The organism is Streptomyces solicavernae (assembly GCF_029968095.1).
GTDB classification, from domain to species: domain Bacteria; phylum Actinomycetota; class Actinomycetes; order Streptomycetales; family Streptomycetaceae; genus Streptomyces; species Streptomyces solicavernae.
Genome location: NZ_JASCIR010000032.1, coordinates 1 through 56,975, shown reverse-complemented (window position 1 = coordinate 56,975; position 56,975 = coordinate 1). Strand labels below are relative to the sequence as shown.

Here is a 56,975-nt window from a genome sequence, read left to right as displayed (position 1 = left end):
GAACTCCGGGAAGTTGTTGGTGGCGTGCAGACGCTCCTGCGCCGCCGACCAGTCCTCGCGGTACGCGTAGTCGTTCCACTCGGGGATCAGGTTCCCGAGCGGGCAGCCGTTGTGGCAGAACGGGATGCCGCAGTCCATGCAGCGCGAGGCCTGCTTGGAGATGATCGGGAGCAGCGAGCCGGGAACGTAGACCTCGTTCCAGTCGCGCACCCGCTCCTCGGTGGGGCGGGTCTCGGCGACCTCGCGGCCGTGGTTGAGGAAGCCCTTCGGGTCAGCCATTGATCGCCGCCTCCATCATCTTCTCGTGGGTCTCGGACTCGGGGAGCCCGGCCAGCTCGGCGGCGTCCTTGGCGGCGAGCACTGCCTTGTACGTACTGGGGATGATCTTGCTGAAGCGTTCCACCGAGGTGGACCACTCGGCGAGCAGCTTCTCGGCGACCGTGGAGCCGGTCTCCTCCTGGTGGCGGCGCACGACCTCGTGCAGCCACTGCTTGTCGGTGTCGTCCAGGGCCTCGACGGCCGCGGCGTTACCGGAGTTGACGTTGTCGGTGTCCAGGTCGATGACGTACGCGACACCGCCGGACATGCCCGCCGCGAAGTTGCGGCCGGTCTCGCCGAGGACGACCGCCTGGCCTCCGGTCATGTACTCGCAGCCGTGGTCGCCCACGCCCTCGGAGACGACCGTGGCGCCGGAGTTGCGGACGCAGAAGCGCTCGCCGACCCGGCCGCGGAGGTAGATCTCGCCGCCGGTCGCGCCGTAGCCGATGGTGTTGCCGGCGATGGTCGAGTACTCGGCGAGGTGGTCGGCGCCGCGGTCCGGGCGGACCACGAGGCGGCCGCCGGAGAGTCCCTTGCCGACGTAGTCGTTGGCGTCGCCCTCCAGGCGCAGCGTCACACCGCGCGGCACGAACGCGCCGAAGGACTGGCCCGCGGAGCCGGTGAAGGTGATGTCGACGGTGTCGTCGGGCAGGCCCGCGCCGCCGAACTTCTTCGTCACCTCGTGGCCGAGCATGGTGCCGACCGTGCGGTTGATGTTGCGGATCGCGACCTGGGCGCGGACGGCCTGGGCCTCCTGCGCGCTGTTCGCGGCGAGGGCGTCGGCGGAGAGCTTGATCAGCTCGTTGTCGAGCGCCTTCTCCAGGCCGTGGTCCTGCTCGACCAGCTGGTGCCGTACGGCGCCCGAGGGCAGCTCGGGCACGTGGAACAGCGGGTCCAGGTCGAGGCCCTGGGCCTTCCAGTGGTTCACGGCCCGCTCGGTGTCGAGGAGTTCGGCGTGGCCGACGGCCTCCTCGATGGAGCGGAAGCCAAGCTCGGCGAGGAGTTCGCGGACCTCCTCGGCGATGAACTCGAAGAAGTTCACGACGTACTCGGCCTTGCCGGAGAACCGGTCCCGCAGGGTCGGGTTCTGGGTGGCGATGCCGACCGGGCAGGTGTCCAGGTGGCAGACGCGCATCATGACGCAGCCGGAGACGACGAGCGGCGCGGTCGCGAAACCGAACTCCTCGGCGCCGAGCAGCGCGGCGATGATCACGTCACGGCCGGTCTTCAGCTGGCCGTCGGTCTGCACGACGATGCGGTCGCGCAGTCCGTTGAGCAGCAGCGTCTGCTGGGTCTCGGCGAGGCCCAGCTCCCAGGGACCGCCCGCGTGCTTCAGCGAGGTCAGCGGCGAGGCGCCCGTACCGCCGTCGTGGCCGGAGATCAGGACCACGTCCGCGTGCGCCTTGGAGACACCCGCGGCGACCGTGCCGACGCCGACCTCGGAGACCAGCTTCACGTGGATGCGGGCCGAGGGGTTGGCGTTCTTGAGGTCGTGGATCAGCTGAGCCAGGTCCTCGATGGAGTAGATGTCGTGGTGCGGCGGCGGGGAGATGAGCCCCACGCCGGGCGTCGAGTGCCGCGTCTTGGCGACCCACGGGTAGACCTTGTGGCCGGGCAGCTGGCCGCCCTCGCCGGGCTTGGCGCCCTGGGCCATCTTGATCTGGATGTCGTCGGCGTTGACCAGGTACTCCGAGGTCACACCGAAGCGGCCGGAGGCGACCTGCTTGATGGACGACCGCCGCGCCGGGTCGTACAGGCGCTCCGGGTCCTCGCCGCCCTCACCGGTGTTGGACTTGCCGCCCAGCTGGTTCATGGCGATGGCGAGGGTCTCGTGCGCCTCGCGGGAGATCGAGCCGTACGACATGGCGCCGGTGGAGAAGCGCTTGACGATCTCGGAGGCGGGCTCGACCTCGTCGATGGAGATCGCTTCCCGGTCCGACTTGAAGCCGAACAGGCCGCGCAGCGTCATCAGGCGCTCGGACTGCTCGTTGACGCGGTCCGTGTACTGCTTGAACACGTCGTACTTGCGCTGCCGCGTGGAGTGCTGGAGGCGGAACACCGTCTCCGGGTCGAACAGGTGCGGCTCGCCCTCGCGGCGCCACTGGTACTCGCCGCCTATCTCCAGGGCGCGGTGCGCGGAGGGGACGCCGGAGGCGGGGTAGGCCTTGGCGTGGCGGGCGGCGACCTCGCCGGCGACCACGTCGATGCCGACGCCGCCGATCTTGGTGGTGGTGCCGTTGAAGTACTTGTCGACGAAGGCCTGGTCGAGACCGACACCCTCGAAGACCTGCGCGCCGCGGTACGAGGCGACGGTGGAGATGCCCATCTTCGACATGACCTTGAGGACGCCCTTGCCGAGGGCGTAGATCAGGTTCCGGATGGCCTGCTCGGCCTCGATGCCGGGGAGGAACGTACCGGCACGGACCAGGTCCTCGACGGACTCCATCGCCAGGTACGGGTTCACGGCGGCGGCGCCGTAGCCGATGAGCAGGGCGACGTGGTGGACCTCGCGGACGTCACCGGCCTCGACGAGCAGGCCGACCTGGGTGCGCTGCTTCGTACGGATGAGGTGGTGGTGGACGGCGGCGGTGAGCAGCAGCGACGGGATCGGGGCGTGCTCGGCGTCCGAGTGGCGGTCGGAGAGCACGATCAGGCGGGCGCCGCCCTCGATGGCCGCGTCGGCCTCGCCGCAGATCTCCTCGATGCGGGCGGCGAGGGAGTCGCCGCCGCCGGAGACCCGGTACAGGCCGGAGAGCGTCACGGCCTTCATGCCGGGCATGTCGCCGTCGGCGTTGATGTGGATGAGCTTGGCCAGCTCGTCGTTGTCGATCACCGGGAAGGGCAGGGTGACGCTCCTGCAGGAAGCCGCAGTGGGCTCAAGGAGGTTGCCCTGCGGGCCGAGCGAGGAGTGCAGCGAGGTGACCAGCTCTTCGCGGATGGCGTCGAGCGGCGGGTTGGTGACCTGCGCGAACAGCTGCGTGAAGTAGTCGAAGATCAGCCGGGGGCGCTCGGACAGGGCCGCGATCGGGGTGTCCGTACCCATCGAGCCGATCGGCTCCGCGCCGGCCTTGGCCATCGGCGTGAGCAGGACGCGCAGCTCCTCCTCGGTGTAGCCGAAGGTCTGCTGGCGGCGGGTGACCGAGGCGTGGGTGTGCACGATGTGCTCGCGCTCGGGCAGGTCGGAGAGCTCGATCTCGCCGGCCTCCAGCCACTCCTGGTACGGCTGCTCGGCGGCGAGGGCGGCCTTGATCTCGTCGTCCTCGACGATGCGGTGCTCGGCGGTGTCGACGAGGAACATCTTGCCGGGCTGCAGGCGGCCCTTGCGGACGACCTTCGACGGGTCGATGTCGAGGACGCCGACCTCGGAGCCGAGGACGACGAGGCCGTCGTCGGTGACCCAGTAGCGGCCGGGGCGCAGACCGTTGCGGTCGAGGACCGCGCCGACCTGGGTGCCGTCGGTGAAGGTGACACAGGCCGGGCCGTCCCAGGGCTCCATCATCGTGGAGTGGAACTGGTAGAAGGCGCGCCGGGCCGGGGCCATCGAGGCGTGGTTCTCCCAGGCCTCGGGGATCATCATCAGGACGGAGTGCGGCAGCGAACGGCCGCCCAGGTGCAGGAGCTCCAGGACCTCGTCGAAGGACGCGGAGTCGGAGGCGTCCGGGGTGCAGACGGGGAAGATCCGGTCCAGCTTCTCGTTACCGAAGAGGTCGGACACGAGCTGCGACTCGCGGGCCCGCATCCAGTTGCGGTTGCCCTTGACGGTGTTGATCTCACCGTTGTGCGCGACGAAGCGGTACGGGTGCGCGAGCGGCCACGACGGGAAGGTGTTCGTGGAGAAACGGGAGTGCACGAGCGCGACGGCCGAGCCGAGGCGGCGGTCGGACAGGTCCGGGAAGAAGGGCTCCAGCTGGCCGGTGGTCAGCATGCCCTTGTAGACGATCGTGCGGGCGGACAGCGACGGGAAGTACGTCGCGGCCTCGCGCTCGGCACGCTTGCGCAGGACGAAGGCCTTGCGGTCGAGCGCGATGTCCGTGCTGCTGCCGTCACCCACGAAGATCTGCCGGAAGACCGGCATCGTGGAGCGGGCGGAGGCGCCGAGCAGCTCGGGCGCGACCGGCACGTCACGCCAGCCGAGGACGTTCAGGCCCTCTTCGGCGGCGATGGCCTCGATGCGCGCGGCGGTCTCGTCCGTGCCCTCGGTCGGCAGGAAGGCGATACCGACGGCGTACGCGCCCGCCTCCGGCAGCTCGAAGCCGGCGGCCTCGCGCAGGAAGGCGTCCGGTACCTGCAGCAGGATGCCGGCGCCGTCACCCGAGTCGGGCTCGGAGCCGGTGGCGCCGCGGTGCTCCAGGTTGCGCAGAACGGTGAGCGCCTGCTCTACCAGCTCATGGCTGGCAACACCAGTGAGGGTGGCCACGAACCCGACACCACAGGCGTCGTGTTCGTTACGGGGGTCGTACATCCCCTGGGGGGCGGGGCGACCGTCCATGGGCGACCAGGCGTCGGAACGCATCGGCACTCCCGTCGTCGTCGAGGCAAATGTGCAGTGTGTGCATGTGCCGAGGGACGACGTTGGCCCTCGCGGTGCGCAAAATTTCGTGCAGATTACATGATGGCGGCCTTCTCGAAAACCGGATACTTCGTTCCATCATGCGGACACCACCGAGCTGGCTCATGCGGTGAATTGGGGGTCGATCCGGACAGATCAACGACCGTGGACCCGAGACCGAAGGGAATGCGGATCCGATGACGCAGAGGCTTCGTTGCCCGAGCGCTTACGGCTCATGCCCAGCGATCACGTAACCGAAACCGCCGAGTAATGATTGGTTATGCAGCCCTCTGCATAGACCTTCGTATGCTCATCCTAGAGCGGTTCCGAAGAGTGTGCCCAGGACGTACGTCACACCGGCCGCCGCACCACCGAGCGCGAGCTGCCGCAGACCGCTGAACCACCAGGACCGCGCGGTCACCCGGGCCACCACCGCACCGCAGGCGAAGAGCCCGAGCAGCGCGAGCACCACGGCCGGCCACAGCGCGTTGGCACCGAGCAGATACGGCAGTACGGGAAGCAGCGCGCCGAGCGCGAACGCACCGAACGACGAGGCCGCGGCCACCACCGGCGAGGGCAGGTCGCCGGGGTCGATGCCCAGCTCCTCGCGGGCGTGGATCTCCAGGGCCTGCTCGGGGTCGTGGGACAGCTGCCGCGCGACCTCGCGGGCGAGCCCCGGCTCGACGCCGCGCGACACGTACAGCTCGGCGAGCTCCTGCTCCTCGTCCTTCGGGTGTTTGCGCAGCTCCCGCCGCTCGATGTCCAACTCGGCCTGGACCAGCTCGCGTTGGGAGGCGACGGAGGTGTACTCGCCGGCGGCCATGGAGAACGCGCCGGCCGCGAGCCCGGCGAGTCCGGTGATGACAAGGGTCTGCTGCGACACCGAACCGCCCGCGACACCCGTCATCAGCGCCAGGTTGGACACGAGCCCGTCCATCGCGCCGAACACCGCGGGCCGCAGCCAGCCGCCGTTGACGTCGCGGTGGGTGTGGTTGTCCCGGTGGGCCTCGTGCAGCGTGGCTTCGTTGTCGATGATCGCCATCGGCGGCCGTTCTCCCTTCTCCGGAGCCGGGTTCCCAGACCCCTCGCTCCCCCTCCGGAGCCCGCCCCCGCGGACCCCCTCACGCAGTCGAAAGTACGCCCGAAAAATCGCTCTCGCCAGCAAGGAAGGCCGTACTTACCAGGGCTTTCGACCCTCCGCGGAAGGGTCGTCCGACCCGGTTGGGGACCCCTCCGGGGAGCCGTCGAAGGGGTGACGTACGCGGCCCTGCGGGCCCTGGGCGCGCTCGCGTGGAACGCATCTGCCATGGCGTCGATTGCATGCGATTTCCCGGTACCCGCACCCGGCGACGCGGCGGAGCTCCGGCCCCGCGCCCGCGGCGCGCTGCTCGGCCTCGCGGTCGGTGACGCGCTCGGTGCCCCCGTGGAGAACATGAAGCCCTCGGAGATCCGCCGCCGTTGGGGCCGGGTCGAGGGCTTCGTCACGGACGACCCGGCGGGCACGGACGACACGGAGTACGCGATCTTCTCCGGTCTGCTGCTCGCCCGGCACGGCTCGGCGCTGACCGTGGCGCACGCGGAGAAGGCCTGGCACCGGTGGATCGCGGACGTCGACGAGGGCCCGTTCCGCGGCGCCGGTTTCAGCGAACGCGGCACCCTGGAGAACCTCCGCCGGGGCCTCGCCGCACCCGTCACCGCCCAGCACCGGCACGCCTGGAGCGACGGCCTCGCGATGCGCGCGGCCCCCTTCGGCGTCTTCGCCGCGGGCGACCCGGCCGAGGCCGCGCGCCTGGTCGCCATCGACGGCACGGTCAGCCACGACGGCGAGGGCATCTACGGCGGGCAGGCGATCGCGGCGGGTGTCGCGGCCGCGATGGCCGGCGAGGGCCCGGCGGCCGTCATCGGTGCGGCGCTCTCGGTGATCCCCCTGGACTCCTGGACGTCCCGCTCGCTGCGCCGCGCGGTGGTGGCCGCGCCGGGCGGCGAACGCGCGGTCCGCAAGGCGGTGGTGATCGGCGGCTACCCGTGGACGGACCTCGCCCCGGAGGCGGTCGGCCTCGCCTTCGGCGCGTTCGCCGCGGCCCACGGCGACTTCCGCGAGGCGGTCCTGAGCGCGGTCAACATGGGCCGCGACGCGGATACGACGGCGGCCCTCGCGGGCGCGCTCGCGGGCGCGGCCCGCACGATCACCGCGATCCCCCCGGACTGGGCCACCGCCATCGGCCCGGTCCGCGGCACCTGCCTCCCGTCGATGGCGGGCTACCACGTCCTGGACATCGCGGACTTGCTGACACCGGAGGAATCATGACGGTTGAGGCCGGGGCGGACCGCCCCCGGGCGACCCCACCCACCCGCACCCGGCTCCAGGGCCTCCTCCTCGGCCTCGCCGCGGGCGACGCGGCCGGCTGGCCCGCGGCCCGGCACAGAGCGGCACGCATGCCGGAGTGGACCCGGCGGCTGACCCGGGAACTCGACACGTTCGCCGAGCAGAACGCCACCACCACCCTCCCCGTCCCCATCGCCCTCAACCAGCCTCCCGAACCCCTCCGCCTCGGCCCCTCCGACGACGCCGAGTGGGCGGCGTACACCGCAACCGCCGTACTGGCGGCCGCAGCTGACGGGACAGCAGACGTACGCGCCGCCATCGACCACCACTGGCAGATCCTCGCCGCCCAGATCGCCGCGGCAGCGGACCGCGCCCCCGAGGTCGAGTCGGCGCGGATCCCGCTGCGCGCCCGGATCTCCGTACGCGCCGGGCTCGGCAACCTCGCCACCGGTCTGCGCCCGCCCGCGACCGGGCACGACAACCCGCACTTCTTCGACGACGCGGCCTGCGTACGCGCCGCCGTGCTCGCCGCCGTCCACCCCGGCAACCCGCAAGCCGCCGCGGCCCTCGCCGAGTTCGACGCCCGCTACACGCAGGACGGCGACGGCGTGCACGGCGCCCGCGCGCTCGCCGCCGCGGTGGCCGTGGCGCTCGTACGGCCCGACGTGGACGCCGCCGTCGACGCCGCCCTCGACCAGCTCCCGCACGAGACCGAGATCGGCCGCAACGCCCGCCTCGCCGTGCATCTCGCGCGGCACAACGAGGAGAACGGCACCTTCGCGCTCGTACCGCTCCTGGAACACCAGATCGTGGACCACGTCTACAGCTACGGGATCGCCGCCGCCGAGACCGTGCCGGTGGCGCTCGCCCTGGCCACCGCCGCGCGCGGCAGCCTCGCCGAGGCCGTGCCCGCGGCCGCCTGCCTGTCGCGGGTCGCGGACTCGGCGCCGGCGCTCGCGGGCGCCCTGACCGGTGCGCTCGGCGGCGCGGAGTGCGTGCCGAAGAGCTGGCGGGACGCCTGCCGGACGCTGTCGGGCTGTGCGCTGCCCCGGCTCGCCGGGACCGATCTGGTGGAGCTGGGCACCGAACTGGCCGACCTGCTGTCGCGCCCCCGCCACAACTGACCGCTCCGGGTGGACACTCCGCCCATGACGGACACCACGGACACCACACCCCAGGCCCGCAGGCCCACCCTCGACGAACGCATCACCGCGAGCCTCGTCGGCGCGGCCGTCGGCGACGCGCTCGGCGGACCCGTCGAGGGCTGGACGCCCGAGCAGATCACCGAGCGGCACGGCGGCCGGGTACGCGGCATCGTCGGCCCCTGGCACGGCGACGACTGGCGCACCGCCCGGCCGATCGCCCCGTACCACAAGGGCGACGGGCACATCACGGACGACACCTTGATGACGCACGCCCTGGTCCGCGTGTACGCCACGGTCCGCGACCACCTCGACGCGTACGCCCTCGCCGACCACCTGGTCCCCGACCTGATGGGCACGCCCCGCTGGATCCCCGACCTTGAGACCGAGGCGCTGCCGTTGCAGCGGATCTTCCTCGCCGAGAAGTGGCTGGTGGCGCGGCTGCACTACGGCCATGTCGACCCGCGCGAGGCCGGCGCCGGCAACATCGTCAACTGCGGTGCGGCGATGTACATGGCGCCGGTCGGCCTGGTCAACGCGGCCGACCCGCGCGCCGCCTACGCCGAGGCCGTGGACCTCGCGGGCGCGCACCAGTCCTCGTACGGCAGGGAGGCGGCCGGAGTCTTCGCGGCGGCGGTCGCGGCGGCCTGCTCGCCGGAGGCCAGCCCCGCCTCCGTCGTGGACGCCTGCCTGCGCCTCGCCAAGGACGGCACGCGCGCGGCGATCGAGGCGGTCTGCGAAGTCGCCGTACGCCACCAGGACTTCGAGACCGCGCTCCGCCCGCTGCGCGAGGCCGTAGCCCCCTTCGACACGGTCGGCCCCGACTACCGCTCCCCCTCACTCGGCGCCCGCCGCCCCTCCCGCCTGCACGCCATCGAGGAGCTGCCCGTCGCGCTCGGCATGCTCCTTGTCGGCGCGGGCGACTACCGGCGTACGGTGCTCGGCTCCGTCAACTACGGCCGGGACTGCGACTCGATCGCCACGATGGGCGGCGCGATCGCGGGCGCCCTCGGCTCCGGGCCGCCGGAGGACTGGGCGAAGCAGGTCTCCGAGGCCAGCCGGCTCGACCTGCACGCGCCCGCGGAACTCCTGGCGGCCGTCGCCCGCGAGGTGTTCGCCCGCGACCTGGAGCGCCGGGCGGCACACGCGGACGCCTTCCAGCTGCTCGCGGGCGACCCGGCATGAGCGCGGACACGGCGCTCATGGGTACGGCCACGGCGCTGCGGCTGACCTGGGTGCAGCCCGAGGACCTGCTCGGGCACGAGCTGCGCCAGGCCGCCGAGGACGGCCGGGACGCCGGAGCCGTCGCGGGCGTCGAGGACCGCTGGCGCACGGCGGGCGGCGCCCCGGCCCCCGTACGCGCGGGCGCGGCCACCACCCCCGCCGCCCCGGGACTGCGCCGCCTGGCCGTCCGGCTCCTCGACGAACTGGCCGGTCTTGAGCCCGCCCGGGCCGCGGAAGAACCCACCGGGCTGCCCGGCATCAAGGCGCTCTGCGGTACGCGCTGGCCCGCCCCCGGCCCCGCCCCCGGCTGCGATCTCGACCGGCTGCACGCCGCCTGGCTGGGCCGCGCCGTGGGCTGTCTGCTCGGCAAGCCGGTGGAGAAACTGCCGCTCACCGGCATCCGCGCCCTCGCCCGCGCCACCGGCAACTGGCCCCTCACCGGCTACTTCACCGCCCGCGGCCTGCCCCCGGCGCTCGCCGCCGCGTACCCGTGGAACCGGCGCAGCGCCGCCACCTCGCTCGCCGAGAACATCGACGGCATGCCGGAGGACGACGACCTCAACTACCCGCTCCTCAACCTGGAGTTGCTGCGCCGGTACGGCCCCGGCTTCAGCACCCGGGACGTGGCCGCGCTCTGGCTGGACGAGCTGCCGGCCGGCCGTACGTTCACCGCCGAGCGGGTCGCGTACCGCAATCTCCTCGACGGGATCGAGCCCCCGGACACCGCACGCCACCGCAACCCGTTCCGCGAGTGGATCGGCGCCCTCATCCGTGCCGACGTGCACGGCCTCACCCACCCCGGCGACCCCGGCGCCGCCGCCGAACAGGCCCACCGGGACGCGGTCCTCACGCACACCGCGAACGGGGTGTACGGCGCGATGTTCGCGGCCGCCGCGATCGCCGCGGCCGCGGGCGGCAGCGCCGAGGTGCAGGGTGTGCTGCGCGCCGGGCTCGCCGTCGTACCGCCCGGCTCCCGGCTCGCGCGGGCCGTGCGGCACGGCATCCGGCTCGCCCGTACGCACACCGCGTTCGACACGGTCGTGGACACCCTGCACGCCGCGTACGGCGCGCACCACTGGGTGCACGTCGTGCCCAACGCCGCGCTGCTCGCCGCCGCGCTCACCCACGCCGACGGGGACTTCGACGGCTCGGTGACGCGGGCGGTGTCGGGCGGCTGGGACACGGACTCGGTCGGCGCCACGGCGGGCGCGGTCGCGGGCCTGCTCGCGGGCTCCGCGGACGCGATCGACCCGCGCTGGACGACCCCGCTGAAGAACCGCCTCGCCACCTCTCTCACCGACTTCGACGGCATCGGCTTCGACGAGCTGGCCCGCCTGACGTACGAGCTCGCTCCGCACCTGGAGGACCCCGCATGCACACCCCGCCCCTGAAACCCCTCCGCGTCCTCGACCTCGCCACCCTCTTCGCCGGCCCCCTAGCCGCCACCATGCTCGGCGACTTCGGCGCCGAAGTGATCAAGGTGGAACATCCGCGGCGCCCCGACCCGTCCCGCGGTCACGGCCCCGCCAAGGACGGCGTCGGCCTCTGGTGGAAACTCCTCGGCCGCAACAAGCGCACCGTCACCCTCGACCTCTCCACCGAAGGCGGCCGCACCACACTGCTTCGCCTCGCCGCCTCCGCGGACGTCGTGATCGAGAACTTCCGCCCCGGCACCCTGGAGCGCTGGGGCCTCGGCTGGGACGAGCTCAGCGCCGCCAACGAGCGGTTGGTGCTGGCCCGGGTCACCGGCTTCGGCCAGTTCGGCCCGTACTCGCACCGCCCCGGCTTCGGCACCCTCGCCGAGGCCATGAGCGGCTTCGCGGCGATCACGGGTGAGCCGGACTCCCCGCCGACCCTCCCCCCGTTCGGCCTCGCCGACTCCATCGCCGGTCTGGCCACCGCGTACGCGATCATGACCGCGCTGGCCGCGCGCACCGCCACCGGCCGGGGCCAGGTCGTCGACATGGCGATCATCGAGCCGATCCTCACGGTCCTCGGCCCGCAGCCGCTCTGGTACGACCAGCTCGGCTTCGTCCAGCCGCGCACCGGCAACCGCTCCACCAACAACGCGCCCCGCAACACCTACCGCACCGCCGACAGCCGCTGGGTGGCCGTCTCCACCTCCGCGCAGTCCATCGCGGAGCGCGTCCTGCACCTGGTCGGCCGGGCCGACCTGATCGACGAGCCCTGGTTCGCCACCGGCACGGACCGCGCCGCGCACGCCGACGTCCTGGACGAGGCCGTCGGCGACTGGATCGCCCGGCACACCCGCGACGAGGTGATCGCCGCCTTCGAGAAGGCCGAGGCGGCCCTCGCCCCGATCCACGACGTACGGGACGTGCTCGCCGATCCGCAGTACGCGGCGCTCGACTCGGTCACGACCGTCGACGACCCGGAACTCGGAGCGATCCGGATGCAGAACGTCCTCTTCCGCCTCTCCTCCACGCCGGGCGCGATCCGCTGGGCGGGCCGCCCGCACGGAGCCGACACGGAGGCGGTCCTGGCCGAACTCGGCCTGGGCGACGAGGAGATCGCCGAGCTGCGGAAGACGGGTGCCGTATGACTGCCGCACCGATCCTGACCTGGCTGTACGTCCCGGGGGACCGCCCCGCCACGGTCGCCAAGGCGCTCGCGTCGGGTGCGGACGCGGTCGTGGTGGACCTGGAGGACGCGGTGGCGTCCGACCGCAAGGAGTACGCCCGTGCCGCCACCGCCGAGCTGCTCAGCGGCCGCCATCCGGTGCCGGTGCACGTCCGCGTCAACGCCCTTGGCGGGCCGTACGCCGGGGCCGATCTGCTCGACCTCACCGGGCTGCCGGGCCTCTCGGGCCTGCGGCTGCCGAAGGTCACGGACCCCGGCCAGCTGGTCCGGGTCGCCGAACTCACGGACTCCCTGCCGCTGTTCGCCCTGCTCGAATCGGCCCTCGCCATCGAGCGCGCGTACACCCTCGCCACCGCGCATCCCGCCCTGCGCGGCCTCGCCCTGGGTGAGGCGGACCTCCGGGCCGACCTGGGGACGAGCGACTCCGGCCTGGACTGGGTCCGCTCCCGCGTGGTCTGCGCGAGCCGCGCGGCGGGCCTCGCTCCCCCGGCCCAGTCGGTCCACCCCGACATCCTGGACCTGGACGGCCTCGCCGCGTCCTGCGCCCACGGGCGAGCCCTCGGCTTCCTCGGGCGGGCGGCGATCCACCCGCGCCAGCTGCCGGTGATCGAGCGGGCCTACCTGCCGGATCCGGCGGAGCTTGCGGCGGCGGAGGAGATCGTCAAGGCGGTGGAGGCGGCGGGGACCGGTGCGTTGGCCCTCCCCGACGGCCGGTTCGTGGACGCAGCGGTGGTGGCCGCGGCCCACCGTGTCCTGGCGCTGCGGGACCGCGCCGCCCGCACGTAGGTGTCCGGGACGGGGCGGGACGGGGCGTGACTGGACGGGGCGTGACTGGACGGGGCGGGACTGGACGGGGCGGGACTGGGGAAGGGCCGTCAGAGTTTCTTTGCGGGCTTGGTCTCGTCAGAGCCGTCGGACTCGTCAGAGCCGTCGGACTCGTCAGAGCCGTCGGACTCCTCGGAACCCTTGCCCGAGGAGGAACCCGCGTCCGAGGACGACGGCTCGTCCTCAGGATCCCCCGGCTCCACGACCTCCTCCCGCCCCGGCCGCAGCCGAGCCGACACCACGATGTACGCCACCGCCAGCAGGAAGACGAAGATCGACGTCCAGACGTTCAACCGCAGCCCGAACACGTCGTCCATCTGCACGTTGTCCACACGCATGTACTCGATCCAGCCGCGCCCCGTGCAGTACGCGGCGACGTACAGGGCGAACGCCCGCCCGTGGCCCAGCCTGAAGCGCCGGTCGGCCCAGATGACCAGGACCGCGACGCCGATGCACCACAGCGACTCGTACAGGAACGTCGGGTGGTACGTGCCCGGCACCCGGCCGCCGTCTACACGGGTGATCTCCAGAGCCCACGGCAGGTCCGTCGCACGGCCGTACAGCTCCTGGTTGAACCAGTTGCCCCAGCGGCCGATGGCCTGGGCGAAGGCGATGCCGGGCGCGACGGCGTCCGCGTACGCGGGGAGCGGGATGCCGCGGCGGCGGCAGCCGATCCACGCGCCCAGCGCACCGAGCACGATGGCGCCCCAGATGCCGAGGCCGCCCTCCCAGATCTTGAGGGCGTCGACGGGGTTGCGGCCCTCGCCGAAGTACAGCTTGTAGTCGGTGATGACGTGGTAGAGCCGCCCGCCGACGAGGCCGAAGGGCACCGCCCACACGGCGATGTCCGCCACCGTCCCGGCACGGCCGCCGCGGGCGATCCACCGGCGGCCGCCGAGCCAGACGGCCACGAAGACGCCGATGATGATGCAGAACGCGTAGCCGCGCAGGGGGATGCCGAAGGGGTCGATCTCACCCTTGGCCGGGCTGGGAATGAAGGCAAGGAATTCCATGGCGGGGTCGACGCTACCGTGCCGGGCGGCATGCACGGCAATCCGCCCGGCCTAGGGCCTGTCCGGCGGATCTTCGCGGAACAGGCCGCGGCGTCTGGTGCGTGCTCTGGGGGTCCCCCCGGCCGAAGGCTGGGGGAGTGCGCCCGGATCGCCCTCGTACTGGACGTACTTGGGTGATTCGGGCGTGCGGCGAGAGTGCGTGCCAGGCGTCGTGGGCCCGCGAAGATCCGCCGGACAGGCCCTAACGGCTCCGTAACGGGCCCCGGCCCGCGCGCCGCTACTTGTTGGCGGCCTCGACCAGTTGCTTGAGCTTGGCGGGCGTCAGCGGGTTCTTCTGGTCGCCGAAGATGTCCTTGCCGTCGAGCAGCACGGTCGGTGTGCCCCGGAAGCCGCCCTTCTGGAACGCCTCGTTGGAGCGGGCCACCCAGCTGTCGTGCTTGCCGTCGTTCACACACGCCTCGAACGCCGGGGTTTTCAGGCCCTCGACCTTCCCGGCGAGTTCGAGGAGCTTGCTGTTCTCCGCGAAGGCGTCGTCGGTTTCCTGCGGCTGGTTCTGGAACAGCACGTCGTGGTACGGGGTGAACTTCCCGGCGTCCTGGGCACAGGCCGCGGCGTTGGCGGCGCGCACGGAGCCGGTGCCGCCCATGTTGCCGTCGATGATCGTGGCGAGGTGGTACTCGACCTTGAGCTGGCCCTTGTCGACGAGTTCGTGGATCGTAGCGCGGTACATGTTCTCGAAGTTGGCGCAGGCCGGGCAGCGGAAGTCCTCCCAGATCGTGAGGGTCGACTTGGCGCTCTCCTGGCCGACCGGGATGGCCAGCCCGTCCTTGCCCATCGCCCCCTTCGGCGCCACGACCGGGCCCGCGGTCTCCTCCTCGTCCTTGCCCGCGTTGGCGGCGATCACCCCGACGACGGCGGCCAGGCCGAGCACTCCGACCACGGCGGCGGCCACGATCATCGTGCGGCGGCGGCGCTCCCGCGCCTTCTGCTTCTCGCGCTCGATCGCCAGCCGTTCGCGGGCGGTGCGCTTTCCCTCACGGTTCTTCTCGCTCACACCCCGCAAACGAACCGGGGAGGCATGAGCATGCCTCCCCGGTCCCAGGTCCACCCGTACGAGCGATGAGCCCGCCAGGCTGTTCCGTACCGCCTTGTGCGCCTACCGCGTGCGGCCGTACGCCGTTACGCGCGGCCGCGCACGCCTTCCGCGAGGTCGGCGGCGAGTGCCCGTACCGCGTCGAGTCCTGCGGCCTCGTCGGGGGCGTCGAGCATGGCCTTCACGAAGGCCGAGCCGACGATCACGCCGTCCGCGAAGCCCGCGACCTCGGCGGCCTGCCGGGCGTTGGAGACGCCGAGGCCGACGCAGACCGGCAGGTCGGTGGTGGCGCGGGTGCGCCGCACCAGGTCGGCGGCCTGCGAGCCGACGGACTCACGGGTACCGGTGACGCCCATGAGCGAGGCCGCGTACACGAAGCCCGAACCGGCCGCCGTGATGGTGGCGAGGCGGGCGTCCTTGCTGCTGGGCGCGACGACGAAGACGGTGCCGAGACCGTGCTTCTCCGCGTGCTCCCGCCACAGGCCGGACTCCTCGACGGGCAGGTCGGGCAGGATGCACCCGGCGCCGCCCGCCTCGGCGAGCTCGGCGGTGAACCGCTCGACGCCGTAGCGGTCGATGGGGTTCCAGTACGTCATGACGAGGATCGGCCTGCCGGTCGCGGCGTGCGCCTCGCGGACCGTGCGGATGACGTCCTTGATCTTGACGCCGCCGCGCAGCGCGATGTCGTCGGCGGTCTGGATGACCGGGCCGTCGAGCACCGGGTCGCTGTGCGGAAGTCCGACCTCCACGACGTCGGCGCCGGACTCCAGGACCGCCTTGGCGGCCGCGATGCCGCCGTCGACGGTCGGGAACCCGGCCGGCAGGTACGCGACGAGCGCGGCCCGGCCCTCGGCCTTGGCCCCGGCGAGGGTCTCGCTCAGCAGCCCTACGTTCCCGCTCACTTGGCGTCCCCCTCGATCTCGGCGGTGTCGGCGGCGTCGGCCGCGACCTCGGCGTCGGTGCCCTCGTCGTACAGGCCGAAGTAGCGCGCGGCCGTGTCCATGTCCTTGTCGCCGCGCCCGGACAGATTGACGACGATCAGGCCGTCCTTGCCGAGCTCCTTGCCGACCTCGATCGCGCCGGCCAGGGCATGCGCGCTCTCGATCGCCGGAATGATGCCCTCCGTACGGGAGAGAAGCCGCAGCGCCTGCATCGCGGCGTCGTCGGTCACGGCGCGGTACTCGCCGCGTCCGCTGTCCTTGAGGTACGCGTGCTCCGGGCCGATGCCCGGGTAGTCGAGCCCGGCCGAGATCGAGTACGGCTCGGTGATCTGGCCCTCCTCGTCCTGCAGGACGTACGACCGCGAGCCGTGCAGGATGCCCGGCTCGCCCGCGGTCAGGGTGGCCGCGTGCTCGCCGGTCTCGACGCCGTGCCCGGCGGGCTCGCAGCCGATCAGGCGTACGTCCGCGTCCGGGATGAAGGCGTGGAACAGGCCGATGGCGTTGGAGCCGCCGCCGACGCAGGCGACGGCCGCGTCGGGCAGGCGGCCCGCCTGCTCCAGGATCTGTCGGCGGGCCTCGACACCGATGACGCGGTGGAAGTCGCGGACCATCGCCGGGAAGGGGTGCGGGCCCGCGACCGTGCCGAAGAGGTAGTGCGTGCGGTCGACGTTGGCGACCCAGTCGCGGAACGCCTCGTTGATGGCGTCCTTGAGGGTGCGGCTGCCGGACTTCACGGCGATGACCTCGGCGCCGAGCATCCGCATCCGGGCCACGTTGAGGGCCTGGCGCTGGGTGTCGATCTCGCCCATGTAGATGGTGCAGTCGAGGCCGAAGAGGGCGCAGGCGGTGGCCGTGGCGACGCCGTGCTGGCCTGCGCCGGTCTCGGCGATGACGCGGGTCTTGCCCATGCGCTTGGTGAGCAGGGCCTGGCCGAGCACGTTGTTGATCTTGTGCGAGCCGGTGTGGTTCAGGTCCTCGCGCTTGAGGAACACCCGTGCGCCACCGGCGTGTTCGGCGAACCGCGGCACTTCGGTGAGCGAGCTGGGCCGCCCGGTGTAGTGCACGAGCAGATCGTCGAGCTCACGCGCGAACTCGGGGTCGTTCTTGGCCTTGTCGTACTCGACGGCGACCTCGTCGACGGCGGCGACGAGCGCCTCCGGAATGAACTTCCCGCCGAAGGCGCCGAAGTAGCCCTGGGGCGTGGGGACCTGGCCGTCCGGGTCGGGAATGAAGAACTGGCTGGACATGCTGGACATGCTGGACATGCTCCTAGTGGGTACGCAAGATCAGCCCGTCCTGGGGGCACCTCCCAGCGGTAGCTGGGGGAACTTGAGGACGAGCCGTTCAGGCGATCAAGGGGGTCCGGGAGTCCGGGGCCCCCGGTTACGGGAAGGGGCGGGGCTGGGGAAGAAACCCCGTCGCCCCGCGCCATCGCATCCCGTTGACCTGACCGGGCTCGGAGCCGATCACGTACCGCACCCGGCGCCCGTGCACCCGCCGCGCGGGCGCCTGGCAGCCGCGGGGGCGGCAACCGGGTGCGAGGCGGGCGGCGATGGGCATGGGAGGGGGCTCAGCTCCGTCCGTGCCGCAGCGCGGGGTGCGCGCCCGCGGCCACGAGGTCCACCACGGCGGCCTTGGGGTCCTTGCCCGTTACGAGGGACTCGCCCACGAGGACCGCGTCCGCGCCGTCGTTGGCGTACGCGATCAGGTCGTGCGGGCCGCGCACACCGGACTCGGCGATGCGCACGATGTGCGGCGGGATCTCCGGGGCGACGCGGGTGAAGGTCGAGCGTTCGACCTTCAGGGTCTTCAGGTCGCGCGCGTTCACGCCGATGATCTTCGCGCCCGCGTCCACCGCCCGCTCGACCTCCTCCTCGTCGTGCACCTCGACGAGCGGCGTGAGCCCGATGGACTCGGCGCGCTCGATGAGGGAGACGAGGGCCTCCTGGTCGAGGGCGGCGACGATCAGCAGCACGAGGTCCGCGCCGTACGCCCGGGCCTCCCACAGCTGGTACGCCGAGACGATGAAGTCCTTGCGCAGGATGGGGATGTCGACCTTGGCGCGGACGGCCTCCAGGTCGGCGAGCGAACCTCCGAAGCGCCGCTGCTCGGTGAGGACGGAGATGACGGCGGCGCCGCCCGCCTCGTAGTCGGCGGCGAGGCCGGCCGGGTCGGCGATCGCGGCGAGCGCGCCCTTGGACGGGCTGGAGCGCTTGACCTCGCAGATCACCTTGACGCTGTCGCCGCGCAGGGCGGCCACTCCGTCCTTGGCCTGGGGAGCCTTCGCGGCCCGCTCCTTGAGCTCGTCGAGGCTGACGCGCGCCTGCCGCTCGGCGAGGTCCTCACGCACGCCTTCGATGATCTCGTCGAGCACACTCACGCGAGCGGCCCCCTTCCCTGACGGCTGAGCAAGCTGGCTGCACCGGATCCCGCGGATCCGGTGGGGAACTGTCCCACCGTGGTCGCAGCGCCATGGGCGCATTCCGGTAGGCACTGCGATGGTATCCGGACACCGGCCGAGGCTCCGCATCCGGTGGACGGCGGTCCCACTACCTGGACGTTCACCGGGGAGTGGGCCCCGTCCCGTGCCCCGTCCCGTACCCCGTCCCGTACCCCGTCCTGTACTGCTGCGTTCACGGCGCTCGCAACGGTCACGGCGGTCACGGCGGTCACGGCGGTCACGGCGGTCACGGCGCGAGCCAGGCGCCGAAGGGCAGGTTGCGTACGACGCTGAAAACCGCGAGGACCGCGCCGATCGTCCACAGCTGCGCGTTGCTCGGAATCGGCCGCCAGGCGCGCCCGCGGGCCGACGCGACGGTCCACGCGACCCAGCCGACGGCGAAGACCACGAAGCCCACGACGGCGGCCGCGTTGGCGCCGAGCGCGGTGAGGAAGTCGCCGGTGATGAACGCGTGCGCGCTGCGCAGCCCGCCGCAGCCGGGGCAGAGGATCCCGGTGAGCGCGAGCAGCGGGCAGGCCGGGTAGTGACCGGGCTCGTTGGGATCGACGGACCCGACGTACGCGAAGGCCGCGGCGACCGAGCCGAGCACGGCGACCGGCACGAGCAGCCGCTTGGCGACGGCACCCGGACGCATGTCCGCCGTGGGCGCGGGCGGGGGTACGGACGCGGGTACGGACGCGGGCGCGGAGGGGTGGGCGGGTGCGGGTGCGGGCGTGTGCGCAGGGGCGGGTGCGGGGGTGTGCGGGGTGGCGGTGCGTTCGGCGGTCACCCCCCGCATTCTGCCTTGCCGCCCGGTGCGGCGCCCGGGGACGGCCGCTCCCGGGACGGGACGTGTGGCCTGGCTGTTCGGGGCCTTCGGCCTGGGCTCGGGCGGGCGGGGCGGCGGCAGGGTGGAGGGGCGCCGCATGGCTGTCTGTGGACGGACGGGTCCGCAGACGGAAGGGGGCGGAACCGGTGCTCCCGGTTCCGCCCCCTTCGCGTCGGCACGGTGTGTGCGGCTCAGCTCACGCAGGCACGGGGTGCTTACGGCTCAGCTCTCGGCGTGGCTCAGCCCTCGGCGCGGACGACCACGTGGTGCGCGGCCTTCGGCTGGCCCAGGCCCGCGGCGCGCATCGCCATACCGACCACGCCACCGAGGACGACGACGACCATGCCGCCCCAGAATCCCAGCGGCTGGTTCATGACCATGAAGGCACCGCTGATGCAGAAGCCGATGAACGCGATGATGACGCCGGTCCAGGCGGCCGGGGTGTGTCCGTGGCTGCTGCCCGCCATGAGTTGCTCCTCGTGTGCTGAAAGTCGAAAGCTCAGACCCATTGTATGGACCGCGGCCGGGCTGCCTCCGTCCAGCCCCTGAACCGTGGGCAACCTCACCCGGCGGGTGCGGCCCGACTAGGGCCCGTCTCCCCGATCTGTGCGGGCCCGCGAAGATCGGGGAGACGGGCCCTAGTTCGTGGGGTCCTCGCCCCGGTCCAGGGCCTTCCACAGGTCCTCGGGGCGGTCCGGGTCGGTCCTGGTCGCCTTGCCGTGGCCGGTGCCCCGCTCGTACTTGCCGGACATCGCGGGCCAGCTCGCGCCGAAGCGCAGCGCGAGCACCCCGGCGAGCAGCAGCAGGAGGCCGCCGGCCGCCGCCACGAACGGCCAGGGCGTGAACGTGACGGCGTCGATGGTGGCGCCGGCCTGTCCGCTGGCCGTGGCCGCCTTCTCGTCGAGGGCGGCGGGGTCCTGCGCGCCGAGCAGGGCCGCGGCGATCGTGCCCGCGCCGCTGAGGGCGAGCAGCGCCGACACCAGGACCCGCCCGGTCCGGCGGACCGCGAACACGGCGACGAGCGCGGCGAGCCCCACTATGGCGAGCGCGGCGGGCACGCCCGTCACATCGCTGCCCTTGGCGATCTGGTGCAGGGCACCGCCCGCCGTGGCGGCGTCACCCTCGGCCCAGGTCTGCCGGGAGGCGAGCAGGGCGACCGCGGCTCCGAGCGCACCGAGCAGCAGGGCTGCGGCGAGGCTGCGCCGGGCGGCGGGGGCCTTGGTCCGCCGGGATTCTGCGCGGGGCTGGGTTACGGCTGCGGAAGTCACGCCCTCCACTATCCCTCACGGTCCGGACGGTCATTCAGGCGGTTGGCGCTGGGCGCGGAGGGACTGTCGGAGCGGGCTGCCGAGAGCCGGTTGGCGCTGTGCACCGCGCGGAGCACGGCCGCCGCCTTGTTGCGGCATTCGGTGTCCTCGGCGACCGGGTCGGAATCGGCCACGACGCCTGCTCCGGCCTGGACGTACGCCGTGCCGTCACGGAGCAGGGCGGTGCGGATGGCGATGGCGGTGTCGGAGTCGCCCGCGAAGTCGAGGTACCCCACGCAGCCGCCGTAGAGGCCGCGGCGGGAGGGCTCCACCTCGTCGATGATCTGCATCGCGCGCGGCTTGGGGGCGCCGGAGAGGGTGCCCGCGGGGAAGCAGGCGGTGAGGACGTCGAACGCGGTGCGGCCGTCGGCGACCTGGCCGGTGACCGTCGACACGATGTGCATCACGTGCGAGTACTTCTCGATCGACATGAAGTCGACCACCTCGACGGAGCCGGGGGTGCAGACCCGCCCAAGGTCGTTGCGGCCCAGGTCGACCAGCATCAGGTGCTCGGCGCGCTCCTTGGGGTCGGCGAGGAGTTCGTCGGCGAGCGCCTGGTCCTGCTGCGGGGTGGCGCCGCGCGGCCGGGTGCCGGCGATGGGGTGCAGCATCGCCCGGCCGTCCTCGACCTTGACGAGGGCTTCGGGACTGGAGCCGACCACGTCGAAGCCGTCGAAGCGGAAGAGGTACATGTACGGCGAGGGGTTGGTGGCGCGCAGCACGCGGTACACGTCCAACGCGCTTGCCGTACAGGGGGTTTCGAAGCGCTGCGAGGGCACGACCTGGAAGGCCTCGCCTGCCCTGATGCGCTCCTTGATGTCCTCGACCGTGTCCTGGTACTCGGCGCCGCCCCACAGCGCGGTGAACTCGGGCAGCGCGGCGTCCGGCAGCGCGGAGGGGTGCTGCGCGACCGGCCGGGCGAGGTCTGCCTCCATGGCGTCGAGGCGGGCGACCGCGTCCGCGTAGGCCTCGTCGACGCCGGTGTCCAGGTCGTTGTGGTTGACGGCGTTGGCGATCAGCAGGACCGAGCCGTCCCAGTGGTCCAGTACGGCGAGGTCGCTGGTGAGGAGCATGGTCAGCTCGGGCACGCTCGTCGGGTTGCTGTCGTCCCGCTCGCCGGAGCCGATCTTCTCCAGGCGGCGCACGATGTCGTACCCGAGGTAGCCGACCATGCCGCCGGTGAACGGGGGCATGCCGTCGTCGTGCAGGTCGCGCGGGGTGTGCAGGGCCTCGACGGTGGCGCGCAGGGCCTTCAGCGGGTCGCCCTCGGTGGGTACGCCGACGGGGACGCCGCCCAACCAGTGCGCCTGGCCGTCGCGCTCGGTCAGGGTGGCGGAGCTGCGGACGCCGACGAAGGAGTACCGGGACCAGGATCTGCCGTTCTCCGCGGATTCGAGCAGGAAGGTGCCGGGGCGCTCGGCGGCGAGCTTGCGGTACAGGCCGACCGGAGTGTCGCCGTCGGCCAGGAGTTTGCGGCTGACGGGGATGACGCGGCGGTCGGCGGCGAGCTTGCGGAAGGTGTCGAGATCCATGCGATCCATGTCGGCCGACCCTACTGACCCGCGGTGCCGGGCTGTTCCACCGGCGTGCCCGGCTGTTCCACCGGCGTGCTGACCGGCTCCGCCGGCGTGCTGACGGGGAGCACATCGGCGTCGAAGCAGGTGCGGGCGCCGGTGTGGCAGGCGGCGCCGACCTGGTCGACCCGGACGAGCACCGTGTCGGCGTCGCAGTCCAGGGCGACGGACTTGACGTGCTGGAAGTGCCCTGAGGTGTCGCCCTTCACCCAGTACTCCCCACGGCTGCGGGACCAGTACGTGCAGCGGCCGGTGGTGAGCGTGCGATGCAGCGCCTCGTCGTCCATCCAACCGAGCATCAGCACTTCGCCGGTGTCGTACTGCTGGGCGATGGCGGGCACGAGACCGTCGGCGCTGCGCTTGAGGCGGGCGGCGATGGCGGGGTCGAGGTTGCTGCTCATGGGCCCATTGTGCCGGGTGACGCGGAGGGCGCGGCGCGGTTGTCCACAGGGTGAGCGCTGCGGTCATACGAATGCCGGGTCCTGTGGAAACGGGTGGGCGCGGTCCGGGGCGCGGGCTTAGCCTTGCAGCATGTCGACCCATGCCAAGCGTGAACGGCTGCTCCTGGCGGACCTGTTGGAGGCGGCGGGCCCCGAGGCCCCCACCCTGTGCGAGGGCTGGACCACTCGGGACCTGGCCGCCCATGTGGTGGTGCGCGAGCGGCGCCCGGACGCCGCGGGCGGCACGCTCGTCAAGGCCCTCGCCCCCCGCCTGGAGCGGGTGCAGGCGGAGTTCCTGGAGAAGCCGTACGAGGAACTGATCCAGCTGATCCGTACGGGCCCGCCGCGGTTCTCGCCGTTCGCCCTGAAGCAGCTCGACGAGGCGGCGAACGCGGTGGAGTTCTATGTGCACGCCGAGGACGTGCGCCGGGCGCAGGAGGACTGGAGCCCGCGCGAGCTCGACCCGGTGTTCGCGGACGCGCTGTGGACGCGCCTGGAGCGGATGGCCCGCGTGCTCGGCCGGAAGTCGCCGACGGGCCTGGTGCTGCGGCGCCCTGACGGCCGTACGGCGGTGGCGCACCGGGGCACTCCGGTGGTGACGGTCACCGGGGAGCCGGGTGAGCTGACGATGTTCGCGTTCGGCCGGCTGGATCACGCGCGTGTGGAGCAGGACGGCGACAAGGAGGCGATCGAACTCCTCCACGGCGCGAAGCAGTTGGGGCTCTGAGGCTCCTTTTTGGGGTTCCGGCTCACCAGCGCACGGGCAGGGTGCGTACGCCCCGGATCAGGAGGCCGCCCACCCACGGCAGCCCGGCCTCGTCGGCACCGGGGGCGAGGCCGGGGCAGCGGTCGAGGAGGGACCGGATCGCGATGCGGCCTTCGAGGCGGGCGAGCGGGGCGCCGAGGCAGTAGTGGAGTCCGTGGCCGAATCCGATGTGGCCGCGGGCGTCCCGGCGGATGTCGAAGCGGTCGGGTTCGGTGAAGCGACCGGAGTCGCGGTCGGCGTCGGCGAGCGCGACGAGGACGGAGACGCCGGCCGGGACGACGGTGTCGCCGATGGGCACGGGCTCGGTCGTCCAGCGGGGCAGGGCGGTCTCGACGGGGCCGTCGTAGCGCAGCATCTCCTCGATCGCGCCGTCGAGCAGCCCGTCGGGGTCGGCGCGCAGCAGCTCCAGCTGGTCGGGGTGGGCGAAGAGGGCGCGCACACCGTTGCCGATGAGGTTGACGGTGGTCTCGTGGCCGGCGATGAGCAGCAGCACGGCCATGCCGATCAGCTCGTCGCCGGAGAGCCGGTCGCCGCCTTCGTCGACGGTGTGGACCAGCGCGCTGAGCAGGTCGTCCCCGGGATGTTCGCGTTTGGCGGCGGTGAGCCCGCGCAAGTAGTCGACCACGTTGCGGTAGGCGGCGCCCAGCAGTTCCTGGTCGGTGGGGGCGACGATCTCGTTGGACCAGGCGCGGAAGGCGTCCCGGTCGGCCGCGGGGACGCCGAGGAGTTCGCTGATGACGGTCATGGGCAGCGGGTACGCGAGGGCGGCGACGAGGTCTGCACGGCCCGTGCCGTCGGCGAGCATCGCGTCGAGGAGTTCATCGGTGATCCGCTGGATGTGCGGGGCGAGCGCGGCGATCCGGCGGGGGCTGAACTCGCGGGCGACGAGCCGCCGCAGCCTGGTGTGGTCGGGGGCGTCGCGCAGCAGCATGTGGGTGAGTGCGGGGCTGTCGGCGCCGTCCTTCCCGTGGGGGTGCAGCGTGGGGTCGACCTTGCGCAGGTCGCGGGTGAGCCGCGGGTCGGTGAGCGCCGCGCGGCAGGCCTCGTGCCCGACGACGAGCCACAGCTCCTGCCCGTCCGGGGTCCGCACGTGGTGCACGGGCCCCCGGGCGCGCAGCGCGGCGTAAACGGGGTAGGGGTCGCGGACGAAGTCGGGGCCGAGGTCCTTCAGGTCCAGGGCGGGGGCCGATGCCATGACGCTCCTCACGCTGCGGATGGGCACGCCTCCCCCGGACGCTACCCGCACACCCGGCCGGGCGCCGCCCTCTTTCGGCCGGGTCCGAAGGTTGCCCGGTGGGGGCACCTGGCTGGTTCCGGCGGGAGTTGCGGCGTGCCGTACGGGCCGGGGTGCGGGTCAGTGCGGTAGTCGGGCGGCGCGCAGGGCGGGGGCGCAGAGACTGAGGGCAGCGCCGAGGGCGCTGAGGGCGGCGCCTGCGAGGAAGACGGGGCCGGTGCCCCAGGTTCCGACGGCGGCGCCGACGGCCGGGTAGCAGAGGGGGGCGACGCCCAGGGTGGCGAGGGTGCACACGGAGGTGACGCGGCCGAGGTGGGTGGGGGCGGTGACGGTCTGCTGGAGCGCCGCGGACACGGCTCCGGCCAGGCCGACGGAGAGCCCGGTGCAGCCCGCCGCGGCCACGGCGAGCGGCATCGAGGGTGCGTAGGCGATGGCGGCGAGGGCGGCGGCACCGGTGATCAGGGTGATGCTCTGGACGACTCCGGGGCGGGGTATGCGTCCGCGTACGGCGAGGAGGGCGGAGGCGGCGCCCGCGCCGATGCCGAAGCCTCCGATGATCCAGCCGAGTCCGGTGGCGCCCCAGCCGCGTTCCTGGGCGAGCAGGGCGATGCCGATGTTGGCGGGCCCGGAGAAGCCGAGTTCGGTGATGGCGAGGACGAGGACGAGCGGCCGCAGCACGGGGTGCCGGGCGATGTACCGCAGTCCGTCGGCCAGTTGGGTGTGGAGGGGTTGTTCGGTTTCGGCACGCGCGACCGCGCTCGCACCCGGCCCCGTATCCGTGCCCGTGCCCGTATCCGTGCCCGTGCCCGTGTCCGTGCCCGACCCCGTATCCGCATCCGCATCCGCATCCGCATCCGTGTGCAGTGGTCGTATGCGTACCGCTGCGAGCAGGGCGAGGGAGAGGGCGAAGAGGGCGCCCGCGGTGCCGAATGCCGCGGCCGAGCCGCCGACGGAGACGGCGAGCCCGCCGAGCGGTCCTGCCGTGACGAGGCCGATGCGGGCGGCGACGCCGCGCATGCCCTGTACGCGGGCGAGTTGGCCGGGTGTGGTCAGGCGGGGCGGCAGGGCGCCGACGGCGGGCAGGAAGAGCGCGTCCAGGGCGCCGAAGGCGAGGGCGGCAGGGGCGAGCAGCCAGAGGCCGGGGTCGGTGACGGTCAGCAGCGCGGCGACGGCGAGCATCACGAGGCAGCGCGCGGTGTCGCTGGCGATGACGACGCGGCGCGGCCCGAACCGGTCGGCGATCACTCCTCCGGCGAGCATCAGCACCGCGCGCGGGGCGGCGCCGAGGGCGAGGACGAGTCCGGCCTGTCCGGGGCTGCCGGTGCGGGTCGCGGCCCAGGCGAGGGCTACGAAGTAGACGGCGTCGCCGATCATCGACGCCGTGTAGGCCGTGAGCCAGCGCAGTACGTTGCCGTCGCGGTGGGCGGGGCGTTCCGCCGCCGATACGGGTGCGGGTGCGGGTGCGGGTGCGGGTGCGGGTGTGGGTGCGCCGAGCGGGGGTTGCGGCGTGCTGGTCATGGCCGGAACGGGAAGCCGTAGAAGTGGACCGCCACGTGTTCGCGCCCTGCTGTCCGGCCGGCTTCCTCGGCGGCGAGGGCCTGGTCCTTGTGGCGCTGAACGACGGCGTGCAGTTCGTTGCTGAGCTGCCGAAGCTCTTCGACGGTCATGCGGGTGAAGGCCTCGGAGCTGAACGAGGCCGAGCGCCATTCCTCGTCCCAGGCGGGGCCTGCGGCTATGAAGTCGCGGTACAGCTCGCCGCGTTGTTCCAGGGAGAGGCGGGAGAGGGCGCTGTGCGCCACGACTTTCTCGGGGGCGTCGGTGAAGTCCCGCTCGCGGGTGCGCACACCGTCCGACGCGGTGCGCCACCAGCGCTCGCGCCCGTCGCCGCCCGGAGTGTCGGCGTCCTCGATGAGGCCGTGCTCGGCGAGTTTGCGCAGGTGGTAGCTGACCAGCGACACCGCCTCGTCGACGGTCGCGGCCAGCTGGGACGCGGTGGCGGTCTCGGCCACATACAGCGCGCGGTAGAGCTTCATGCGCAGCGGATGGCCGAGGGCCTTGAGCGTGGCGAGGTCCTCGATGGTGCGTGGCTCGCCCTGGGAGCTGCGGCGGGCCTGCCGGGCGGCGGCACGCCGGAGTTCGACACTCGCCGGAGCCGTCTCGTCCGTGCCGGGGCCCGTGCCGGAGTCCGTGACGGGCCCCGTGCCGGTGGTGCTGCTCTTCTTCGCCATGCGTTCGAAGGTAGATACGCAAGGAAAGTTGCGCAATAAGTTTTGCACAACTCTGCTGACAGCTAAGCCCGTTGCCGAACTGTGCGGTTGGCTGGTGGTGGCGGAAACGTGCCGTCGGCGGCGGGGAATCAGCTCATCCAGCCCACCCAGCTCACCCAGCTCACCCCTACCGAACCGGGTACCCCGCCCCCCGCAGCGTCCCCTTGACCTCGCCGATGCGCAGGTCGCCGAAGTGGAAGACGGAGGCCGCGAGGACCGCGTCGGCGCCGGCGGCGACCGCGGGCGGGAAGTGATCGAGGCGTCCGGCGCCGCCGGAGGCGATGACGGGGACGGAGACGTGGGCCCGTACGGCCTCGATCATCTCGATGTCGTACCCGTCCTTGGTGCCGTCCGCGTCCATGGAGTTGAGGAGGATCTCGCCCGCGCCCAACTCGGCCGCCCGGTGGGCCCATTCGACCGCGTCGATGCCCGCGGAGCGGCGCCCGCCGTGGGTCGTCACCTCGAAGGAGCCGGATTCCGTGCGGCGCGCGTCGACCGAAAGGACCAGGACCTGGCGGCCGAAGCGCTCGGCGATCTCGCGGATGAGGTCCGGGCGGGCGATCGCGGCCGTGTTGACGCCGACCTTGTCCGCGCCCGCGCGAAGGAGCTTGTCCACGTCCTCGGCCGTGCGGACGCCGCCGCCGACGGTGAGCGGGATGAAGACCTGCTCGGCGGTGCGGCGGACCACGTCGTACGTCGTCTCGCGGTTGCCGGAGGACGCGGTGATGTCCAGGAACGTCAACTCGTCGGCGCCCTCGGCGTCGTACACCTTGGCCATCTCGACGGGGTCGCCCGCGTCGCGCAGGTTCTGGAAGTTGACGCCCTTGACGACCCGGCCGTTGTCCACGTCCAGGCAGGGGATGACTCGGACCGCCAGGGTCATGACTGCTCAGGCTCCTCGTACGCGTCCCGGGCGCCGCCCAGGAAGGCTTCCAGTTCCACTTCGACCAGGATGCGCGGGTCGACGAAGCCGCTGACGACCATCATCGTCATGACCGGGCGCACGGAGTCGAAGACCTCCCGGTGCGCCCGCCCCGCCTCGTCCACGTCCCGCGCGTGGGTCAGGAGCACCCGCGTACGCACCACGGACTCGGCGCCGAGGCCGAACTGCCCGATCGCGTCGAGGGCGTTGGCGAGGGCGACGCGCGTCTGCTCGTACGGGTCGCCCTCGCCATGCAGCACCATCCCCTTGAAGGAGGTGGTGCCGCCGACGACGACCCGGTCGCCCGCCGCGACGGCGCGTGCGAAGCCGAAGGACTCCTCCCAGGGACTGCCGCTCTGCACCCGTCGTACGTCGCTCATGAAGACACGGCCTCCAGGGCCTCTTCGAGGGTGAAGGCCTTGGCGTACAGGGCCTTGCCGACGATGGAGCCCTCGACGCCGAGCGGGACGAGCTCCGCGATGGCGCGCAGGTCGTCGAGCGAGGAGACACCGCCGGAGGCCACAACCGGGCGGTCCGTCGCGGCGCAGACGTTGCGCAGCAGCTCCAGGTTGGGGCCCTGCAGCGTGCCGTCCTTGGCGATGTCCGTCACCACGTAGCGGGCGCAGCCCTCGTTGTTGAGGCGCTCCAGCGTCTCGTAGAGGTCGCCGCCGTCGCGGGTCCAGCCGCGGCCGCGCAGGGTGGTGCCGCGCACGTCCAGGCCGACGGCGATCTTGTCGCCGTGCGAGGCGATGACCTTGGCGACCCACTCGGGGGTCTCCAGGGCTGCCGTGCCCAGGTTGACGCGGGTGCAGCCGGTGGCGAGGGCGGCCTCCAGGGACGCGTCGTCGCGGATGCCGCCGGACAGCTCCACCTTGATGTCCATGGCGCCCGCGACCTCGGCGATCAGCGCGCGGTTGTCGCCGGTGCCGAACGCGGCGTCCAGGTCGACCAGGTGCAGCCACTCGGCGCCGGAGTTCTGCCAGGCGAGTGCGGCCTCCAGCGGGGAGCCGTAGGAGGTCTCGGTGCCGGACTCGCCGTGCACGAGGCGGACGGCCTGGCCGTCGCGGACGTCGACGGCGGGGAGGAGTTCAAGCTTGTTCACAGTCGTCACAGTACGGAGATCCAGTTCTTCAGCAGCTGCGCTCCGGCGTCGCCGGACTTCTCGGGGTGGAACTGCGTCGCCCACAGCGCGCCGTTCTCGACGGCGGCCACGAACTGCTCGCCGTGCGTGGACCAGGTGACGAGCGGGGCGCGCATCGCCGGGTTGGCGGTCTGCAGGGTCCAGTCGTGCACGGCGTACGAGTGCACGAAGTAGTAACGCTCGTCCGGGGAGAGGCCGTTGAACAGCTCGGAGCCCTCGGGGGCCTCGACGGTGTTCCAGCCCATGTGCGGGACGACTTCCGCCTTGAGGGGGCCGACCGTGCCGGGCCACTCGTCCAGGCCCTCGGCCTCGACGCCGTGCTCGATGCCCCGCTCGAAGAGGATCTGCATGCCGACGCAGATGCCCATCACGGGCCGCCCGCCGGAGAGCCTCCGGTCGACGACCCAGTCGCCGCGCGCCTCCTTCAGCCCCTGCATGCAGGCGGAGAAGGCGCCGACGCCGGGGACCAGGAGGCCGTCGGCGTTCATGGCCTGGTCGAAGTCACGGGTGATCTCGACGTCGGCCCCGGCGCGGGCGAGGGCCCGCTCGGCGGAGCGGACGTTGCCGAAGCCGTAGTCGAAGACGACAACTTTCTTCTCAGTCATGTCAGTTCCCGTATTCGAACATGTCAGTTCCCGTATTCGAGCATGTCAGTTCCAGTAGTCGAGCCGCAGGACTCCCGCGAGCAGGCACATGCCGGCGCCGATCGAGAGGAGCGTGACGAGGCTCTTGCCCATGCCCTGCTTGACGAACGAGATGACGCCGCCGATCAGGAACAGGCCGACGACGATGAGGATGGTCGAGAGGCCGTTCATGACTAGAGCGCGCCCTTCGTCGACGGGAGGATGCCGGCGGCCCGCGGGTCCCGCTCGGAGGCGTACCGCAGGGCGCGCGCGAGGGCCTTGAACTGGCACTCCACGATGTGGTGGGCGTTGCGGCCGTACGGCACGTGGATGTGCATGGCGATCTGCGCCTGGGCGACGAAGGACTCGAAGATGTGCCGGGTCATCGTCGTGTCGTACTCGCCGATCATCGGCGCCATGTTCTCGGGCTCGGTGTGCACGAGGTACGGGCGGCCGCTCAGGTCCACCGTCACCTGGGCGAGCGACTCGTCCAGCGGGACCGTGCAGTTGCCGAAGCGATAAATCCCCACCTTGTCGCCGAGGGCCTGCTTGAAGGCGGCGCCCAGGGCGAGGGCGGTGTCCTCGATGGTGTGGTGGCTGTCGATGTGCAGGTCGCCCTCGGTCTTGACGGTGAGGTCGAAGAGGCCGTGGCGGCCGAGCTGGTCGAGCATGTGGTCGTAGAAGCCGACCCCGGTCGAAACATCGACCTTTCCGGTGCCGTCGAGGTCGATCTCGACGAGGACGGAGGTCTCCTTGGTGGTGCGCTCCACGCGCCCGACGCGACTCATGCGCTCTGCTCCTGCTCCTTCTTGAGTTCGCGTACCGCATCGAGGAACGCGTCGTTCTCTTCCGGGGTTCCGGCGGTGACCCGCAGCCAGCCGGGCACGCCGTTGTCCCGCACCAGGACGCCCCGGTCCAGGATCTGCTGCCATACGTCGTGGGCTCCGCCCTCACCCTCGAAGCGGCCGAACTGCACGAAGTTCGCGTCGGACGCGGTGACTTCGTACCCCATCTCCCACAGCTCGCGGACGATCCGGTCGCGCTCCTGCTTGAGCTGGTCCACGTACGCGAGGAGCGTGTCCGTGTGTTCCAGGGCGGCGAGCGCGGTGGCCTGGGTGACGGCGGAGAGGTGGTACGGAAGCCGCACCAGCTGCACCGCGTCCACCACCGCCGGATCGGCGGCGAGGTAGCCGAGGCGCAGCCCGGCCGCGCCGAAGGCCTTGGACATGGTCCGCGAGACGACGAGATTCGGCCGACCTTCGAGCAGCGGGAGCAGCGAGGTCCCGTGGCTGAACTCGACGTACGCCTCGTCCACCACGACCAGGGACGGCTTGGCCGCCTGCGCCGCCTCGTAGAGCGCGAGGACGGTCTCGGCCGGGACGGCGGTGCCCGTGGGATTGTTGGGCGAGGTGATGAAGACGACGTCCGGCTGGTTCTCGGCGATGGCCTTCTCGGCCTGCTCCGTGTTGACCGTGAAGTCGTCGTTGCGGGGCCCGGAGATCCAGCCGGTGCCGGTGCCGCGGGAGATCAGCGAGTGCATCGAGTACGAGGGCTCGAAACCGATCGCCGTACGGCCGGGGCCGCCGAAGGTCTGGAGCAGCTGCTGGATCACTTCGTTGGAGCCGTTGGCCGCCCAGACGTTGGCCGCCGTGACCTCGTGCCCGCCGGTGCGGGTGAGGTAGCGGGCCAGTTCGGTGCGCAGCTCGACCGCGTCCCGGTCCGGGTAGCGGTTCAGCTCGCGGGCGGCCTCGCGGACCCGCTCGGCGATCCGCTCGACCAGCGGCTCGGGCAGCGGGTACGGGTTCTCGTTGGTGTTCAGGCGGACGGGGACGTCCAACTGGGGTGCGCCGTACGGGGACTTGCCGCGGAGCTCTTCGCGGATGGGGAGGTCGTCGATCCTGGTCACTTGGTCCCCGTCACCTCCTGGCCCGGAACCTTCCACTCGCTGCGCTGGTTTGGTTCGCCTCCGACAAAACGCGCCTTGATCGCGGCACCGTGCGCCGGCAGGTCCTCGGCCTCGGCGAGCGTCACCACGTGGTGGGCGACATCGGCGAGGGCGTCCCGCGAGTAGTCCACGATGTGGATGCCGCGCAGGAAGGACTGCACGGACAGGCCGGAGGAGTGGCAGGCGCAACCGCCGGTCGGCAGCACGTGGTTGGAGCCCGCGCAGTAGTCGCCGAGCGAGACCGGCGCCCAGGGGCCGATGAAGATCGCTCCGGCGTTCTTGACGCGGTCGGCCACGGCGGTGGCGTCGGCGGTCTGGATCTCCAGGTGCTCGGCGCCGTACGCGTCGACCACGCGCAGGCCCTCCTCCAGGCCGTCGACCAGGACGATCGCGGACTGGCGTCCCGCCAGGGCGGGCTTGATCCGGTCCTCGATGTGCTTGGTGGCCGCGACCTGCGGCTCCAGCTCCTTCTCGACGGCGTCGGCGAGCGCGACCGAGTCGGTGACGAGGACGGCGGCGGCCATCGGGTCGTGCTCGGCCTGGCTGATCAGGTCGGAGGCGACGTGCGCCGGGTCGGCGGTGTCGTCGGCGAGGATCGCGATCTCGGTCGGTCCGGCCTCGGCGTCGATGCCGATCCTGCCGGTGAAGTAGCGCTTGGCGGCGGCCACCCAGATGTTGCCGGGGCCGGTGACCATGTTGGCCGGGGCGCAGCCGTCGGGGCCTTCGGTGCCGTACGCGAACATGGCCACGGCCTGGGCTCCGCCCACCGCGTACACCTCGTCGACGCCGAGGAGGGCGCAGGCGGCGAGGATCGTCGGGTGCGGAAGCCCGCCGAACTCCTTCTGCGGCGGCGACGCGAGGGCGACAGACTCGACGCCCGCCTCCTGCGCCGGGACCGCGTTCATGATCACGGAGGACGGGTAGACGGAGCGGCCGCCCGGTGCGTACAGGCCGACGCGCTCGACCGGCACCCACTTCTCGGTGACCGTGCCGCCGGGCACGACCTGCGTGGTGTGCGGGGCGCGGCGCTGCTCGCGGTGGACGGTGCGGGCGCGCTTGATGGACTCCTCAAGGGCGGCGCGCACCTCGGGGTCCAGCTCGGCGAGCGCCTTGGCCAGCGCCTCGGCCGGGACCCGGATCTGCTGGAGCTCGACTCCGTCGAACTTCCGCGCGTACTCGATCAGCGCCGCGGTGCCCCGATGATGCACGTCCTCGCAGATGGGCCGCACCTTGTCCAGGGCGGCCGCGACGTCGAACTCGGCACGGGGCAGCAGGTCGCGCAGGGCGCTTCCCTCGGGGAGGGAGTCACCGCGCAGATCGGTTCGGGAGATCACGCCACCAATTCTCGCAGACGGCCCGTGGGGGCGATCGCCCGTATCAATGGCTGATACAAGCCCCTGGCCGATGACGAGACGGGAAAGAGCGGGAACAAGGGCTCCCCGGAAGATCGGCTTCACGACTAGCGTTCGCTCCGTCACGCAGCGGGCATGCAGCGGGCATGACCAGCGGTGCGGGTCCGGGGACGGGGATCGGCACCTTCAGGGCACGGGGTACGGGGAGGAACCGCAGCAGTGGTCGACGGGCAGCACACGGACATGCCGGACGGCCTGACCGCGGCCGAGATCGGCATGTGGCAGGCCTTCCAGAACGGCAGCAGATACGACCTGTCCAGCGGCGACCAGGAGGTGGACGACCCGCACGGCGGCCACCCCTGGGGCCCGGAGCGCAGCGTGCGGGCGCGGGTGATCTGCCTGCTGATGCTGGACGGGCCGCCGCCGCTGCCGGGGCGGGTCTCGTCGATCAAGCTGACCGGGGTGCAGATCACCGGAACCCTTGACGTCGCGGGCGGCACGGTCGAGCCGTACGTGGAGATGAAGGGCTGCCGGTTCGAGAAGGAGATCGTGCTGCCGGAGAGCCGGTTCTCCACGCTGCGCCTGGTGGACTGCTCGATCCCGCGGTTCGAGGCGGCCCGCCTGCACACCGAGGGCGACCTGCACCTGCCGCGCTGCCATGTGCACCGCGGCATCCGCCTCACCGACGCCCAGATCGGCACCGACCTGCTCCTCAACCAGGCCGTGGTCCACCGCGACCGGCGCGGCCGCACGCTCACCGGCGACGGGCTCACGGTCGGCCAGGACTTCCAGGCCGAACTGATGGACTCGCACGGCGAGATGACCCTGCGCGGCGCGCAGATCGGGGTCTCCCTGAGCCTGCGCGGCAGCCGGCTGCTCAACCCGTACGGCAGCAAGGCCCTGAACGCCCCGCAGCTGACCGTGGAGCGCACGCTCTACATGACGCCCGCCGCGGCCTCCAACCCGCCGCTGACCGGCGGTTCGACGCCGGCGCGCGGGGTGCGGGTGCAGAAGTTCGAGTGCCAGGGCGGGATCCGGCTCGACGACGGTCGGTTCGGGGACGCGGTCGACTTCGAGCAGGCCCGCTTCCAGATGGAGAGCGAGCAGGAGCTGTCGCTGCGCCGCATCCAGGCGCCCGAGCTGCGCTTCCTGGGCGAGAAGCCGGCGCGCGGCAGTGTGGTCCTGTCCGGCGCGAAGATCGTCAACCTGATCGACAAGTCGACGAGCTGGCCGGGCCCCGGCCAGCTGCGGGTCGGCGGTTTCACGTACGAGAACCTGGTCCCGCGCGGCAGCTTCCCGCTGGCCCGGCGCCTGGAGTGGGTGCTCTCGGCGACACCCGAGTACAGCCCGGAGCCGTACGAGAAGCTCGCGACGGTGCTGCGCAACAGCGGCGAGGACGCGGACGCGCGCGAGGTGCTGCTCGCCAAGCAGCGCCGCCGCCGCGAGACCCTGCCGCTCGCGGGCAAGTTCTGGGGGTACGCGCAGGACTGGACGGTGGCGTACGGCTACCGGCCGGGCCGGGCGGCGGTGTGGATGGCGGTGCTGTGGGCGCTGGGCGCGATCGCGTTCGCGCAGTACCGGCCGCCCGCCATGAAGTCCGGCGAGGGCCCGGTGTGGAACCCCTCGCTGTACGCCCTCGACCTGCTCGTGCCGGTGATCAACCTGGGCCAGGACGGCCACTGGCGGGTGGAGGGGCACTGGCAGTGGGCGGCGGCCGCGCTGGTGCTGCTCGGCTGGATCCTGGCGACGACGGTGGCGGCGGGCGCGTCAAGGCTGCTGCGGCGCGGCTGAGCCGTCCGGGTGCGGGATTCACCCTCAGGTGTGTCGCGGCCGAACCGTTACCGGTCGGCATACAACCCACGGGCCCGCAGGACCGTCCATCCCTCCGCAACCACCAGGTGCGCCTCCGTCTCCACCAGGTGCAAGGGAGGGCTCCCCACCATGCCGCTGTTCCGTGCCGTGATCGGCACGGCCCGGATGCTCCGGCACGCGCCGCGGCTCGCGGCGGGCCTGCCGGCCGACGACGCGGTGCTCCTCGACGCGCCCGACGAGCTCCTGGCCCCGGTCCTGCTCGCCGCGGGCCGCGGGGAGTACGAGCCGGCCGCGAAGCTGCTCGCGCACGTGCGCGAGGCCGCCGAGTGGGAGAACCGGGACCGCTGCCTGCTGCGCCTTGCCGCGTTCGCGCAGGGCCGCGGCGACTGGTTCGAGGCCTGGCTGGCCGCCGCGCCGCACGACCCGGACGTGCTGCTCCTCAAGGCCGAACTGGCGGTCCGGCACGCCTGGGAGTGGCCGTCCCGCGCCGAGCTCCTGCGCGAGGCGGCCCCGCTGATCACCGCCGCGGCTCAGGCCGACCGGCGCGACCCGGTGCCCTGGCGGATCGCCCTGGACCACGCGCGCGGCTGCGGGGTGTCGCGTACCGCGTTCCACGCGCTGTGGTCGGAGGCGGTGCGCCGCTCCCCGCACCACTACGGCTGTCACGCCGCGGCGCTGCAGTACCTCTCGGCGTCCTGGTACGGCTCGCACCGCGAGTGCTTCGACTTCGCCGAGCGGGCGGCGGCCGAGGCACTGCCGGGTTCGCTGGTGCGGGCGCTGCCGGTGCGGGCCGTGTTCGCGTATCTGTCCGGGCCCGGCCGGTCCTCGGTGCCTGCGGGCCGGCTGCACGCGGCGGCGGACTGCGCGATCGAGCTGTCGGCGGCGTACGAGGCGGGCGACCCGTACCCGGCGGAGGTCCGCAACCTGCTCGCGTACGTCCTGGTCCGGCTTGAGCGGTGGGGCGACGCCCTGGAGCAGCTGCGGCTGATCGGGCCGTACGCGACGTCCTTCCCGTGGGACCGGATCTCGCCGGATCCGCTCGGCCAGTTCCTCGAAGTGCGCGACGGCGTACGCCTGGACGTGGCCGCTGCGACGCCGCTGCGGGCGCGGGCCGGAAAAGTCCGCTCTGGGCGGACCCGCTCCGGGCGGGCGTGAGCGGCCATTAGGCTAGTCCGTCGTGACCACCGTCCGGCTTCCGCTCTTTCCGCTGAACACCGTGCTGTTCCCGGGACTCGTGCTGCCTCTGAACATCTTCGAGGAGCGCTACCGCGCGATGATGCGCGACCTCGTCAAGGCCGCGCCCGACGACTCCGACGAGCCGCGCAGGTTCGCCGTCGTCGCCATCCGCGACGGCCATGAGGTGGCGCCCGCCGAGCCGGGCCTGCCCGACGCCACGGCGGTGCCCGAGCGCGGCGCGGCGGCCGGGTTCGGCCCCGACCCGCTGAAGTCGTTCCACGGCGTCGGCTGCATCGCGGACGCCGCGACGGTACGGGAGCGCGCCGACGGCAGCTTCGAGGTCCTGGCCACCGGCACGACCCGCGTCCGGCTGCACTCCGTGGACGCCTCCGGCCCGTATCTGACGGCCGAGGTGGAGGAGCTGGAGGAGGACCCGGGCGACGAGGCGGGGGCGCTCGCCGAGGGCGTCCTGCGGGCGTTCCGGAACTACCAGAAGCGGCTCGCGGGCGCCCGTGAGCGGTCCCTGTCGTCGGGTGCGGAACTGCCGGACGAGCCGTCGGTGGTGTCGTACCTGGTGGCCGCCGCGGCCGTCCTGGACACCCCGACCAAGCAGCGGCTCCTCCAGGCCCCGGACACCGCGTCGCGGCTGCGGGACGAGCTGAAACTGCTGCGCGCGGAGACCGCGGTGATCCGTAACCTGCCGTCGTTGCCCGCCGTCGACCTGACGCGCGGGCCGACGAGCATGAACTGACCGCGTCCCCGCAGGCGAGGGCCGATGGCGAGGAAGTCCCCGATGGCGAAGAAGTCCCCCATGGCGAAGAAGTCCAAGTCCAGGAAGCAGCAGTCCGGCGGCACTCCGGCGACGGTGGCCCTCACCGAGGCGGGAGTCCCGTTCACGGTGCACGCCTACGAGCACGACCCGGCCCACCCGTCGTACGGCGAGGAGGCGGCCGAGGCGATGGGCGTGTCCCCGGACCGCGTCTTCAAGACCCTGGTCGCCGACGTGGACGGCGCGCTGACGGTCGCCGTGGTCCCGGTCGCGGGCTCGCTCGACCTGAAGGCGCTGGCCGGAGCGGTGAGAGGGGCGCGCGAAGCGCATCCGGACAAGGGTGGTGGCGGGCGACGGGAGGGCAAGCGCGCCAGTATGGCCGACCCGGCGGCCGCGGAGCGCACCACGGGCTACGTCCGCGGCGGGATCTCCCCGCTCGGCCAGCGCAAGCGCCTGCCGACGGTCCTGGACTCATCGGCCTCCGCCCATGCCACGATCTGCGTCTCTGCGGGCCGCCGCGGCCTGGAGGTGGAGCTGTCCCCGGAGGACCTGGCGAAGCTCACTGGCGCGGTGCTCGCGCCGATCGGGCGGGCCTGAGGGCTCGCTCCGGCCCTCGGTTCGGCCCGTGGGCGCCCTGGCGAGTCAGTCGTACGCGTGCCCTGCGAGTCAGTCGTACGCGTGCCCTGCGGGTGTCAGTCCGTACGTGAGCCCTGCGTGCCCTGCGTTCCCTGCTCCGGCGGGTACGGGTACGGGTGTGCCTCGCCCGGCTCGGTGGGCCAGGCGTGGTACGGCCCGTCGGCGAACTCGGGGTCGCGCGGGCCGAACAGCGCGGTGAGGCCGAGGTGCACGGCGAGCGCGGCGATCGGCCAGGCGAGCAGCGCGCCGAGGGAGCTCAGCTTCAGCGGCGCGTCGAAGGCGACTCCGGGGCCGGCCTCCTTGGCGCGAGCCACCACGTCGTCGCCGGGTCCGATCAGCAGCCCGAGCCGCCAGGCCACGACGGACGCGAGCAGCGCGCCGAGCGCAAGCCCGACGACCAGCGGGAGGCCGCCGCGCCTGCGCCACAGGAACACCGCGACGGCGCTGACCAGCCCGAAGCCGAGCGCGAACAGGATGAACGTGCCGTCGGCGCCGATCGCCTGCTCGCCCTCGATCTCCTTGAGGAACACGGCCTTGTCGTCGGCGACGAGCGGGACCCGCGGCGCGAGCTGCCCCCACAGCAGGCCGAGCAGCGCACCGAGGACCGTGAGGACCACCGCGACCGACGCCGCCTCGGTCAGCTCCCGCTGCAGTCCGGGCCCGCCCTCGTCTGCGCCCGGAGGCACGGCGGCGTACGGCGGCTGCGGCGCCGCCCAGGAGTGGTGGGCGGAGGCCTTGTGGGGAGGTGTGTGCGGTGCGGTCACCCTGCCATCGTGCCAGGCGCCGCGGAGGACGGCGGCCCCGGCCCGGCGATCATCCGCCGGCCTCAGCGGACCGCGGCCCGCCGGTACGCCCAGGTGGCGAGGGCGAGCGAGGCGACGCCGACGCCCGCGCACACCGCGAGGTCGAGCCCGACGGCCGCCCAGTCCGGGTGTGCGTCGAAGGTCCGGGCGAACGCTTCCACGCCGTACGTCGAGGGCAGCAGGTCGCGCGCGTACTGCAGCAGCACCGGCATCCGCTCGGCCGGCAGCACGCCCAGGAGCAGCGCCGCCGACATGCCCAGCTGGCCGAGGAGCGTGGCCAGTTCGGGCCGCGGCGCGAGCAGCCCGAGGGCCGCACCGAGCCCGGCGAGCGCGGCGCCCGCGAGCGGGATCACGGCCAAGAGCACCCATACGTGCGTGAGCGGAAGCCCGAAGAGGAGGCTCCCCACGACGGCCGTGACGAGCGTGCCGGGCGCGGTGAACGAGGCGTACGCCCCGGCAGCTCCGAGGACGACGGCGGCGGGCGGCACGGGCAGCGTCGCATAGTGGTCGAGGCCGCCCTGGGCGCGCAGCTGGCCGAAGTACTGGGCGAGCAGGTTCAGCGCGACGAACGCCACGACGAGCACCGCCGAACCGGCGACCACGGCCCGCGCCTCCTGGCCCCCGTCGACGACGCCACGCATCAGGACCATGATCCCGACGGACTGGAAGGTCGCGACGAACAGCAGCGGGATGCGGGCGACGCGCGCCCGGGACAGCTGGGCCCGGTAGACGGCGCCGAGCGCGGGCAGCAGGCGTGCGGCCGGGGCGAGCGGGGCCTCGGCCGCGGCGGCGCCCGCACCCGAGGCGGTCTCCGTCTCGTGCAGCGTCGTCACACCTTCACCAAACCCTTCGTACGCCCGCCGAGCGCGAGGTACACGTCCTCCAGGCTCGGCGTGGCCAGCGTGAAGTCATCGAGCGCGGCGAAGGCCGCTCCCCCTGTCACCGCGGCGACGGCGGCGCGGGCCTCGTCGGGCGCGAGCCGCAGGGTCCAGCGGCGGCCGGTCTCCTCGGCGGCGCCGTGCAGGGCGGCGACCTCCGGGACGTCGAGCGGGGCGCTCTCGCGCCAGACGAGGTCGAGCCGGACCTCTCCGGCGACGGCGCCCTTGAGGCCCGAGGGGGTGTCGCAGGCGATGACGCGGCCCTGTTCGAGCACGGCGACCCGGTCGAGCACGGTCTCCGCCTCGATGACGTTGTGGGTGACGAGCAGCACGGTGGTGCCGCGTTCGGCGCGGCGCCGGTCGACGGCGGCCCACACGGCGCGCCGGGCCACCGGGTCCATGCCGGTGGTCGGCTCGTCGAGGACGAGCAGCGGCCGCTCGCCGACGAGGGCGGCGGCGAAGCAGGCGAGGCGCCGCTGTCCGCCGGACAGCTTCTTCAGGGGGCGCCCGGCGAGCGGGGCGAGGCCGAGCTCGTCCAGCACGGCGTCCCGCTCGGCGCGGGCGGCCCCGACGTCGAGGCCGCGCAGCCGACCGGTGGTCTCGGCGGCGAGGGCGACGGTCAGTTCGTCGAGGGCGGTGGACTCCTGGCCGAGGTAGGCGAGCAGCCGCGCGGCCCGTTCGGGGTGGCGCACGACGTCGTGCCCGAGGATCCGCACGCTCCCGGAGTCGGGCCGCATCAGGCCGGTGAGCTGGCGTACGAGGGTGGACTTGCCGGCGCCGTTGGGGCCGAGCAGGCCGAAGATCTCGCCGCGGCGCACGCGGAGCGACACGGCGTCGGTGGCGCGCACGGCGGGCGTCGCGGGCGCGCCCCGGCGCCCGCGCGCGGCCGGATACGTCTTGACCAGCTCACGCGTCTCGCACACGGTCCCGTCGCCGTGTGCACCGTGATTCGGGTGGCCGGTACGCGTACTCACGAGGGAGGAGCCTACGGGACCGCCCACCCCTGGGCCTCCCCGGGGACACCGCCCCCGCTCCTGCAGGGGCCGAGGGGGCCGAGGGGGCCGAGGGCGACGAGGGCGACGAGGGCGACGTACGGGGCTTCTACTCCCCCGAAGGCGCCGGTGCAGCCACCTTCACGTCGACCTCGCGCCAGAAGCCGGCCCTGATCGCGTACCGGTCGTGCTCGTCGATCTGGTCGTCCTTGTGGGCGAGGAGGCCGAACCGGGCGGCGTAGCGCAGGAGTTCGCCGTCGATGCGGTGAGGGATGCGCGGGTACATACCGGACAGCTTCTGCACCTCGGCCGTCTCGGGCAGCCGGGCCATCCAGCGGCGGGCGAAGACCTGGCCGACCTCGAAGGGGTCGCCGCCGACCGTGGTGATGTCCTCCTCGCGGTCCGCCCAGCGCTGTTCGGCGGTGGTGAGCTGGGCGAGGGTGGGCAGCGCGGCGATCTCGGGGGGCTCGCCGGGGCCGCCGGGCCGGTCGATCCAGCCCTTGTCGGAGGACCAGCGCAGGGTGGCGTTGGTGTGGTCCTTGCCGGTGGGGGCGCCGGGGCCGTGCAGCGCGGCGAGGTCCTTGGGCGTGGGGACGCCGGGCTTGGCCGGGGTGCGCTCGGGCCCGGTGGGTTCGGCGTCGCGGGGCGCGGCGGCGGCGCCGTTCTGCTGGGCGGCGGGCTCCTCCGGAGCGTGCTCGGCGGCCGCGGCGAGCGCGGACTCGGGCAGCGGCGCGGAGAGGATCGCGGCGATCTCGGGGCGGGGCGCGGGCTGCGGTGCGCAGACCCCGGTGATCTCCTTCGCCCGTACCGCCTGGGTGATCCACGCGCGGTCGAGCACCCGCCGCTCGTCGGCCTCGGCGACCAGGTCCTCGGACTGGTTGTAGTCCCCGTCGGCGGCCTGCACGGCCCAGAGGTGGACGGCGACTCCGTGTTCCTTGGCGGACATCAGGCCGGGCAGCAGATCGCCGTCGCCGGTGACCAGCACGATGTCGGAGCAGGCGCGGTTGCGGGCGAGTTCGGTGAGCTCGGCGTGCATCGCGGCGTCCACGCCCTTCTGCGCCCAGCGCCCGTCGCTGCGGGTCAGGGCACCGAGCCGGACGGTGACCCGCGGCATCACGCGGAGCCTGCGGTGCTCGGGCTGCGGTACGCGGTCGGGGGCGCCGTCGAACCAGTAGATCCGCAGCAGGGGGCGCTCGGTCTCGGTCTCGGCGCGTTCGCGGAGGGCCTGGATGAGGGCGGGATGGTCGACGGTGATCCGTGACCGTGAGGGTTCCTTGGCGAGAAGACTCGCGGCGGCACCGAGCAGATATCCGGCGTCCACCAGGACGACGCAGCGGTCCACGCTTTCCACCCTCTTTCCCTGAGGCTCCCCGACTACGGGAATCGGGTGCGGGTTCGGTTCGGGTTGTCTTTCGAGTCTGCCCGACCGCACAGGGGTTGACGTCCCGAACTCGATCTTCGGCGTGGCGTTTCGGCAAGTTCGGCGCGCGGTTTCCCCGGATCGGTTAAGGCGTACGGCAATGACGCACGGTAATTCTCTGACATGCGCACTATGTCAGCTTATGTGAATCTGGTCCCGGCCCTGGCCCCTAGATCACCCTCAGGAGGCAGATCACCATGGCCAAGAACAAGAATCGCCAACAGGCCCAGCAGAACCGCGGCCGGCAGCGCCCCTCGGAGCGCGGCACGGATCAGCAGACCGAATCGGCGATGCCGAGCGACTCCCCCAGTCCGTCGAACCTTGCCGAACGCAGCCGTAAGCAGAAGAAGTTCGGCCACAACTGACGCAGGCCGCACACCGCCCGGCACAGTGCCGAAGGGCGCGCCCCGAAACGGGGCGCGCCCTTCGCGCGTCATGCGCGCGTCACCGGAGTTCCGTCCGGCCGGGGTGCTGCGCGGTCAGCCGGCGAGGCACTGCGGGCCGAGCAGCACCTTCAGGTCGCCGAAGAGCGCCGGGTCGGGCTGCACCCGGTGCTTGTCGAGCCGGAGCACCGTGGTCTTGCGGGCGCCGACCAGCTTGATACGGACCTCGGAGTTGCCCTTGTGGTGGCTGAGCACCTCGCCGAGGCGGCTGACCATGGGCGGGGTGACCTTGACCGTCGGGATGGTGATCAGGACCGGGGCGTTGGTGCCGGCGTTGGAGAGGTCGGGGACCTGCATCTCCATGGCGACCAGGCGGGGCACGTCCTCGCGCTTGTCGAGGCGGCCCTTGACGAACACCACGGCGTCCTCGACGAGTTGGGTCGACACCAGCTGGTACGTCGCCGGGAAGAACATGCACTCGATGGAGCCCGCGAGGTCCTCGACGGTGGCGATGGCCCAGGCGTTGCCCTGCTTGGTCATCTTGCGCTGGAGGCCGGAGATGATGCCGCCGATGGTGACGATCGAGCCGTCCGAGTAGTCACCGCCGGTGAGCTGCCCGATGCCCGCGTCCGCCTTGTCGGAGAGGACGTGCTCCAGGCCGAACAGCGGGTGGTCGGACACGTAGAGCCCGAGCATCTCCCGCTCCTGCGCGAGGAGATACGTCTTGTCCCACTCGTCCTCGGAGAACTCCACGTCGAGCCCGAAGCCCGGCTCGTCGCCGCCGCCCGGCTCGTCGCCCATCCCGCCGAAGAGGTCGAACTGCCCCTCCGCCTCCTTGCGCTTGACCGCGACGACGTTGTCGATCATCGGCTCGTACTGCGCGGTGAGGCCCTTGCGGGTGTGGTGCATGGTGTCGAACGCGCCCGCCTTGATGAGCGATTCCGTGGTGCGCTTGTTGCAGGCGGTGGCCTCGACCTTGTCGAGGTAGTCGGGGAAGGAGCTGAACTTCCCCTTGGCCTTGCGGGAGCGGATGATCGACTCGACGACGTTGGTGCCGACGTTGCGGACCGCCTCCAGGCCGAAGAGGATCACGTCGTCCCCCTGGGCCGCGAAGTTGTGCACCGACTCGTTGACGTTCGGCGGGAGCACCTTGATGCCCATGCGGCGGCACTCGTTGAGGTAGACGGCCGACTTGTCCTTGTCGTCCTTCACCGAGGTGAGCAGCGCCGCCATGTACTCGGCGGGGTGGTTCGCCTTGAGGTACGCCGTCCAGTAGGTGACCAGGCCGTACGCGGAGGAGTGGGCCTTGTTGAACGCGTATCCGGCGAACGGGACCAGGACGTCCCACAGGGCCTGGATGGCCGCGTCGGAGAAGCCCTTCTTGCGGGCGCCCGCCTGGAACAGGACGAAGTTCTTCTCCAGCTCCTCGGGCTTCTTCTTGCCCATCACGCGGCGCAGCACGTCGGCCTCGCCGAGCGAGTATCCGGCGATGATCTGGGCGGCCTTCTGCACCTGCTCCTGGTACACGATCAGGCCGTAGGTGAGCCCCAGGGTCTCCTTCAGGGGCTCTTCGAGCTCCGGGTGGATCGGGGTGATCTCCTGGCGGCCGTTCTTCCGCTCCGCGTAGTTGATGTGCGAGTTCATGCCCATCGGTCCCGGGCGGTACAGGGCCGAGACGGCGGAAATGTCCTCGAAGTTGTCGGGCTGCATCTGGCGGAGCAGCGAGCGCATCGGGCCGCCGTCGAACTGGAAGACGCCGAGGGTGTCACCGCGGCAGAGGAGTTCGAAGGTCTTCGGGTCATCGAGCGGGAGGTTGAGCATCTCCAGGTCGATGCCCTTGTTCGCCCGGACCATCTTGACGGCGTCGTCCATGATGGTGAGGTTGCGCAGGCCCAGGAAGTCCATCTTGAGCAGGCCGAGCGACTCGCACTGCGGGTAGTCCCACTGCGTGATCGTCACGCCGTCGGTGTGCCGGGTCCACAGCGGGGCGTGGTCGACGATGGGCTCGCTGGACATGATCACGCCGGCCGCGTGCACACCCATCTGCCGGACCAGGCCCTCCACACCCTTCGCGGTGTCGATGACCTTCTTCACATCCGGCTCGTTCTCGTACATCCCCCGGATCTCGCCCGCCTCGCTGTAGCGCGGGTGCTTGGGGTCGGTGATGCCGGAGAGGTCGATGCCCTTGCCGAGGACGTCGGCGGGCATGGCCTTGGTGAGGCGGTCGCCCATCGCGTACGGATAACCGAGCACGCGCGCGGAGTCCTTGATGGCGTTCTTCGCCTTGATCTTTCCGTACGTGCCGATCATGGCGACCTTGTCGGAGCCGTACTTCTCCGTCACGTACCGGATCACCTCGACGCGCCTGCGCTCGTCGAAGTCGATGTCGACATCGGGCATGGAGATGCGCTCGGGGTTGAGGAACCGCTCGAAGATCAGGCCGTGCGTGATCGGGTCGAGGTCGGTGATGCCCATCGCGTACGCCACGATCGAGCCGGCCGCGGAGCCTCGGCCGGGGCCGACCGCGATGCCCTGGCTCTTGGCCCACATGATGAAGTCGGCCACGACGAGGAAGTACCCGGGGAAGCCCATCGAGATGATCGTGTCCATCTCGTACTCGGCCTGCTTCTGGCGGTCCTCGGGGACGCCGCCCGGATAGCGGCGCTCCATGCCGACCCGGACCTCCTCCTGGAACCAGGTGACCTCGGTGAAGCCCTCCGGGATGTCGAACTTCGGCATCAGGTCGCGCTTCTCGAACATGCCGGTGGTGTCGATCTGCTCGGCCACCAGGAGCGTGTTGCGGCAGCCCTCCTGCCAGGCGTCGGAGGAGTCGATGGCGTACATCTCGTCCGTCGACTTCATGTAGTAACCCGTGCCGTCGAAGCGGAAGCGGTCCGGGTCGGAGAGGTTCTTGCCGGTCTGGATGCAGAGCAGGGCGTCGTGCGCCGTCGACTCGTGCGCGTACGTGTAGTGCGAGTCGTTCGTCACCAGCGGCGGGATGCCGAGCTTCTTGCCGATCTCCAGGAGGCCGTCACGGACCCGGCGCTCGATCTCGATGCCGTGGTCCATCAGCTCCAGGAAGTACCGGTCCTTGCCGAAGATGTCCTGGTACTCGGAGGCGGCCTTCAGGGCTTCGTCGAACTGGCCGAGGCGGAGGCGGGTCTGGAGCTCGCCGGAGGGGCAGCCGGTGGAGGCGATCAGGCCGTCCGACCACTGGGCGATGGTCTCCTTGTCCATGCGGGGCCACTTCTGCAGCCAGCCCTCGGCGTACGCGTCCGAGGAGAGCTTGAAGAGGTTGTGCAGGCCCGTGCTGTTCGACGCCCAGATCGTCTTGTGCGTGTAACCACCCGAACCGGATACGTCGTCCCGCTTCTGGTGCGGCTGGCCCCACTGGATCTTCCGTTTGTACTGCCGGGACTGGGGCGCGACGTACGCCTCGATGCCGATGATCGGGGTGACGCCGGCGTTCTTCGCGGAGTGGAAGAAGTCGTACGCGCCGTGGAGGTTGCCGTGGTCCGTCATCGCGACATGGGTCATGCCCATCTCGTTGCAGGCGTTGAACATGTCCTTCATCCGGGCCGCGCCGTCGAGCAGCGAGTACTGGGTGTGGACGTGCAGGTGCGTGAAGGGCGGCCTGGACGAGGCGGTCACGGTGGAAGACCTCCGGAAGAACTCACGGCGACGTAGTGGGGGGACAGCGCTGAAGTCTACGTCCGGGGACTGACAACCCGCGGGCACTCACGGGTAGCTTCGTGCGTTGGAAGAGGATGGAACACCTGTCCCATTTGTCATGCACCAGGAGGCACCCAGCGATGTCGGTCCCCGAGCTCAGCGCCGAGCAGCGCGGCGAGCAGATCCTCGACGTCTTCGACACCGCCTTCGGCGAGCTCCTCGCCGCCGATCCGGCCGCGTTCCGGGTGAAGTTCCGCAAGATGGCGGCGAGCGCCTTCGCCTTCTACCGCGGCACGGCGTGCCTCTTCTACCACGACCTGGAGCACATACCGGACGGCTCGTACCTGGACGAGCGCACCGGCAAGGTGTGGATCCACGGCGACCTGCACGCCGAGAACTTCGGCACGTACATGGACTCCCAGGGCCGCCTGATCTTCAACGTCAACGACTTCGACGAGGCGTACGTCGGCCCCTTCACCTGGGACCTGAAGCGGTTCGCCGCCTCCGTCGCCCTGATCGGGTACACCAAGGCGCTCTCCGACGAGCAGATCACCGACCTGGTGCGTACGTACGCGGGCGCGTACCGCGAGCGGATCCACGCGCTGGCGACCGGCGCGAAGGCTGGCGACATATCTGAGCTGCCGCCCTTCACCCTGGACACGGCCAAGGGACCGCTCCTGGGCGCGCTGCGCTCGGCCCGCTCGCTGACCCGGTTCGGGCTGCTCGACTCGATGACGGAGATCCGGGACTTCGAGCGCAGGTTCTCGTCCGGCGGCGGCGCGATCGAGCTGGACGCCGCCACCCGGTACAAGGTCCTGGCCGCCTTCGACGGGTACCTGGAGACGCTGCCCGAGTCGTCCCTGTCCCGCCCCGACTCGTACCGCGTGAAGGACGTGGTGGGACGGCGCGGGATCGGGATCGGCTCGGCGGGGCTGCCCTCGTACAACATCCTGCTTGAGGGCAATTCCGACGCCCTGGAGAACGACGTCGTGATCTACCTCAAGCAGGCGCAGACCCCGGCGGTCTCGCGGCACATCACGGACCCGGCGGCCCGCGCGTACTTCCAGCACGAGGGCCACCGCACGGTGATCTCCCAGCGGGCCCTGCAGGCGCACGCCGACCCGTGGCTGGGCTGGACCGAGCTGGACGGCTCGGGCCAGCTGGTCGCCGAGGTGTCGCCGTACGCGGTGGACCTGGACTGGTCGGACATCGACGAGGTGGACGAGATCGCCGCCGTGATCGCCGACCTGGGGCGGGCCACGGCCACGATGCACGCCGCGGCGGACGACGAGAGCGGGCACTCCGAGCTGGTGCCGTTCTCCACGGAGCGGGCGATCGACGCGGCCATCGCGGCCGACGAGGAGGGCTTCGGGGACATCCTCGTGGAGTTCGCGCACGCGTACGGGGCGCGGGCCCGGCAGGACCACCAGATCTTCGTGGACCTGTTCCGCAACGGCCGGATCCCGGGCCTGTAGGGGCTCCCACCAGGGCCGGGGCGTTCACAGGAAAACTTGAAGGGGGGCTTACACCGAGGCATGGCAGACTTTCACGCCATGGACATATCCGGGTCGCAGCTCCGCGCGGCGCGGGCAGCGCTCTTCACGGCGGTCGTCGTGACGCTGTCCGCCGCCTCGCACGTGCTGCTGTCCCGGGTTCCGCTGCCGCTGACCACGGTCGCGGCGGTGAGCGCGGCCGTGTTCGCGCTCGCCTATCTGCTCGCCGGTCGCGAGCGCGGCTTCTGGCGGATCACGGCGCTGCTCGTCCCCCTGGAGCTGGCCGCCGACACGGTCTTCACCGCCGGCCAGCACGTCTGTTACGGCGCGGCGGGCGGTCCGGTGGCCGGTCCGCTGCGCTCCTTCGGGCTTGACGTGCTCTGCGCCGGTGACGGCGTGGGCGCCGCCCTCGCGCGGGCCGCGGGCGGCGGGCAGGGGCAGACCACCGAGCTGCTCGCCTCCGCCGATCCGGCCGCGGCCTGGCTGCTGCTCGCCGCGCACATCGGCGTGGGCCTGATCGCCGCGGCCTGGCTGCGGCGCGGCGAGAGCGCGCTGGCGCAGCTGCTCCGCGCGGCCGGCCAGCTGGCGTTCCGGCCGCTGCTCGTCGCGGTGGCCGCCGTCTCCGTACGCATCGGACCGGTGCGGCGTGCTCCGCTGCCCGGCCGGAAAACCCGCACCCCGCGCGCGTGGCTCGTCGCGCACTCCGTGAACCGGCGTGGACCGCCGTGCCAGGCCTCTGTTTTCGCCTGAGCACGAGCACCAGCACCGGCACCAGCACCAACACCGGCTGGACCACCCCACACCACGTCACGTACGACGTCACATACGGAGAAGAATCATGAGCAAGCGCAACAGCCAGGCGGCGAAGACGGCGGCCCGCGAGCGGCTGCGGGCCGAGCGGGAGCGGCAGGCCAAGAAGGACAAGGTCCGCCGGCAGGTCATCGTCGGCGTGAGCGTCGTCGGCGTCCTGGCCGTCGCGGGCGGCGTCGGCTGGGCCGTGATGCAGGCGAGCAAGCCGTCCGCGTGGGAGGCCGCCAAGACGGCGAAGGTCGTCGTCCCCGCCAACACCTCGGGCAAGAACGGCACGACGGTCGTCATCGGCGAGGACAGCGCGAAGAAGACCCTGGAGATGTACGAGGACCCGCGCTGCCCGATCTGCGCCTCGTTCGAGCAGGGTGTCGGCGAAACGATCGAGAAGGACATCGAGGACGGCAAGTACAAGGTCAAGTTCGTCGGCGCCACCTTCATCGACGACGCTACGAACGGCGAGGGCTCCAAGAACGCCCTGAGCGCCCTCGGCGCCGCCCTGAACGTGAGCCCCGAGGCGTTCCTGGAGTTCAAGTCCGCGCTCTACTCCGCCAAGCACCACCCCGCGGAGAGCGACGACAAGTTCAAGGACGACTCGGCGCTGATCGAGATCGCGAACGACGTCCCGGCGCTCAAGGGCAACGAGAAGTTCCAGAAGGCGGTCGAGGGGGGCACCTATGACCGGTGGGCCCTGGAGATGTCGGACGCGTTCCAGAAGAGCGGTGTGCAGGGCACGCCGACGCTGAAGATGGACGGCAAGAAGCTGGAGGCGGAGTTCCCCGACGGTCAGAAGGGGACGCCGATGACGGCCGAGCAGTTCACGAAGACGATCGACGAGGCGCTGAAGGGCTGACCACCGCGTCGCCCTCGCCGCCCACGGGTACTGCACCCAAAGAGCGGGCGAACTTTCGGAGTTCGCCCGCTCTTTGCTCATACCGGTCAGTAATCTGACCGATTGTGACCAGTAGAATCCCCAGCCAGACCACGGGCCCCCAGACCACGAGCCCTCGGGCCACGAGCCCCCAGGCCACAAGCCCTCGGGCCACGAGCCCCTCGCCGTCAACTCCGGGGCGCCGCACGGTCGTCAAGGCCGCCGCGGCCACCGCGGTCGTCGTCCCGCTCGCGGCCGCCCCGCTCACGGCCACGCCCCTCGCCCACGCCGCCGAGAACCGCCCCGCCTTCCGGCACGGCGTCGCCTCCGGCGATCCCCTGCCCGACGGGGTCCTGCTCTGGACCCGGGTGACGCCGACCGCCGAGGCCGTGCCCGGCTCGGGCAAGGGGCCCGACACGGCGGTGCGTTGGGAGGTGTCCGAGGACCGGGACTTCAACCGGCTCGCGGCGAGCGGATCCGTCACCGCGCGTGCGGCGGCCGACCACACCGTGAAGGCCGATGTAAGGGGCCTGCGCCCTGCGACCGACTATTACTTCCGCTTCACAGCGGGCAGTGCGGCCTCCTCCGAGGGCGCCCCCGAAAACCCCTCCGAGGGCTCCCCCAAGGCCTCCCCCGTCGTCTCCCCCGTAGGCCGCACCCGCACCACCCCCGCCCACGGCGCGACGGCGCCGGGCGTCCGGTTCGGCGTGGTGTCCTGCGCCAACTGGGAGGCCGGCTGGTTCTCCGCGTACCGCCATCTCGCCGACCGCCCCGACCTGGACGCGGTCCTGCACCTCGGCGACTACCTCTACGAGTACGCGTCCGGCGGCTACCCCGTCGACGAGGACGTGATCCGGCAGCACGCACCGCTGCACGAGATCGTCTCGCTCGCCGACTACCGCACCCGGCACGGCCATTACAAGACCGACCCCGACCTCCAGGCCCTGCACGCCCGCCACCCCGTGATAGCGATCTGGGACGACCACGAGATCGCCAACGACACCTGGTCGGGCGGCGCCGAGAACCACACGCCGGGCACCGAGGGCGACTGGTCCGCACGCCAAGCCGCCGCCAAGCAGGCCTACTTCGAGTGGATGCCGGTCCGCCCCGCCACCGAGGGCACCGTCTACCGCCGCATCCGCTACGGCAGCCTGGCCGACCTGCACCTGCTCGACCTGCGCTCGTTCCGCTCCCAGCAGACGACGGTCGGCAACGGCGACGTGGACGACCCGGAGCGCACCCTCACCGGACGCGCCCAGCTCGACTGGCTCAAGAAGGGTCTTGCCGCGTCCCGGGCCCAGTGGAAGCTGGTCGGCACCTCGGTGATGATCTCGCCGGTGGCCTTCGGCTCCGTACCGGCCCATCTGCTCGGCCCGCTGGCGGAGTTGCTGGGGCTGCCCAAGGGGGGTCTTGCGGTCAACGTCGACCAGTGGGACGGCTACACCGACGACCGCAGGGAACTCCTCGCCCACCTCACCGACCTGGGCATCCGCGACACCGTCTTCCTGACCGGCGACATCCACATGGCCTGGGCGAACGACGTGCCGGTGAAGGCCGCCACGTACCCGCTGTCGCAGAGCGCCGCCACCGAGTTCGTCGTCACCTCGGTGACCTCGGACAACCTCGACGACATCCTGCACGTCGCCCCGCAGACCGTGTCCCTCGTCGCGGCGGGCGCGGTCAGGGCCGCCAACCGGCATGTGAATTGGCTCGACATGGACTCGCACGGCTACGGCGTCCTCGACGTCACCGCCGAGCGCTCGCAGATGGACTACTACGCGCTGTCCGACAAGGCCGACCGGGACGCGACCTCGTCCTGGATCCGCTCGTACCGGACGCTTTCGGGCACGCAGCGGGTGGAGCGCGCGGAGCAGCCCGTACGCTGATCCGCATGAACGGGGACGGGGGCGCGGCCCACAACAGAGTCGTCGACGGACGCTTCGAGCTGATCGAGCGGCTCGGCAGCGGCGGCATGGGCACCGTGTGGCGGGCGCGCGACACGGTGCTGCACCGCGAGGTGGCCCTGAAGGAGGTCCGCTCCCCCGACCCGGCCCAGTCCCCGGAGGCGGGCGCCGACGCGGACCGGGTGCTGCGCGAGCGGGTCCTGCGCGAGGCCCGCGCGCTGGCCCGGCTCAGCCATCCGCACGTGGTCACCATCCACCACATCGTGGACGCGGCGGTGGAAGGCCACCCGTGGCTCGTGATGGAGCTGCTGCCCGGCCACACCCTTCAAGACCGGCTCGCCCAGGGGCCGTTGGACCCGCGCGAGGCCGCTCGCCTCGGCCGCCAGGTGCTCTCCGCGCTGCGCGCCGCGCACGCCGCGGGCATCCAGCACCGGGACGTGAAGCCCGCCAACGTGATGCTGCGCGAAGACGGCAGCGCGGTCCTCACCGACTTCGGCATCGCCGCACTCCAGGGCACGTCCTCGCTGACCGCCACCGGCGACCTGATCGGTTCCCCCGAGTACATCGCCCCGGAGCGCATCCGCGGCACCGACGACGACCCGGCCTCCGACCTCTGGTCCCTGGGCCTGGTCCTGTACGTGGCGGTGGAGGGCGTCAGTCCGCTGCGCCGGGCCACCACGCTCGCCACCCTGGCCGCGGTGCTCGACGAGCCGGTGCCGCCGCCCGTCCGCTCGGGCCCGCTCGCGCCGGTCCTGGCCGCCCTGCTCGTCCGGGACCCGGCCGCCCGGCCCGACGCGGCCCGCCTGGACGCACTGCTCGGCCAGGTGGAGTCGGGCACCGCCGCCGCCCTGGCGTCCCAGCCGACCCGGACCTCGTACGCGCCGACGCCGCCCCCGCCGCCCACCGCCGTGGACAGCCCGCGCCCCGTGCCGCTCCCGGGCCGGGCCGAACCGGGCGAGTACGGGCAGACGTCCCCGTACGTGTACCCGTACGGGGAGGCGGCGCCGCCCCCGCAGACGCGGCAGCAGCAGCCGGGCGGGCGGAGCCGTACGCCGGTGCTCGTGGCGGTGATCGGCCTCGCCGTCGCGCTGGTCGCGGGCACGGCCCTGCTGTTCGCCCTGGGCGACCCCGGCGGCGAGGGCGAACGGGCCGGGGGCGGCGGACCGGAGCAGAGCCGCACCGCCGGGCCCGGCCCCACCAAGTCCCCCGCCGGCGGCGCCGGTCCGGACCGCACCAAGAAGCCGGCGAACCCGGCAAAGCCGAAGCAGCCCACGCGCAAGCCCAGTCGTACGCAGAAGCCGCCTCCGGCCTCCGGCAGCTGGGTCGCCCAGCTCTTCTCGGAGCCGGTCTCCACGGGCACGGCGGCCCGCGACCGGCGCGTCGCGAAGATCCGCGAGACGGTGCCGAACGCCCGCTTTGTGCGCAGCGACAACTACGCCTCGCTCAGGCCGGGTTACTGGGTGATCTACGCGCCCGGCCCGTTCTCCAGCGGCCGGGCGGCGCTCCGGCACTGCGCGGCCCTCGGCCGGACGACGCCCAAAACCTGCGTCGGCCGGTACCTGAGCCGCGACCGGGCCGACTTCCCGCTGCAGTGCCGCCCGCCCGCCGCGAACCCGACGGGCCGCTGCACGCGCGACTGACCCGCCTACAGGGACTCGACGAACCCCAGCGCCACCCGCCACGTCTGCTCGGCCGCCTCGGAATCGAAGTCCGGCAGGTCCGGGTCCGTGTAGAGGTGGCCTGCGCCCGCGTACCGGAACACCTCGACGTCCGCCCCTGCCCGGCGCATCCGCAGGTACCACGCGTTCAGCCAGTCGTGCGGCTCGAACGGGTCCGGGTCGGCGACGTGCAGCTGCACCGGCAGGTCGTCCACCGTCGCCCCGTCCGCGATGTCCGAGGTGCCGTGCAGCAGAAGCAGCCCGCGGGCCTTCTCGTCGGCGAGCGCGAGGTTCTGCGCGAGGGAGCCGCCGAGCGAGAACCCGGCGTACAGCAGCCCGCGTTCGGAGTGCGGAGCGGAGGCGGCGACGGCGCGGCGGAGCAGCTCGTCCGAGCCGATCTCCTCCTTGATCTTCATCCCCTCCTCGACGGTGTCGGCGGTCCGCCCGTCGTAGAGGTCGGGCACGTGCACCTCGTGCCCGGCGGCGCGCAGCCGGTCGGCCGCGGCGTGCACGGCCGGGCGCAGGCCCTGCGCCGAGTGGAAAAGCATGATGTCCATGCGTCCATCGTGCCAGGCGCACTTACCCTCGGACGCATGGAGAACGTACTGCGTCCGCTGATCGTCCTCGGTGGCACGGTCGTCCTCACGCTGGCCGTCGGCTGGCTGGTGGACCGCGCGTTGCAGCGGGTCGACGCCCGCCACCCGGAGACCCCGCTCTGGGATCTGCTCCGCCGCTGCCGCCTGCCTCTCCAACTGGTCCTCGGCACGGCCGTGCTGCTCGCCTCGCACGACCGGTCCGGGCTGCTCACGGCCCATCGGGACGGCGTCACGCACATCCTCGCCCTGACCCTCATCGCCTCCGCCGCCTGGCTGGTGGTGCGGGTCGCGGTGGCGGTCGCCGACGCGTCGTACGCGCGGTACGCGGCCACGCAGCACGACCGGGCCCGGGTGCGCCGGGTGCGTACGCAGGTGACGCTGATCCAGCGCGTGGTGACGGCCGTCGTCGGGGTGGTGGCGGCCGCGGCGATGCTTCTCACGTTCCCCGCGATGCGCACGGCGGGCGCCTCGCTCCTTGCCTCGGCCGGGGTGCTCGGCATCGTCGCGGGCATCGCCGCCCAGTCCACGCTCGGCAACCTCTTCGCCGGGCTGCAGATCGCGTTCGGCGACATGGTGCGGCTCGGTGACACGGTGGTCGTGGACGGCGAGTGGGGCACGATCGACGAGATCACCCTGACGTTCCTGACCGTCCGCACCTGGGACGACCGCCGGATCACCATGCCGGTCTCGTACTTCACGTCGAAGCCGTTCGAGAACTGGTCGCGCGGCGGCGCCCAGATGACCGGCACGGTCTTCTTCCACCTGGACCACCGGGCGCCGTTGCCGGAAATGCGGGAGAAGCTGCACGACATCCTGCGCGAGTGCCCGGCCTGGGACGGCCGCGACTGGGGGCTCGCGGTCACGGACACGACCCCGTCCACGATGCAGGTCCGCGCCCTGGGCACGGCGAAGGACGCGGACGACATCTGGACGGTCCGGGTCACGGTCCGCGAACAGCTGATCCGCTGGCTCACGGAGCACCACCCGTACGCGCTGCCGCACATCGCGACCACCTCGGCACCGCTTCCGCCGCCGGTGAAGCACCCCAACGAGCCGGAGCCGGAGCTGCGGACGGGCCGGGGGTGAGGTCAGACCGGGAGTGAGGTCAGGCCGGGAGTGAGGTCAGGCCGGGGGCGGCTGTTCGGCCCGGCGTGACCTCAGCGCAGACTGCGAACGTCCAGGTGCCGCAACACTCGGTCCACGATCTCCGGATCGGAACCGTGCTCGTTCCGCGCCGCCAGCACCTCATGCCGCGCGGCACTCATCATCTCGCCCTGGATCCGCCGTACCCGCTTCGCCCACGCACTGCGCTTCACGTACGCCGCCCTGCGGTCCTCGTCGACCATGTCGGGGCTGATCCGGGCCCCGATGTCGTAGGCGCGGCGGGCCAGTTGCTCGGCGAACTCGTCCGGCAGCTCCTCCACCTCCTGGATCTCCCTGAGCCGCCGCTTCGCGGCCTTCGCCGCCCGGATCGCGAGTTCCTTCTCGAAGGCCTCCTCGGCCTCGGCGTCCGCCTCGACCCCGAGCTTCCGTACGAGCCAGGGCAGCGTGAGCCCCTGCAGGACGAGGGTGGTCATGATGACCCCGAACGCGATGAAGATGATCTCTTCGCGTACGGGGAAGGCCTTCCCGTCGTCCGTCGTGAGCGGGATGGCGAGGGCGAGCGCCACGGACGCCACGCCCCGCATCCCGGACCACCACATGATGACGGTCTCCCGCCAGCTGACCGGGATCTCCTCGTCGTAGTCCCGCCTGTGGTGCAGCCGCTTGGCGATCCAGGTGGCGGGCAGCAGCCACAGCAGCCGTACGAGGACGACCACCGCGGTGACGGCCGCGGCCCAGCCGAGGAGTTCGCCCCAGCGGCCGGACGCGGTCCTGACGGCGTTGTGCAGTTCGAGGCCGATGAGCCCGAAGGCGATCCCGGTGACGAGGGTGTCGACGACCTCCCAGAACGTGCGCCCGGCGAGCCGCCCCATCACGTCGTCCGCGTCGGTCGCGTACTCCGCCAGGAACAGCGCGGTGACCAGGACCGCCAGCACCCCGGAGCCCTTCAGCTCCTCGGCGAGCACGTACGCGACGAACGGCACGAGGAGGGTCAGGCCGACCTGGAGGGTGGCGTCGCCGAGGAAGTCCATCAGCTTGTTGGCGGCCCAGCCGATGGCGAGGCCGACGGCGAGCGCGACGACCGCCGACAGCAGGAAGTCCAGGGCGGCCGCCGGCACCGAGAAGGAGCCGCTGACGGCAGCGGCGATCGCCACGTGGTACAGCACGATCGCGGTGACGTCATTGAACAGGCCCTCGCCCTCCAGGATCGACACGAGCCGCCTGGGCAGCCCGAGTTGACCGGCGACGGCGGTGGCGGCGACCGGGTCGGGCGGCGCGACGAGCGCCCCGAGCGCGACGGCCGCGGCGAGCGGCAGCCCCGGCACGACGGCGTCGGCCACCACCGCCACCGCGGCCGTCGTGACGAAGACCAGGGCCACCGCGAGCAGCAGAATCGGCCGGAGGTTGGCGGTGAACTGCCGCCAGGACGTGCGCTGTACGGAGGCGTAGAGCAGCGGCGGCAGGACGAGCGGAAGGATGAACTCCGGCGGGATCTCGACATTGGGCACGAACTCCAGGAGCGCCAGCACGATCCCGACCAGCGTCATCAGCACCGGCGCGGGCAGCCCGAGCCGTGCCCCGACCGGAACGCTCAGCACGGCCCCGAGGAGCAGGACGAACAGCAGGGCCAACTGGTCCACTTCGAGGGCCTCCCAGGCGCGCACGACGGGCGCCGGCACCGCCGGGACGGCGCACGGGCGCGCCCCCGGAGCTCGGGAACGCGCCCTCAAGCCTGCCACGCATAACCGGAAAACCGGTCATGTCCCCCTGCTCGGGGCGCTACGCCCCCGCAACCGCCCTACAGCTTCCGCCGCATCGCCCGGTGCACGATCCCCGCGTCCAGGAACTCCCCGCCGTACGCCGCGTATCCGAGACGTTCGTAGAAGGCGAGCGCACGCGTCTGCGCGTGCAGGTCGACCTCCGCCAGGCCGAGCGAAGCGGCCGTCTCCTCGATGCCCCGCACCAGCGCGGCCCCCACGCCGAGCCCGCGCGCGGCCGACGTGACGGCGAGCCGGCCGAGCGAGCCGACGGCCGGGTCGCCGCCGGTCTTCTCCGCGGCCGCCGCGCCGTGCAGCAGCCACCCGGTGCCGAGCGCCGCCCCGTCGTCCCCGATGGCCAGCACATGCACGGCGACCTTGTCGTACGTGTCGTACTCCAGGTTCACCGGTACGCCCTGCTCCCGTACGAAGACCTCTTAACCTCTTCCGTCGTCCTGAAGGGCGAGGATTTTCCGTCTGTGGGTGGTCCTCGCCGTGAGGTCCTCCCGCTTCGGGTGAGTTCCTGTTTCCTCCCCACCAGGGTGGGGGTTGTGCGCGCTGCCAGGGCGACCCCTTGGTCTTATGTGCGCTCCGCAGGCGTTTACTCGCCGCCGTTACCGGCGTGAGGCCCCCGGTTCAGGGGTGGGTGGTTCTGTCGCCGCGAGGATGCGGCGGCCTTCGTATCGGACGTTCTTGCCCGCATTCCAGTCCCGGTCGTGCCGGGTGCGGCATGTTGGCTCGGAGCACACCCATTCGCGGACGTTGAGCGGCTTGGGGCCGTCTCGGTGTCCGCAGGCGGAGCAGATCTGTGAGCTGGGGAAGTCGCGGGCGACCTTGACGAACTGCCGCGCTCGCCGTGTCGCCTTGTACTCCAGGAAGGACACGAACTGTGCCCATCCGGCGTCGTGCACGCTCTTTGCCAGTCGGCCCCGCGCCAGTCCTCGCACGTTCAGGGTCTCCGCAAACACCGCTTGGTTTTCGCTGGTGAGCTTGTGGGACCACTGGTGATGGAAGTTCCGGCGCGCATCGGCCACCTGGGCGTGAGCGCGTGCGACCTTGATCCGGGCCTTGTCCCGGTTGTTGCTGCCCTTCTTCTTCCGCGACAGCTCCCGCTGCCGCTTCTTCAGCTTCTTCTCCGCCCTGCGCAGGTAGCGGGGGCTAGCGATGTGCGAGCCGTCCGCCAGGACCGCGAAGCGGGTCAATCCGAGGTCGATGCCCTGGTCACCGTCGATGGGCGGCAACACGTCGTCGGCCGGGTCAGTCTCGACCACGAACGAAGCCCAGTACCGGCCGGAGCGGTCCTTGAGCAGCGTCACCGACGACGGCACAGAGGGGAGATCGCGGGTCCACTTCACCCGCACGTCACCGATCT

Annotated in this window: 51 protein-coding genes and 1 pseudogene (1 of these 52 running past the window's edge); 18 read left to right on the top strand and 34 right to left on the bottom strand. The window is 72.1% G+C overall.

Features of this window, described 5'->3' with window-relative positions:
- The 3 genes from QIS99_RS26830 to QIS99_RS26820 all read right to left on the bottom strand — a co-directional run.
- Positions 1 to 279 carry the 5' portion of a glutamate synthase subunit beta gene (locus QIS99_RS26830; RefSeq protein ID WP_282516241.1) on the bottom strand. The gene continues 1,182 nt to the left of window position 1, outside the view, so 279 of the gene's 1,461 nt are visible here — the first part of the coding sequence; the start codon lies at positions 277 to 279; the stop codon falls past the left edge of the window.
- Positions 272 to 4,831: a glutamate synthase large subunit gene (gene gltB / locus QIS99_RS26825; protein WP_282516240.1), complete on the bottom strand. Its 4,560-nt coding sequence runs from the start codon at positions 4,829 to 4,831 to the stop codon at positions 272 to 274. Before gltB ends, QIS99_RS26830 begins: the two co-directional genes overlap by 8 nt.
- A gap of 346 nt (positions 4,832 to 5,177) precedes the next feature.
- The gene (locus QIS99_RS26820; RefSeq protein WP_282516239.1) at positions 5,178 to 5,909 is read right to left on the bottom strand and encodes a VIT1/CCC1 transporter family protein; all 732 of its coding nucleotides are present in this window, start codon (positions 5,907 to 5,909) and stop codon (positions 5,178 to 5,180) included.
- A gap of 264 nt (positions 5,910 to 6,173) precedes the next feature.
- Between QIS99_RS26820 and QIS99_RS26815 the strand changes: the two genes are divergently transcribed.
- From QIS99_RS26815 to QIS99_RS26790, 6 genes are read left to right on the top strand one after another with little or no spacing between them, the layout of a single operon-like run.
- Positions 6,174 to 7,175 (top strand): ADP-ribosylglycohydrolase family protein, encoded by a 1,002-nt coding sequence (locus tag QIS99_RS26815; protein WP_282516238.1) that lies wholly within the window; start codon positions 6,174 to 6,176, stop codon positions 7,173 to 7,175.
- Entirely contained in the window at positions 7,073 to 8,317 is a 1,245-nt protein-coding gene (locus QIS99_RS26810; RefSeq protein ID WP_408909642.1) for an ADP-ribosylglycohydrolase family protein, read from the top strand. The genes QIS99_RS26815 and QIS99_RS26810 overlap by 103 nt, the downstream gene beginning before the upstream one ends.
- A gap of 24 nt (positions 8,318 to 8,341) precedes the next feature.
- A complete protein-coding gene (locus tag QIS99_RS26805) occupies positions 8,342 to 9,520 on the top strand; it encodes an ADP-ribosylglycohydrolase family protein (protein WP_282516236.1) in 1,179 nt (392 codons plus the stop codon).
- On the top strand, positions 9,517 to 10,950 hold the full coding sequence (locus tag QIS99_RS26800; protein WP_282516235.1) for an ADP-ribosylglycohydrolase family protein: 1,434 nt from the start codon (positions 9,517 to 9,519) through the stop codon (positions 10,948 to 10,950). The genes QIS99_RS26805 and QIS99_RS26800 overlap by 4 nt, the downstream gene beginning before the upstream one ends.
- Entirely contained in the window at positions 10,932 to 12,122 is a 1,191-nt protein-coding gene (locus QIS99_RS26795; RefSeq protein ID WP_282516234.1) for a CaiB/BaiF CoA transferase family protein, read from the top strand. Before QIS99_RS26800 ends, QIS99_RS26795 begins: the two co-directional genes overlap by 19 nt.
- Positions 12,119 to 12,946, top strand: coding sequence for an HpcH/HpaI aldolase/citrate lyase family protein (locus tag QIS99_RS26790; RefSeq protein WP_282516233.1), 828 nt, complete (start codon positions 12,119 to 12,121; stop codon positions 12,944 to 12,946). The genes QIS99_RS26795 and QIS99_RS26790 overlap by 4 nt, the downstream gene beginning before the upstream one ends.
- Before the next feature lie 89 nt (positions 12,947 to 13,035).
- On the opposite strand, the gene lgt is transcribed toward QIS99_RS26790, so the two are convergent.
- The 11 genes from lgt to hisI form a co-directional block, all read right to left on the bottom strand.
- Entirely contained in the window at positions 13,036 to 13,998 is a 963-nt protein-coding gene (gene lgt / locus QIS99_RS26785; RefSeq protein ID WP_282516232.1) for a prolipoprotein diacylglyceryl transferase, read from the bottom strand.
- A gap of 277 nt (positions 13,999 to 14,275) precedes the next feature.
- Positions 14,276 to 15,052: a DsbA family protein gene (locus tag QIS99_RS26780; protein ID WP_282516231.1), complete on the bottom strand. Its 777-nt coding sequence runs from the start codon at positions 15,050 to 15,052 to the stop codon at positions 14,276 to 14,278.
- Positions 15,053 to 15,177: 125 nt separating this feature from the next.
- Positions 15,178 to 15,993: a tryptophan synthase subunit alpha gene (gene trpA / locus QIS99_RS26775; RefSeq protein WP_282516230.1), complete on the bottom strand. Its 816-nt coding sequence runs from the start codon at positions 15,991 to 15,993 to the stop codon at positions 15,178 to 15,180.
- The gene (gene trpB, locus QIS99_RS26770; protein WP_282516261.1) at positions 15,990 to 17,279 is read right to left on the bottom strand and encodes a tryptophan synthase subunit beta; all 1,290 of its coding nucleotides are present in this window, start codon (positions 17,277 to 17,279) and stop codon (positions 15,990 to 15,992) included. Before trpB ends, trpA begins: the two co-directional genes overlap by 4 nt.
- 136 nt (positions 17,280 to 17,415) lie before the next feature.
- Positions 17,416 to 17,592: a tryptophan biosynthesis modulator TrpM gene (gene trpM, locus QIS99_RS32400; RefSeq protein WP_408909640.1), complete on the bottom strand. Its 177-nt coding sequence runs from the start codon at positions 17,590 to 17,592 to the stop codon at positions 17,416 to 17,418.
- Positions 17,593 to 17,602: 10 nt separating this feature from the next.
- A complete protein-coding gene (gene trpC / locus QIS99_RS26765; protein WP_282516229.1) occupies positions 17,603 to 18,412 on the bottom strand; it encodes an indole-3-glycerol phosphate synthase TrpC in 810 nt (269 codons plus the stop codon).
- 307 nt (positions 18,413 to 18,719) lie between these two features.
- Positions 18,720 to 19,127 (bottom strand): DUF2752 domain-containing protein, encoded by a 408-nt coding sequence (locus tag QIS99_RS26760; protein WP_282516260.1) that lies wholly within the window; start codon positions 19,125 to 19,127, stop codon positions 18,720 to 18,722.
- A 413-nt stretch (positions 19,128 to 19,540) separates the two neighbouring features.
- Complete coding sequence (locus tag QIS99_RS26755; RefSeq protein ID WP_282516228.1) at positions 19,541 to 19,768, bottom strand: HGxxPAAW family protein; 228 nt, start codon at positions 19,766 to 19,768, stop codon at positions 19,541 to 19,543.
- A 171-nt stretch (positions 19,769 to 19,939) separates the two neighbouring features.
- On the bottom strand, positions 19,940 to 20,578 hold the full coding sequence (locus QIS99_RS26750; RefSeq protein ID WP_282516227.1) for a TIGR02234 family membrane protein: 639 nt from the start codon (positions 20,576 to 20,578) through the stop codon (positions 19,940 to 19,942).
- Positions 20,578 to 22,140 carry an anthranilate synthase component I gene (locus QIS99_RS26745; RefSeq protein ID WP_282516259.1) on the bottom strand — a complete coding sequence of 521 codons (1,563 nt, stop codon included), beginning with the start codon at positions 22,138 to 22,140 and terminating at the stop codon, positions 20,578 to 20,580. Before QIS99_RS26745 ends, QIS99_RS26750 begins: the two co-directional genes overlap by 1 nt.
- Positions 22,141 to 22,160: 20 nt before the next feature.
- Positions 22,161 to 22,583: a phosphoribosyl-AMP cyclohydrolase gene (hisI, locus tag QIS99_RS26740; RefSeq protein ID WP_282516226.1), complete on the bottom strand. Its 423-nt coding sequence runs from the start codon at positions 22,581 to 22,583 to the stop codon at positions 22,161 to 22,163.
- A 130-nt stretch (positions 22,584 to 22,713) separates the two neighbouring features.
- On the opposite strand from hisI, the gene QIS99_RS26735 reads away from it, so the two are divergent.
- Complete coding sequence (locus QIS99_RS26735) at positions 22,714 to 23,349, top strand: TIGR03085 family metal-binding protein (RefSeq protein WP_282516225.1); 636 nt, start codon at positions 22,714 to 22,716, stop codon at positions 23,347 to 23,349.
- A gap of 22 nt (positions 23,350 to 23,371) precedes the next feature.
- Here the strand turns inward: QIS99_RS26735 and QIS99_RS26730 are convergent, their stop codons facing one another.
- The 11 genes from QIS99_RS26730 to hisD form a co-directional block, all read right to left on the bottom strand.
- Complete coding sequence (locus QIS99_RS26730; RefSeq protein WP_282516224.1) at positions 23,372 to 24,583, bottom strand: cytochrome P450 family protein; 1,212 nt, start codon at positions 24,581 to 24,583, stop codon at positions 23,372 to 23,374.
- A gap of 159 nt (positions 24,584 to 24,742) precedes the next feature.
- Positions 24,743 to 26,140, bottom strand: a complete 1,398-nt coding sequence (locus QIS99_RS26725) for an MFS transporter (RefSeq protein ID WP_282516223.1) — start codon at positions 26,138 to 26,140, stop codon at positions 24,743 to 24,745.
- Positions 26,137 to 26,850 carry an ArsR/SmtB family transcription factor gene (locus QIS99_RS26720; RefSeq protein WP_282516222.1) on the bottom strand — a complete coding sequence of 238 codons (714 nt, stop codon included), beginning with the start codon at positions 26,848 to 26,850 and terminating at the stop codon, positions 26,137 to 26,139. Before QIS99_RS26720 ends, QIS99_RS26725 begins: the two co-directional genes overlap by 4 nt.
- Positions 26,851 to 27,016: 166 nt before the next feature.
- Entirely contained in the window at positions 27,017 to 27,772 is a 756-nt protein-coding gene (gene hisF / locus QIS99_RS26715; RefSeq protein WP_282516221.1) for an imidazole glycerol phosphate synthase subunit HisF, read from the bottom strand.
- On the bottom strand, positions 27,769 to 28,191 hold the full coding sequence (locus tag QIS99_RS26710) for a RidA family protein (RefSeq protein ID WP_282516220.1): 423 nt from the start codon (positions 28,189 to 28,191) through the stop codon (positions 27,769 to 27,771). Before QIS99_RS26710 ends, hisF begins: the two co-directional genes overlap by 4 nt.
- Positions 28,188 to 28,913 (bottom strand): bifunctional 1-(5-phosphoribosyl)-5-((5-phosphoribosylamino)methylideneamino)imidazole-4-carboxamide isomerase/phosphoribosylanthranilate isomerase PriA, encoded by a 726-nt coding sequence (gene priA / locus QIS99_RS26705; protein ID WP_282516219.1) that lies wholly within the window; start codon positions 28,911 to 28,913, stop codon positions 28,188 to 28,190. Before priA ends, QIS99_RS26710 begins: the two co-directional genes overlap by 4 nt.
- 5 nt (positions 28,914 to 28,918) lie before the next feature.
- Positions 28,919 to 29,557: an imidazole glycerol phosphate synthase subunit HisH gene (hisH, locus tag QIS99_RS26700; RefSeq protein ID WP_282516218.1), complete on the bottom strand. Its 639-nt coding sequence runs from the start codon at positions 29,555 to 29,557 to the stop codon at positions 28,919 to 28,921.
- A 45-nt stretch (positions 29,558 to 29,602) separates the two neighbouring features.
- Entirely contained in the window at positions 29,603 to 29,767 is a 165-nt protein-coding gene (locus QIS99_RS26695) for a hypothetical protein (protein WP_282516217.1), read from the bottom strand.
- 2 nt (positions 29,768 to 29,769) lie between these two features.
- Positions 29,770 to 30,363 carry an imidazoleglycerol-phosphate dehydratase HisB gene (gene hisB, locus QIS99_RS26690; protein WP_282516216.1) on the bottom strand — a complete coding sequence of 198 codons (594 nt, stop codon included), beginning with the start codon at positions 30,361 to 30,363 and terminating at the stop codon, positions 29,770 to 29,772.
- Entirely contained in the window at positions 30,360 to 31,481 is a 1,122-nt protein-coding gene (locus QIS99_RS26685) for a histidinol-phosphate transaminase (protein WP_282516215.1), read from the bottom strand. Before QIS99_RS26685 ends, hisB begins: the two co-directional genes overlap by 4 nt.
- A complete protein-coding gene (gene hisD / locus QIS99_RS26680; RefSeq protein WP_282516214.1) occupies positions 31,478 to 32,854 on the bottom strand; it encodes a histidinol dehydrogenase in 1,377 nt (458 codons plus the stop codon). The genes QIS99_RS26685 and hisD overlap by 4 nt, the downstream gene beginning before the upstream one ends.
- 261 nt (positions 32,855 to 33,115) lie before the next feature.
- On the opposite strand from hisD, the gene QIS99_RS26675 reads away from it, so the two are divergent.
- The 4 genes from QIS99_RS26675 to QIS99_RS26660 all read left to right on the top strand — a co-directional run bounded on the left by QIS99_RS26675 (position 33,116) and on the right by QIS99_RS26660 (position 37,226).
- Positions 33,116 to 34,663, top strand: coding sequence for an oxidoreductase (locus tag QIS99_RS26675; RefSeq protein ID WP_282516258.1), 1,548 nt, complete (start codon positions 33,116 to 33,118; stop codon positions 34,661 to 34,663).
- Between the two features lie 150 nt (positions 34,664 to 34,813).
- Entirely contained in the window at positions 34,814 to 35,839 is a 1,026-nt protein-coding gene (locus QIS99_RS26670; protein WP_282516213.1) for a hypothetical protein, read from the top strand.
- A gap of 22 nt (positions 35,840 to 35,861) precedes the next feature.
- Positions 35,862 to 36,611, top strand: coding sequence for an LON peptidase substrate-binding domain-containing protein (locus tag QIS99_RS26665; RefSeq protein ID WP_282516212.1), 750 nt, complete (start codon positions 35,862 to 35,864; stop codon positions 36,609 to 36,611).
- 60 nt (positions 36,612 to 36,671) lie between these two features.
- Positions 36,672 to 37,226, top strand: a complete 555-nt coding sequence (locus QIS99_RS26660) for an aminoacyl-tRNA deacylase (RefSeq protein WP_282516257.1) — start codon at positions 36,672 to 36,674, stop codon at positions 37,224 to 37,226.
- A 95-nt stretch (positions 37,227 to 37,321) separates the two neighbouring features.
- On the opposite strand, the gene QIS99_RS26655 is transcribed toward QIS99_RS26660, so the two are convergent.
- The 4 genes from QIS99_RS26655 to QIS99_RS26640 all read right to left on the bottom strand — a co-directional run bounded on the left by QIS99_RS26655 (position 37,322) and on the right by QIS99_RS26640 (position 41,280).
- Positions 37,322 to 38,029, bottom strand: coding sequence for a hypothetical protein (locus tag QIS99_RS26655; RefSeq protein WP_282516211.1), 708 nt, complete (start codon positions 38,027 to 38,029; stop codon positions 37,322 to 37,324).
- 62 nt (positions 38,030 to 38,091) lie between these two features.
- The gene (locus QIS99_RS26650; RefSeq protein WP_282516210.1) at positions 38,092 to 38,901 is read right to left on the bottom strand and encodes an ABC transporter permease; all 810 of its coding nucleotides are present in this window, start codon (positions 38,899 to 38,901) and stop codon (positions 38,092 to 38,094) included.
- Positions 38,898 to 39,869 carry an ABC transporter ATP-binding protein gene (locus tag QIS99_RS26645; protein ID WP_282516256.1) on the bottom strand — a complete coding sequence of 324 codons (972 nt, stop codon included), beginning with the start codon at positions 39,867 to 39,869 and terminating at the stop codon, positions 38,898 to 38,900. Before QIS99_RS26645 ends, QIS99_RS26650 begins: the two co-directional genes overlap by 4 nt.
- Before the next feature lie 178 nt (positions 39,870 to 40,047).
- Positions 40,048 to 41,280: an NYN domain-containing protein gene (locus QIS99_RS26640; protein WP_282516255.1), complete on the bottom strand. Its 1,233-nt coding sequence runs from the start codon at positions 41,278 to 41,280 to the stop codon at positions 40,048 to 40,050.
- A gap of 275 nt (positions 41,281 to 41,555) precedes the next feature.
- On the opposite strand from QIS99_RS26640, the gene QIS99_RS26635 reads away from it, so the two are divergent.
- Positions 41,556 to 41,723: a hypothetical protein gene (locus QIS99_RS26635; protein WP_282516209.1), complete on the top strand. Its 168-nt coding sequence runs from the start codon at positions 41,556 to 41,558 to the stop codon at positions 41,721 to 41,723.
- Between the two features lie 114 nt (positions 41,724 to 41,837).
- On the opposite strand, the gene dnaE is transcribed toward QIS99_RS26635, so the two are convergent.
- Complete coding sequence (gene dnaE / locus QIS99_RS26630; protein WP_282516207.1) at positions 41,838 to 45,392, bottom strand: DNA polymerase III subunit alpha; 3,555 nt, start codon at positions 45,390 to 45,392, stop codon at positions 41,838 to 41,840.
- Positions 45,393 to 45,553: 161 nt separating this feature from the next.
- Between dnaE and QIS99_RS26625 the strand changes: the two genes are divergently transcribed.
- The 5 genes from QIS99_RS26625 (at position 45,554) to QIS99_RS26605 (ending at position 52,128) form a co-directional block, all read left to right on the top strand.
- Positions 45,554 to 46,888 (top strand): DUF2252 domain-containing protein, encoded by a 1,335-nt coding sequence (locus QIS99_RS26625; protein WP_282516206.1) that lies wholly within the window; start codon positions 45,554 to 45,556, stop codon positions 46,886 to 46,888.
- Between the two features lie 78 nt (positions 46,889 to 46,966).
- On the top strand, positions 46,967 to 47,656 hold the full coding sequence (locus QIS99_RS26620; protein ID WP_282516254.1) for a hypothetical protein: 690 nt from the start codon (positions 46,967 to 46,969) through the stop codon (positions 47,654 to 47,656).
- 88 nt (positions 47,657 to 47,744) lie between these two features.
- Entirely contained in the window at positions 47,745 to 48,566 is an 822-nt protein-coding gene (locus QIS99_RS26615) for a DsbA family protein (RefSeq protein ID WP_282516205.1), read from the top strand.
- Positions 48,567 to 48,670: 104 nt separating this feature from the next.
- A complete protein-coding gene (locus tag QIS99_RS26610; RefSeq protein WP_282516204.1) occupies positions 48,671 to 50,470 on the top strand; it encodes an alkaline phosphatase D family protein in 1,800 nt (599 codons plus the stop codon).
- A gap of 5 nt (positions 50,471 to 50,475) precedes the next feature.
- Entirely contained in the window at positions 50,476 to 52,128 is a 1,653-nt protein-coding gene (locus QIS99_RS26605) for a serine/threonine-protein kinase (protein WP_282516203.1), read from the top strand.
- A gap of 5 nt (positions 52,129 to 52,133) precedes the next feature.
- On the opposite strand, the gene QIS99_RS26600 is transcribed toward QIS99_RS26605, so the two are convergent.
- Entirely contained in the window at positions 52,134 to 52,703 is a 570-nt protein-coding gene (locus tag QIS99_RS26600; RefSeq protein WP_282516201.1) for a dienelactone hydrolase family protein, read from the bottom strand.
- 36 nt (positions 52,704 to 52,739) lie between these two features.
- On the opposite strand from QIS99_RS26600, the gene QIS99_RS26595 reads away from it, so the two are divergent.
- Positions 52,740 to 53,828, top strand: a complete 1,089-nt coding sequence (locus QIS99_RS26595) for a mechanosensitive ion channel family protein (protein ID WP_282516200.1) — start codon at positions 52,740 to 52,742, stop codon at positions 53,826 to 53,828.
- Between the two features lie 71 nt (positions 53,829 to 53,899).
- Here the strand turns inward: QIS99_RS26595 and QIS99_RS26590 are convergent, their stop codons facing one another.
- From QIS99_RS26590 to QIS99_RS26580, 3 genes and pseudogenes are all read right to left on the bottom strand, one after another.
- A complete protein-coding gene (locus QIS99_RS26590; RefSeq protein ID WP_282516253.1) occupies positions 53,900 to 55,486 on the bottom strand; it encodes a Na+/H+ antiporter in 1,587 nt (528 codons plus the stop codon).
- Positions 55,487 to 55,644: 158 nt separating this feature from the next.
- Positions 55,645 to 56,040: pseudogene (locus QIS99_RS26585) on the bottom strand (GNAT family N-acetyltransferase); the annotation flags it as partial.
- 177 nt (positions 56,041 to 56,217) lie between these two features.
- The coding region (locus tag QIS99_RS26580) for an RNA-guided endonuclease InsQ/TnpB family protein (protein WP_282516199.1) at positions 56,218 to 56,975 on the bottom strand (758 nt) is incomplete at its 5' end.

Bases quoted from the DNA above. Each gene is read 5' to 3' on its own strand.
- gltB (WP_282516240.1), bottom strand. From the start codon at position 4,831: ATGCGTTCCGACGCCTGGTCGCCCATGGACGGTCGCCCCGCCCCCCAG.
- QIS99_RS26820 (WP_282516239.1), bottom strand. From the start codon at position 5,909: ATGGCGATCATCGACAACGAAGCCACGCTGCACGAGGCCCACCGGGAC.
- QIS99_RS26815 (WP_282516238.1), top strand. From the start codon at position 6,174: ATGGCGTCGATTGCATGCGATTTCCCGGTACCCGCACCCGGCGACGCG.
- QIS99_RS26805 (WP_282516236.1), top strand. From the start codon at position 8,342: ATGACGGACACCACGGACACCACACCCCAGGCCCGCAGGCCCACCCTC.
- QIS99_RS26800 (WP_282516235.1), top strand. From the start codon at position 9,517: ATGAGCGCGGACACGGCGCTCATGGGTACGGCCACGGCGCTGCGGCTG.
- QIS99_RS26795 (WP_282516234.1), top strand. From the start codon at position 10,932: ATGCACACCCCGCCCCTGAAACCCCTCCGCGTCCTCGACCTCGCCACC.
- QIS99_RS26790 (WP_282516233.1), top strand. From the start codon at position 12,119: ATGACTGCCGCACCGATCCTGACCTGGCTGTACGTCCCGGGGGACCGC.
- lgt (WP_282516232.1), bottom strand. From the start codon at position 13,998: ATGGAATTCCTTGCCTTCATTCCCAGCCCGGCCAAGGGTGAGATCGAC.
- trpB (WP_282516261.1), bottom strand. From the start codon at position 17,279: ATGTCCAGCCAGTTCTTCATTCCCGACCCGGACGGCCAGGTCCCCACG.
- trpM (WP_408909640.1), bottom strand. From the start codon at position 17,592: ATGCCCATCGCCGCCCGCCTCGCACCCGGTTGCCGCCCCCGCGGCTGC.
- QIS99_RS26760 (WP_282516260.1), bottom strand. From the start codon at position 19,127: ATGCGTCCGGGTGCCGTCGCCAAGCGGCTGCTCGTGCCGGTCGCCGTG.
- QIS99_RS26755 (WP_282516228.1), bottom strand. From the start codon at position 19,768: ATGGCGGGCAGCAGCCACGGACACACCCCGGCCGCCTGGACCGGCGTC.
- QIS99_RS26745 (WP_282516259.1), bottom strand. From the start codon at position 22,140: ATGGATCTCGACACCTTCCGCAAGCTCGCCGCCGACCGCCGCGTCATC.
- hisI (WP_282516226.1), bottom strand. From the start codon at position 22,583: ATGAGCAGCAACCTCGACCCCGCCATCGCCGCCCGCCTCAAGCGCAGC.
- QIS99_RS26735 (WP_282516225.1), top strand. From the start codon at position 22,714: ATGTCGACCCATGCCAAGCGTGAACGGCTGCTCCTGGCGGACCTGTTG.
- QIS99_RS26730 (WP_282516224.1), bottom strand. From the start codon at position 24,583: ATGGCATCGGCCCCCGCCCTGGACCTGAAGGACCTCGGCCCCGACTTC.
- QIS99_RS26725 (WP_282516223.1), bottom strand. From the start codon at position 26,140: ATGACCAGCACGCCGCAACCCCCGCTCGGCGCACCCACACCCGCACCC.
- QIS99_RS26720 (WP_282516222.1), bottom strand. From the start codon at position 26,850: ATGGCGAAGAAGAGCAGCACCACCGGCACGGGGCCCGTCACGGACTCC.
- hisF (WP_282516221.1), bottom strand. From the start codon at position 27,772: ATGACCCTGGCGGTCCGAGTCATCCCCTGCCTGGACGTGGACAACGGC.
- QIS99_RS26710 (WP_282516220.1), bottom strand. From the start codon at position 28,191: ATGAGCGACGTACGACGGGTGCAGAGCGGCAGTCCCTGGGAGGAGTCC.
- hisH (WP_282516218.1), bottom strand. From the start codon at position 29,557: ATGACTGAGAAGAAAGTTGTCGTCTTCGACTACGGCTTCGGCAACGTC.
- QIS99_RS26695 (WP_282516217.1), bottom strand. From the start codon at position 29,767: ATGAACGGCCTCTCGACCATCCTCATCGTCGTCGGCCTGTTCCTGATC.
- hisB (WP_282516216.1), bottom strand. From the start codon at position 30,363: ATGAGTCGCGTCGGGCGCGTGGAGCGCACCACCAAGGAGACCTCCGTC.
- QIS99_RS26675 (WP_282516258.1), top strand. From the start codon at position 33,116: ATGCCGGACGGCCTGACCGCGGCCGAGATCGGCATGTGGCAGGCCTTC.
- QIS99_RS26670 (WP_282516213.1), top strand. From the start codon at position 34,814: ATGCCGCTGTTCCGTGCCGTGATCGGCACGGCCCGGATGCTCCGGCAC.
- QIS99_RS26660 (WP_282516257.1), top strand. From the start codon at position 36,672: ATGGCGAAGAAGTCCAAGTCCAGGAAGCAGCAGTCCGGCGGCACTCCG.
- QIS99_RS26635 (WP_282516209.1), top strand. From the start codon at position 41,556: ATGGCCAAGAACAAGAATCGCCAACAGGCCCAGCAGAACCGCGGCCGG.
- QIS99_RS26625 (WP_282516206.1), top strand. From the start codon at position 45,554: ATGTCGGTCCCCGAGCTCAGCGCCGAGCAGCGCGGCGAGCAGATCCTC.
- QIS99_RS26620 (WP_282516254.1), top strand. From the start codon at position 46,967: ATGGACATATCCGGGTCGCAGCTCCGCGCGGCGCGGGCAGCGCTCTTC.
- QIS99_RS26615 (WP_282516205.1), top strand. From the start codon at position 47,745: ATGAGCAAGCGCAACAGCCAGGCGGCGAAGACGGCGGCCCGCGAGCGG.
- QIS99_RS26605 (WP_282516203.1), top strand. From the start codon at position 50,476: ATGAACGGGGACGGGGGCGCGGCCCACAACAGAGTCGTCGACGGACGC.
- QIS99_RS26600 (WP_282516201.1), bottom strand. From the start codon at position 52,703: ATGGACATCATGCTTTTCCACTCGGCGCAGGGCCTGCGCCCGGCCGTG.
- QIS99_RS26595 (WP_282516200.1), top strand. From the start codon at position 52,740: ATGGAGAACGTACTGCGTCCGCTGATCGTCCTCGGTGGCACGGTCGTC.